53 protein-coding genes and 1 tRNA gene (2 of these 54 cut by a window edge) are annotated in these 57671 nt (G+C 29.9%); 5 read left to right on the top strand and 49 right to left on the bottom strand.

The annotated features are described in order from the left end of the window. On the top strand, window positions 1-504 hold the 3' portion of the coding sequence (locus FDT66_RS12120) for an amino acid ABC transporter substrate-binding protein (RefSeq protein WP_246034866.1). 1131 nt of this gene lie to the left of the window's left edge; 504 of the gene's 1635 nt are visible here — the last part of the coding sequence; its start codon lies beyond the left edge, outside the window; its stop codon occupies window positions 502-504. A 79-nt stretch (window positions 505-583) separates the two neighbouring features. Here FDT66_RS12120 and FDT66_RS12115 read toward each other — a convergent pair whose 3' ends face one another. Both FDT66_RS12115 and ccsA read right to left on the bottom strand, forming a co-directional pair. Next, complete coding sequence (locus tag FDT66_RS12115; protein WP_138536902.1) at window positions 584-1099, bottom strand: DUF2892 domain-containing protein; 516 nt, start codon at window positions 1097-1099, stop codon at window positions 584-586. A gap of 77 nt (window positions 1100-1176) precedes the next feature. Beyond that, a complete protein-coding gene (gene ccsA, locus FDT66_RS12110) occupies window positions 1177-4323 on the bottom strand; it encodes a cytochrome c biogenesis protein CcsA (RefSeq protein WP_138536900.1) in 3147 nt (1048 codons plus the stop codon). A 113-nt stretch (window positions 4324-4436) separates the two neighbouring features. On the opposite strand from ccsA, the gene FDT66_RS12105 reads away from it, so the two are divergent. Continuing rightward, on the top strand, window positions 4437-5000 hold the full coding sequence (locus FDT66_RS12105) for a hypothetical protein (protein WP_138536898.1): 564 nt from the start codon (window positions 4437-4439) through the stop codon (window positions 4998-5000). A 5-nt stretch (window positions 5001-5005) separates the two neighbouring features. Here FDT66_RS12105 and FDT66_RS12100 read toward each other — a convergent pair whose 3' ends face one another. The 3 genes from FDT66_RS12100 to FDT66_RS12090 form a co-directional block, all read right to left on the bottom strand. Further along, on the bottom strand, window positions 5006-5782 hold the full coding sequence (locus FDT66_RS12100; protein WP_138536896.1) for a TIGR03915 family putative DNA repair protein: 777 nt from the start codon (window positions 5780-5782) through the stop codon (window positions 5006-5008). Between the two features lies 1 nt (window position 5783). Further along, on the bottom strand, window positions 5784-7046 hold the full coding sequence (locus FDT66_RS12095; RefSeq protein WP_138536894.1) for a putative DNA modification/repair radical SAM protein: 1263 nt from the start codon (window positions 7044-7046) through the stop codon (window positions 5784-5786). Window positions 7047-7306: 260 nt separating this feature from the next. After that, a complete protein-coding gene (locus FDT66_RS12090) occupies window positions 7307-8827 on the bottom strand; it encodes a GH3 family domain-containing protein (protein WP_138536892.1) in 1521 nt (506 codons plus the stop codon). A gap of 183 nt (window positions 8828-9010) precedes the next feature. Between FDT66_RS12090 and FDT66_RS12085 the strand changes: the two genes are divergently transcribed. Further along, window positions 9011-9337 (top strand): hypothetical protein, encoded by a 327-nt coding sequence (locus tag FDT66_RS12085; RefSeq protein WP_138536890.1) that lies wholly within the window; start codon window positions 9011-9013, stop codon window positions 9335-9337. A 267-nt stretch (window positions 9338-9604) separates the two neighbouring features. On the opposite strand, the gene FDT66_RS12080 is transcribed toward FDT66_RS12085, so the two are convergent. The 28 genes from FDT66_RS12080 to FDT66_RS11945 form a co-directional block, all read right to left on the bottom strand. Then, a complete protein-coding gene (locus tag FDT66_RS12080; RefSeq protein ID WP_138536888.1) occupies window positions 9605-10447 on the bottom strand; it encodes an NgoPII family restriction endonuclease in 843 nt (280 codons plus the stop codon). After that, complete coding sequence (locus tag FDT66_RS12075) at window positions 10444-11493, bottom strand: DNA cytosine methyltransferase (RefSeq protein WP_138536886.1); 1050 nt, start codon at window positions 11491-11493, stop codon at window positions 10444-10446. Before FDT66_RS12075 ends, FDT66_RS12080 begins: the two co-directional genes overlap by 4 nt. Before the next feature lie 3 nt (window positions 11494-11496). Then, a complete protein-coding gene (locus FDT66_RS12070) occupies window positions 11497-11817 on the bottom strand; it encodes a helix-turn-helix domain-containing protein (RefSeq protein WP_042294514.1) in 321 nt (106 codons plus the stop codon). A gap of 243 nt (window positions 11818-12060) precedes the next feature. Next, entirely contained in the window at window positions 12061-14121 is a 2061-nt protein-coding gene (gene scpA, locus FDT66_RS12065; RefSeq protein WP_138536884.1) for a methylmalonyl-CoA mutase, read from the bottom strand. Further along, window positions 14114-15460 (bottom strand): methylmalonyl-CoA mutase subunit beta, encoded by a 1347-nt coding sequence (locus FDT66_RS12060; protein ID WP_138536882.1) that lies wholly within the window; start codon window positions 15458-15460, stop codon window positions 14114-14116. Before FDT66_RS12060 ends, scpA begins: the two co-directional genes overlap by 8 nt. Further along, complete coding sequence (locus FDT66_RS12055; protein ID WP_138536880.1) at window positions 15460-15777, bottom strand: FtsB family cell division protein; 318 nt, start codon at window positions 15775-15777, stop codon at window positions 15460-15462. Before FDT66_RS12055 ends, FDT66_RS12060 begins: the two co-directional genes overlap by 1 nt. A gap of 3 nt (window positions 15778-15780) precedes the next feature. Beyond that, window positions 15781-16386, bottom strand: a complete 606-nt coding sequence (udk, locus tag FDT66_RS12050; protein ID WP_138536878.1) for a uridine kinase — start codon at window positions 16384-16386, stop codon at window positions 15781-15783. A gap of 70 nt (window positions 16387-16456) precedes the next feature. Further along, window positions 16457-17458 carry an NAD(P)H-dependent glycerol-3-phosphate dehydrogenase gene (locus tag FDT66_RS12045; protein WP_138536876.1) on the bottom strand — a complete coding sequence of 334 codons (1002 nt, stop codon included), beginning with the start codon at window positions 17456-17458 and terminating at the stop codon, window positions 16457-16459. 145 nt (window positions 17459-17603) lie between these two features. After that, a tRNA-Thr gene (locus tag FDT66_RS12040) sits at window positions 17604-17677 on the bottom strand. A gap of 151 nt (window positions 17678-17828) precedes the next feature. Continuing rightward, entirely contained in the window at window positions 17829-19133 is a 1305-nt protein-coding gene (locus tag FDT66_RS12035) for a cryptochrome/photolyase family protein (RefSeq protein WP_138536874.1), read from the bottom strand. A 1-nt stretch (window position 19134) separates the two neighbouring features. Continuing rightward, complete coding sequence (locus FDT66_RS12030; RefSeq protein ID WP_138536872.1) at window positions 19135-19599, bottom strand: SRPBCC family protein; 465 nt, start codon at window positions 19597-19599, stop codon at window positions 19135-19137. Between the two features lies 1 nt (window position 19600). Then, entirely contained in the window at window positions 19601-20062 is a 462-nt protein-coding gene (locus FDT66_RS12025) for a TspO/MBR family protein (RefSeq protein ID WP_138536870.1), read from the bottom strand. A 1-nt stretch (window position 20063) separates the two neighbouring features. Further along, window positions 20064-20237, bottom strand: coding sequence for a Lacal_2735 family protein (locus tag FDT66_RS12020; RefSeq protein ID WP_138536868.1), 174 nt, complete (start codon window positions 20235-20237; stop codon window positions 20064-20066). A 94-nt stretch (window positions 20238-20331) separates the two neighbouring features. After that, the gene (locus tag FDT66_RS12015) at window positions 20332-20805 is read right to left on the bottom strand and encodes a glutathione peroxidase (protein WP_138536866.1); all 474 of its coding nucleotides are present in this window, start codon (window positions 20803-20805) and stop codon (window positions 20332-20334) included. Window positions 20806-20808: 3 nt separating this feature from the next. Next, window positions 20809-21492, bottom strand: a complete 684-nt coding sequence (locus tag FDT66_RS12010) for an SDR family NAD(P)-dependent oxidoreductase (protein ID WP_138536864.1) — start codon at window positions 21490-21492, stop codon at window positions 20809-20811. A gap of 7 nt (window positions 21493-21499) precedes the next feature. Further along, window positions 21500-21715: a hypothetical protein gene (locus FDT66_RS12005; protein WP_138536862.1), complete on the bottom strand. Its 216-nt coding sequence runs from the start codon at window positions 21713-21715 to the stop codon at window positions 21500-21502. A gap of 77 nt (window positions 21716-21792) precedes the next feature. Next, window positions 21793-22020, bottom strand: a complete 228-nt coding sequence (locus FDT66_RS12000; RefSeq protein ID WP_138536860.1) for a hypothetical protein — start codon at window positions 22018-22020, stop codon at window positions 21793-21795. Between the two features lie 2 nt (window positions 22021-22022). Then, a complete protein-coding gene (gene folE, locus FDT66_RS11995) occupies window positions 22023-22721 on the bottom strand; it encodes a GTP cyclohydrolase I FolE (protein WP_138536858.1) in 699 nt (232 codons plus the stop codon). 60 nt (window positions 22722-22781) lie between these two features. Beyond that, the gene (locus tag FDT66_RS11990) at window positions 22782-23054 is read right to left on the bottom strand and encodes a TIGR03643 family protein (protein ID WP_138536856.1); all 273 of its coding nucleotides are present in this window, start codon (window positions 23052-23054) and stop codon (window positions 22782-22784) included. A gap of 11 nt (window positions 23055-23065) precedes the next feature. Continuing rightward, window positions 23066-23500, bottom strand: a complete 435-nt coding sequence (locus tag FDT66_RS11985) for a hypothetical protein (protein WP_138536854.1) — start codon at window positions 23498-23500, stop codon at window positions 23066-23068. Window positions 23501-23627: 127 nt separating this feature from the next. Beyond that, on the bottom strand, window positions 23628-25109 hold the full coding sequence (locus FDT66_RS11980) for a cryptochrome/deoxyribodipyrimidine photo-lyase family protein (protein WP_138536852.1): 1482 nt from the start codon (window positions 25107-25109) through the stop codon (window positions 23628-23630). Next, the gene (locus FDT66_RS11975) at window positions 25099-26631 is read right to left on the bottom strand and encodes a cryptochrome/photolyase family protein (protein WP_138536850.1); all 1533 of its coding nucleotides are present in this window, start codon (window positions 26629-26631) and stop codon (window positions 25099-25101) included. Before FDT66_RS11975 ends, FDT66_RS11980 begins: the two co-directional genes overlap by 11 nt. Before the next feature lie 33 nt (window positions 26632-26664). After that, window positions 26665-27975, bottom strand: a complete 1311-nt coding sequence (locus tag FDT66_RS11970; protein WP_138536848.1) for a DASH family cryptochrome — start codon at window positions 27973-27975, stop codon at window positions 26665-26667. Then, window positions 27945-28085, bottom strand: coding sequence for a DUF2256 domain-containing protein (locus FDT66_RS11965; protein ID WP_138536846.1), 141 nt, complete (start codon window positions 28083-28085; stop codon window positions 27945-27947). The genes FDT66_RS11970 and FDT66_RS11965 overlap by 31 nt, the downstream gene beginning before the upstream one ends. Window positions 28086-28087: 2 nt before the next feature. Then, window positions 28088-29509: an SDR family oxidoreductase gene (locus tag FDT66_RS11960; RefSeq protein ID WP_138536844.1), complete on the bottom strand. Its 1422-nt coding sequence runs from the start codon at window positions 29507-29509 to the stop codon at window positions 28088-28090. Between the two features lie 12 nt (window positions 29510-29521). Further along, window positions 29522-30139: a flavin reductase family protein gene (locus FDT66_RS11955; protein WP_138536842.1), complete on the bottom strand. Its 618-nt coding sequence runs from the start codon at window positions 30137-30139 to the stop codon at window positions 29522-29524. Next, window positions 30139-31443: an ABC1 kinase family protein gene (locus FDT66_RS11950; RefSeq protein WP_138536841.1), complete on the bottom strand. Its 1305-nt coding sequence runs from the start codon at window positions 31441-31443 to the stop codon at window positions 30139-30141. The genes FDT66_RS11955 and FDT66_RS11950 overlap by 1 nt, the downstream gene beginning before the upstream one ends. 10 nt (window positions 31444-31453) lie before the next feature. Further along, entirely contained in the window at window positions 31454-32110 is a 657-nt protein-coding gene (locus FDT66_RS11945; RefSeq protein ID WP_138536839.1) for a TetR family transcriptional regulator C-terminal domain-containing protein, read from the bottom strand. A gap of 239 nt (window positions 32111-32349) precedes the next feature. On the opposite strand from FDT66_RS11945, the gene FDT66_RS11940 reads away from it, so the two are divergent. Continuing rightward, on the top strand, window positions 32350-33411 hold the full coding sequence (locus tag FDT66_RS11940; RefSeq protein WP_246034864.1) for a formylglycine-generating enzyme family protein: 1062 nt from the start codon (window positions 32350-32352) through the stop codon (window positions 33409-33411). Between the two features lie 86 nt (window positions 33412-33497). Here FDT66_RS11940 and FDT66_RS14070 read toward each other — a convergent pair whose 3' ends face one another. From FDT66_RS14070 to FDT66_RS11885, 12 genes are all read right to left on the bottom strand, one after another. Further along, window positions 33498-33671, bottom strand: coding sequence for a hypothetical protein (locus tag FDT66_RS14070; protein WP_171032380.1), 174 nt, complete (start codon window positions 33669-33671; stop codon window positions 33498-33500). A gap of 28 nt (window positions 33672-33699) precedes the next feature. Next, window positions 33700-35391 (bottom strand): T9SS type A sorting domain-containing protein, encoded by a 1692-nt coding sequence (locus tag FDT66_RS11935; protein ID WP_138536835.1) that lies wholly within the window; start codon window positions 35389-35391, stop codon window positions 33700-33702. Between the two features lie 11 nt (window positions 35392-35402). Continuing rightward, window positions 35403-36599 (bottom strand): T9SS type A sorting domain-containing protein, encoded by a 1197-nt coding sequence (locus tag FDT66_RS11930; protein ID WP_138536833.1) that lies wholly within the window; start codon window positions 36597-36599, stop codon window positions 35403-35405. A gap of 51 nt (window positions 36600-36650) precedes the next feature. Beyond that, on the bottom strand, window positions 36651-36998 hold the full coding sequence (locus FDT66_RS11925; RefSeq protein WP_138536831.1) for a hypothetical protein: 348 nt from the start codon (window positions 36996-36998) through the stop codon (window positions 36651-36653). 19 nt (window positions 36999-37017) lie between these two features. Beyond that, the gene (locus FDT66_RS11920; protein ID WP_138536829.1) at window positions 37018-38763 is read right to left on the bottom strand and encodes a Calx-beta domain-containing protein; all 1746 of its coding nucleotides are present in this window, start codon (window positions 38761-38763) and stop codon (window positions 37018-37020) included. Between the two features lie 247 nt (window positions 38764-39010). Then, the gene (locus FDT66_RS11915; RefSeq protein ID WP_138536827.1) at window positions 39011-39889 is read right to left on the bottom strand and encodes a sugar phosphate isomerase/epimerase family protein; all 879 of its coding nucleotides are present in this window, start codon (window positions 39887-39889) and stop codon (window positions 39011-39013) included. Between the two features lie 9 nt (window positions 39890-39898). Then, complete coding sequence (locus FDT66_RS11910; RefSeq protein WP_138536825.1) at window positions 39899-41332, bottom strand: sulfatase; 1434 nt, start codon at window positions 41330-41332, stop codon at window positions 39899-39901. A gap of 1 nt (window position 41333) precedes the next feature. Then, on the bottom strand, window positions 41334-42926 hold the full coding sequence (locus FDT66_RS11905; protein WP_138536823.1) for a sulfatase family protein: 1593 nt from the start codon (window positions 42924-42926) through the stop codon (window positions 41334-41336). Beyond that, window positions 42927-44195 (bottom strand): purple acid phosphatase family protein, encoded by a 1269-nt coding sequence (locus tag FDT66_RS11900; protein ID WP_171032379.1) that lies wholly within the window; start codon window positions 44193-44195, stop codon window positions 42927-42929. Window positions 44196-44205: 10 nt separating this feature from the next. Then, entirely contained in the window at window positions 44206-45999 is a 1794-nt protein-coding gene (locus FDT66_RS11895; RefSeq protein ID WP_138536819.1) for an alpha-L-fucosidase, read from the bottom strand. Window positions 46000-46002: 3 nt separating this feature from the next. After that, window positions 46003-47589: a sulfatase-like hydrolase/transferase gene (locus tag FDT66_RS11890; protein ID WP_138536817.1), complete on the bottom strand. Its 1587-nt coding sequence runs from the start codon at window positions 47587-47589 to the stop codon at window positions 46003-46005. Window positions 47590-47647: 58 nt separating this feature from the next. Further along, window positions 47648-49048 carry a sulfatase gene (locus FDT66_RS11885; protein ID WP_222927920.1) on the bottom strand — a complete coding sequence of 467 codons (1401 nt, stop codon included), beginning with the start codon at window positions 49046-49048 and terminating at the stop codon, window positions 47648-47650. 260 nt (window positions 49049-49308) lie between these two features. Between FDT66_RS11885 and FDT66_RS11880 the strand changes: the two genes are divergently transcribed. Then, a complete protein-coding gene (locus tag FDT66_RS11880; protein ID WP_138536813.1) occupies window positions 49309-52755 on the top strand; it encodes a T9SS type A sorting domain-containing protein in 3447 nt (1148 codons plus the stop codon). Window positions 52756-52826: 71 nt separating this feature from the next. Here FDT66_RS11880 and FDT66_RS11875 read toward each other — a convergent pair whose 3' ends face one another. The 4 genes in view from FDT66_RS11875 to FDT66_RS11860 are tightly spaced (at most 5 nt apart) and all read right to left on the bottom strand, a layout consistent with a single transcriptional unit that may run on beyond the window. Continuing rightward, window positions 52827-54500 (bottom strand): sulfatase family protein, encoded by a 1674-nt coding sequence (locus FDT66_RS11875; RefSeq protein WP_138536811.1) that lies wholly within the window; start codon window positions 54498-54500, stop codon window positions 52827-52829. Between the two features lie 3 nt (window positions 54501-54503). Then, window positions 54504-55550, bottom strand: coding sequence for a hypothetical protein (locus tag FDT66_RS11870; protein ID WP_138536809.1), 1047 nt, complete (start codon window positions 55548-55550; stop codon window positions 54504-54506). Then, the gene (locus FDT66_RS11865) at window positions 55550-57280 is read right to left on the bottom strand and encodes an endo-1,4-beta-xylanase (protein WP_138536808.1); all 1731 of its coding nucleotides are present in this window, start codon (window positions 57278-57280) and stop codon (window positions 55550-55552) included. The genes FDT66_RS11870 and FDT66_RS11865 overlap by 1 nt, the downstream gene beginning before the upstream one ends. A gap of 5 nt (window positions 57281-57285) precedes the next feature. Beyond that, on the bottom strand, window positions 57286-57671 hold the 3' end of the coding sequence (locus FDT66_RS11860; RefSeq protein WP_138536806.1) for an alpha/beta hydrolase. Its footprint extends 460 nt past the window's final position; only the last 386 of its 846 coding nucleotides appear in the window; its start codon lies beyond the right edge, outside the window; its stop codon occupies window positions 57286-57288.

Genomic DNA, 57671 nt, shown 5'->3' with positions numbered 1-57671 from the left:
AAAAAGGAGAAATTTACAGACGTTTTAAAAGCAAACATGAAAAACATTGTTGTTATGACAACAGATGACAATGTTATTGTAGCAAGTGCTATTAATAGTTTAATAAGTTTACCAGAAGATGTTACTGTTAGAGTTTTTACTTTTGATAAAGGAAGTGCATTTAACAGAATTGATAATTTTAAATTGGCTAAAATTGAGTTTACTTACGTAAGTGATGAGTTTGTTCAAGAAGATTCTTACAAAGCAAAAGATTTTAACAACAAATATTTACAAAAAAATGGAGTATTACCATCATTTTATGCAACTAGAGGTTTTGATGTAACTTATGATGTTTTAATGAGATTAGCTTCAGGAAAAAGCCTAAAATCTACTTTTGATGAAGGGTATTCCTATAGAGTTGAAAGTAAGTTCGATTACACAAATAAATTATTTAAAATAACAGAAAATAAAGGTTTATTTATTGTGAAATTCAATCCAGATTTAACATTAACAAGAGTAGATTAATTCTTCTTATACCACTAAATATCATAAAAAAACCGTTAGAATTAATTCTAACGGTTTTTTTATGATTAAAAGGAAATGTTTAAATTTTCTTCATTTGTTGTTTCATCATTTGCATTTGCTCTTTTAACATGCCATGTTTATCTAATTTTTTAGCTTCTGCCATTAAATTAGTAGCTTCACGTTTACGTCTTTTAGTCATAGCAATACCAGCTAATTGTAATTTAGCCATAGCCAAATCATGGTCCATTGCCAAACCTAATTTTACAGCTTTTCTTAAAAACTTTTCAGCTTGCGTTATATTTGTTTGACTTAACATAATACCATGCAAATAGTTATAATAACCTTGTTGTTTAACTGTTAAAGCAGCTTCAGGATTTTTAATATAACCCAACCACTTTTTAGTTCCTTCAAAGTTTTGTTTTCTTAATTGTAAAAAAGCTAATAAAATAAATTCGTTTTTAAAGTAAAGTAAAACAAAAATTCCAGCCAAAAGTAAAATGGAAATTCCATTCATAATATTTCCTTGACTAAATTGATATACCGCCCAAACTGTAATTAAACCTGCTATAATTAATTTTATATTTTTATGAAACATGATGTTTTTTTATGATTATTTTTTGAGGAGCAAAAATACATTTTCTAATGAAAATAGAAAGTTACTTCTCTGTAAAATTATTTTTTATAATATTTTTTGTATTTAATAAATGCAAAGCTTCCTAAAATTGCCACAAAACCAACAGAATAATAAACTGATGTTGGTGTAATTACTCTATCTCCACTTGCATAAGAATGCAACCCAGATAAATAAAAGTTAACGCCAAAATATGTCATCATTATAGAAGCATATGCAATGATACTCCATAAATTAAAAGTATATTTTCCACGTAAACCAGGAATTAAACGCATGTGTAAAACAAAAGCATATATCATAATAGAAACCAATGCCCAAGTTTCTTTAGGATCCCAGCCCCAATAACGACCCCAACTTTCGTTCGCCCACATTCCACCTAAAAAGTTTCCAATGGTAAGCATTATTAAACCAACAGTAATTGCCATTTCGTTAATAATGGTAATTTCTTTGATGTTTAAATCCATTTTCTTTTTGTTCTTTTCGTTGGTAAAAACCATTAAAAGAAGTGCGCAAATTCCTAAAATCATACCTAAAGAAAGTGGACCATAACTTGCTACAATTATAGAAGTATGAACCAAAAGCCACCAAGAATTTAAAACAGGTTGTAGGTTTGCGATTTCTGGATCTAACCAGTTTTGATGTGCAAAACCTAATGTAATTGCAACTAAAAATGCTGTTGCTGTAATTGTTAAGGCAGATTTTCTTCCTATAAAAAGACCAAACAACATGGTTGCCCAAGCAACAAAAATAATTGACTCATAAGCATTACTCCAAGGTGCATTTCCACTAATATACCAACGTGAAATTAAACCTAATGTGTGAAAAATGAATAAACCAGATGTAATTGCAATTAAAACCTTTACAATTGTATTAATCCATTTTTTAGAATTGAATATTTGCCATATCACAAAAATGATTAAAAACAAACTTACAAAACCATAATAGGTAGCTAGTTTTTGAAAAGGCTGAATTTTATTATAGCTAATTTCTAATTCTATTTTTCTTTCTGAAGGATATACTGCTGCTCCAAATTTTTTCTGAAACTTTTTAATTCCGTCTAAAATTTTATTTGCTTCTGTATAATCGTTCGTTTTTTTTGCGTTTTGTAAAAATTGAATATAAACTGGTAAAGATTGTCTTACAAAAACAGAGTCTGTTCCTTTAAAATTTGCACGAGAACTTTCTGGTCTAGAAACCCATTTGTTATTTTCGTTATTTGGTATTGGATATATTTTTAAAATTCCACCTCCAATGGCACTGTATAACAAACCAATTCTTTTATCTATATTTATAAGGTCTTTTTCGAACTTGTTACGAACCTTTTTCTTTTGAGCTTCCTCAACTTTTTCTCTAATTTTATATTCACCAGTGTTTGGAACAATAAAATCAGACAAACTTGCAAATTCTGCATCTGTATCAATACCAATAAATTCTCTTATTTCTTTATTTCCTTTTTCCAAATAAATAACAGGAACTTCATACCATAAATAAGGATTTTCAATTATAGATAATAAAACCTGACTAGGTTCCATATCTTTAAATTTATCTGTTTTACTTACTTTTCGAACCAATTCCGATGCAAACGTGTGCGCAGGTTTCATTCTACCACCAACATCTTGTATTACCAATTTATTAAAGCTTTCTGCATGTTTAGCATCTACCATGTTGGCTTTTAAAATAGAATCTATTTGTTGGGTAGATAATTTACTTGATTTATGATCATCATGTTGTGAAAAACCAGAGGTGCTTAATAAAACTGCTGCAAAAATGGATAAGGTTAGTTTTTTCTTTCTGATTTTTTTCAGTCCTTTTTTCAAATCGTCAAAACGAGTATTTTTAGCAAAAAGAATACATATTAAACCAGTATACAAAAGAGAATAACCTAAATAAGTAACAAAAGTTCCTAAAAAGTCGTGGTTTACAGATAAATGTGTTTCTTCTTTTTCTCCAGATAAATCATAACTAGCTTGAAAAAACTTGTATCCTTTATGATCTAAAATATGATTCATAAAAATTCTATAATCAAAAGTTTCTTCAGGGTCTATTACAGTTACTTCACTTGCATACGCAGCAGCACTCTCAGAACCTGGGTATTTTTCTAGTTGAAAGTCGTTTAATTTAATGGAAAATGGAGTTTCTAAAATTTTGGCTCCATATAACATTCTAAAGTTTAAACCACCTACAGAAAGCTCTTTAGAGCCTTCAGAGTTGAATTTACCACCTTTTAATTCTACTCTTTTTGTTTCGTTATTTGCAGTAACATCAACAGTTATCACATCTAATTTCTTGTCGTCCTTTGGTCCACTAACTGTTTTTAAAATTCCTTTTTCTGCTGGTCTTGGAATTACAAATTGTAAATCTTCAATATTGTGTAATGTTAAATACTGAAAATTTTGAACAGAATCTTTTTTAATTTTTCCTCTTTTTTGATCTGCCATTCTAAACCAATCTCCATCAGCTTTCGAAACCATTTTTAAAACTCCATCTTTTTTAGTAAAGTTTATTGAGGCATTATTACCTTCAGCTTCAAAACCTACTAAAATTCCATGAATATTTTGTAAAGTTCCTTTTTTAATGTAATGTTCATGACGTGTACCGTCAGAAGATTCAACAAAAAATAGGTGTTCTTCTCCATTATCATCTTCTACCAATTTTTTTTCAGCCCAAGGTATGTAGTCAACTAACTCAAAAGAAAAATCGATATCATTATCTTTTGTTTTAAAAGAATCTGAATAAGACCATGAATTACTTCCCCAAGCAGAAAGCATTATAGGTTCATTAATTTCTGGTTTTTGCAAATTACCATCATCTACAATGGCATTTAAATAAGTGGTTTCCGATAAAAATTTGTTAGTAGTTTCTCCTTCTTCAATTAACATAATTCCTTCATAACCCACATAACGCGTAATTCCTGCTCCAATTAAAATTAATAAAAACGATGCATGAAACATTAAAACAGCCCACTTTTCTTTTTTATACAAACGATATCTAAAAATGTTTCCAAAGAAATTAATCACGAAGAAAACCATAATTAACTCAAACCACCAAGCGTTGTAAATTAATGCTTTAGAAGTTTGTGTTCCAAAATCATTTTCAATAAACGTGGCAACTCCCATTGCTGTCGCAAATAAGATAAATAAAACAGCCATTAAACGGGTAGAGTATAGGAAATTTAGTAAATTTTTCATCCTTTTGAAGTGCTTTTTAAAAGAGTTACAAATTTAAGCATAAAAGCACAAAAAAAAGGAGAGTTAACGCTATATTTATTGAATATAAATTATAAAAAAATAAAAACGAATTAATGCCTAAAAAACATATAATACCATTAAATATAAAAGAAGAAGTTGAATTTGCCTTAAAATATTATCCTCAGTTAAAAGACACAAAAATTGAATTTAAATTTAAGAAAAACATCAAAAAGTCTACAATGCAAGCAAGACCAACTTTTGATAGTTTTTTTAAATCTAAAAACGATAGAAAATATTTGATTTTAATTAGTGAGAAATTTAAAATTTCAGGTAGAGAATTTTCAACGGTAGATATACCCAAAGATATTTTTATTGGTTGGATTGGTCATGAATTAGGGCATATTATGGATTATCAGCATCGTGGAAAGTGGAACTTAATTTGGTTTGGATTAAAATATTTGTTTTCAGATACGCACATTGTGGAAGCAGAAAGAGCTGCAGATAGTTTTGCAGTAAAGCATAAAATGGAAAAATATATTTTAAAAACGAAAGACTTTATTTTGAATAATGCTGATATTTCTGAGACGTATAAAAAAAGAATAAAAAGATATTATTTATCACCAGAAGAAATTATGGTTTTAATTGAAGAGAGAGATAAATTAGTTTCAACAATGTAATACGATTAAAATTTTGGTTGTTTTTCACTTAAATATTTCCAATAACGTTTAGGAACGTGCTGAACGTGTAATTTCATGTTTTTACGTTCTGTAATATTGGTACTTTTAAAATAGTTTTGCCATAATTTTTGAAACTCAAATTCTTCCTCCGAAAAAAAGTTTTTGTCGGTTTTAGAAAAGTCGAAATTTTTTGGAAAATCCATTTGTACTATTTCTAATGTTTTTAAGTCATAAAATAAACCGTAGTTTCTTTTAATATCATATATAACCCATTTTTGGTCTGCATATCTACTTTTAAAATGTTTAGAAATTAGTGGTAATACATTAAAATCGGGCTCTATATTGGCAAAATAAATATTGTCTTTTGTTAGTTTAAATCGCACAAACGCCTCCATTCTATGTTTTTCTCTGCTTACATTTTTTGCTATTTGAGATGTTTTTAAAACGCTTGGTTGTGTAAAATCGGTATCTACTTTTTCATTACTATTAAAAATATACTCAATATAATTTAATAAAACATTTTCCACACCCAATTGCTCACTTAAAAAAGCATAATAAATTTTTGTTGAAGAAATGCTGGAGGCTTTCTGTTTTAAACCTTTCCAAACTCTATCTGATTTGCTTGTATTTGTGATAATGGTTACATTTTCTGAAAATAAAGCATTTTGAATCGCAAACTCACTTTGAATAGAAATATTTGCTAATTTATATTCAAAAACATAGAAAACACAACTCAAAAAACCTTCAAAAGAACCATCGTAAATTAGTGTTTTACCAGTCATTTTAAGAAAACAAATTTAATTGAGGACTTAATAATTTATCGTATTTACTATTGGAATTTTTTAAAATAATTGCTTTTAATTTTTTTGCAGATAAATCTCTTCTTTCAAACAAATTACTATCGCAAACTAAAAAGTATTGTGCTCTGTTAAAAGCGATTCCTATTTTTTTAAGATGCTCCCAATTTAACTTTCTGTATTTTCTAGCCATGAGAATTTTAGCAACAGATTTCATACCAACTCCAGGAATTCTAGCCAACATTCTTTTACTTGCTTTGTTTACATCTACAGGAAATTCGTGTAAATTTCTTAAAGCCCAACTTAGTTTTGGGTCGATATCTAAATCTAAATTTTGATGATTTAAGTTTACAATTTCATTTGTTTGAAATCCGTAAAAGCGTGTTAACCAATCTGATTGATACAACCTGTTTTCTCTTAGCATAGGTACTTCTGTACCAATTTTTGGCAATCTGTCATCTAAACTTATTGGAATGTAACCAGAGTAATACACTCTTTTTAAGTTGAAGTTTTTATAATAATGTTCAGCAGTTTTTAAAATTTGAAAATCGTTTTCTCCACTGGCGCCTACAATCATTTGTGTACTTTGACCTGCTGGAGCATATTTTGGTGTGCTTTTAATTATTTTCTTTTCTGTTTTATATTGAATAATTTCATTTTTAACCTTTTCCATAGGTTTGATAAAATCTTCAAAATTTTTATCAGGTGCTAATAGTTTTAAACCCGATTTTGTAGGTATTTCAATATTTACACTTAACCTATCTGCATACAATCCTGCTTCTCGCATTAATTCATCTGATGCTCCAGGAATGGATTTTAAATGAATATAGCCATTAAAATTTTCTTCTAATCGTAATTTTTTAGCAACTGCCACCAAACGTTCCATGGTATAATCAGCACTTTTAAAAATACCAGAACTTAAAAACAAACCTTCAATGTAATTTCTTCGGTAAAAATTAATAGTTAAATCTACCACTTCTTGCACTTTAAAAGCAGCTCTTTTAACATCGTTACTTTTTCTGGTAACACAATACGCACAATCGAAAATACAGTGATTTGTTAGTAAAATTTTTAGCAAAGAAACACAGCGTCCATCTTCTGTGTAAGAATGACAAATACCCATGCCAGTTGCGTTTCCTAAACCTTTGTTTGTGTTGGTTCTTTTACTACCGCTAGAAGAACAAGAAACATCGTATTTGGCTGCATCTGCAAGAATTTTAAGTTTTTCTAATGTTCTGTCAAATGACATAAATTGCTGATATATTGAGTTTTATTTTTGAGGATTTTCCATTGGAAAAGTTATGTAATTTACGAAATAATTGAATTAATTATCGAATGAAAAATAATATTTAACATATAAAAAAACCAATTATTTTAAGGTTTAAAATAATTGGTTTTAAATTTTGAGTGTGTGCGTTAGGGATTGAAACGGCATCCTTTTTTATTTTTTTAAAAAAGATATAGTGTAAAGCCCGTTAAAACGCCCAAATAAATTTATTTATCATGAAATTACTCATTTACAAAACTTTCCCATTCTGCAAATTTTTCTTCATTCATTACACGTTCCATTTTTACTTGTCCGCCTTTTTTCTTGTTTTTATCATTCCAATCGTAAAATTTATCAGTAGCAATTACTTTTACTTTTACCCCTTTTAAGGCCTTACTTCTGGCAACTTTATAATTTTTATTTGCTTCTTTTAATGAGCTGTCTAAAGCATCTGCGATTTCTTTTTCATCTTTTTTAAGATCAGTACCTAAATACCAAGAGTGGTAAAATTCACCATCTTCAAAACGTTTTGCACAAATGGTATATTCTGGAATTAAAGTATCAAATTTTTCTTCTAAACTTTTTATAGCGTCATCCATTTTATTTACTGAGAGTTGTGAGCCTACTGTGTTTAAAAAGAATTTTGTTCTTCCAGTAATTTTTATTTCAGCTCTTTCTATATCTGTAAATTCAATGGTATCTCCAATTAAATATCGCCAAGCGCCACTTACTGTACTAATAATTAAAATGTAGTCTTTATTTTTTTCTACTTCTGCTAAAGTTAACGAAGGTGCATCTTGGTGTATGGAACCATCTTCATTGATATAATCTGGATTCATTGGAACAAACTCGAAATAAATTCCGTTTTCGGTATTTAGCTGCATTGCATCAGTTTCAGGTCTTGTTTGAGTAGCAATGTAACCTTCTGAGGCTAAATAAGTGTCAATTACAATTACTGGTTTACCTAAAAGCGCATTAAAACTTTTTTCATAAGGACCAAAAGCAACACCACCAGAAGTATATACTTTTAAGTTTGGCCAAATTTCGTGAATGTTTTCTAATTGATGATATTCAATTACTTTTTGCAACATAAGCTCTATCCAAGCAGGAATACCACTTAAGGCGCCAATATCCCAATTTGTAGCATTTTCTGCAATGTGTTGTACGCGTTCATCCCAATCTTCAATTTTTGCAATTTCTTCACCTGGTTTGTAATATCCTTTAAACCAAAAAGGAATATTGCTGGCACTTATTCCGCTAATTTCTCCTTCTAAATGGTCGTCTTTTTCTTGTAAATCTGTTGAGCTACCCAACATCATAATATCTTTTTCAAAAAAATCTGCAGGTAAATCAAAATTATTTAACGCTGTAACTTGTTTAATTCCTGAACTTCTTATTGCGCTAATCATATCGTCTGTAACAGGTATTCTTTTGCTTGTTTTTCCTGTTGTTCCAGAGCTTAATGCAAAATAAGATGGATTTCCTTTCCAAGTAACGTTTTCTTCTCCTTCATGAATTTTATACCACCATTTTTTGTTGAGTGAGTTGTAATCATAGTAAGGTATTTTTGTAGCAAACTCCTTTTTTATATTTTTAGAATTTAAAATTTTTTCAAATTCATATTTTTTTCCAAACTGCGTTTCTTTTGCAGATTCTAATAAGTTTTTTAGTACTTTTTCTTGTGCTTCTTGATGATTTACATCAGTAGAAAGTGTACCTGTTAAATTGATAATTCCTTTAATAATATTTCCTAAAATAGCCATTGGTTGTAAATTTTATACAAAGATGCTGTTTTACGAAGATAAAAATGAACTCATTAGATTTAATATTTACTTCTTTTACATATTTATAATATCATAATCTTATGAGTTAATTTTAAGATGGTTTGCAATAAAAAAGTTTTTTTATTTTTTGTTATTTTGAAGAAATAGAAAGAATATAGTATTATGAAAAGTGCAAAAAATGAATTGGAATTAATTAAGAAATACGAAGAAAAAGGATATACTGAGAGCTATAGAGTAGAAAATACTAATTTGATAGCAAATAGGGAGAAGACTAAATATACACCAAAAGATGTAAAAATAGTTGCAGAGCATAGGTTTGAGGGAATGAGCAACCCATCTGACATGTCTATTTTATATGTTATTGAAACTAAAGATACAAAAGGAACATTAGTTGCTTCTTATGGAGCCAAAGCAAATTTAGAAATTGCAACATTTTTTAAAGAAATTCCAAAGGAAAATATTTCTGAAGATAAAAATATATTTATGTAATATTTTTTTTGAATTGTTTCGCTAACGGTTTTGTGTATGATTAGTTGCGTGTTTTAAGCACGGAATTTAGTAAATAAAAACTATATTTGAAGTCTGCGATAACTTTCGTAAATATTTAATAAACAAGCAATTAATTATACACGTTGTTGTGTTTTCGTACTTTTTTTCGTTCAGTTTGTAGCGTTGGCAAGGACATACTCTTTTGCAATTTTTGGCTTGTGTGTTGGCTGAAGCGAATTGCAAATGTGTATGGCTTTTAGCGTTGGCTTATACACATAATTTTATCAGTTTACAGTCAATTAATTTTGCAGGATTATTTGGATTTTTTATTTGCTTATCTTCAATACTAAATCTTTTTTCAGTTATTCCTTCAAGTTTATTCTTACTTTCATTCGGAAAGCTATTATATTTCTCTACTGGAATTATGCAAACTAATTCAAAGTCTTTGTCAGTTGGTTCGTGTAAATAATTGAATACTTTTCTTGGGTTTTCAATTTGCCACATTCCTCTAATTCTCAAGTTGGTTATTCCTAATGGGTCAACTTGATTAACTCTGCCTAATTCTTTTGTATCTGCAAAAACAACGTCAGGAATAGTTTTTATTCCATCTGAAATGGTTGTTTTTATTCTTTGATAAGTTTCGTGTTTTGCTGCATAAGAACTTCCATAAACCATCCATAAAGACTTAATGTTTGTGTCAGATGTGTGTCCAACGCAATAAATTAAATCTTTTACTGTCCATTCTTCACAATCTCTACATTCACTTGTTATCATCGGACTTGTATGCCTTAAATCAGTTTTAGGATAACTACTATTTAAAGCCAAACTACTGTTTGCACTTTGAGTTTTCTTAACCTCAATAGCATCTCCACCTTTTATCATAATATCTGGTGGATTGTTTTGAGAACCTAACCAAGAAAACTCTTCATTATAAGTTTTTAATCGGCTTTGTTCGTCATCAGAATCAAAGGTGTCAGCAAAAGCATCTTTAATGTAGTTTTCAAGAGCTTCTCCCATACTATTTGCTCTATTTCTACCTGAATAAAATTCTCTGATAGCAAAATTCTTATGATTGACAATATTGTAAATTGCCTCTAAAATATTTGTCATATTGCAATTGCTTCTTTTAATTTTTGAGTCTTTTTAACTGCTTTATTCGTTTTTTCGTTAACTTTAAGTTGTTCCATAATACTATTTGCTAAAAACTTTGCTAAATTAACAGGAACAGCATTTCCAATCATTTTGTAACCTGCTGCGACTTTCTTATAATGGAAAATAAAGTCATTCGGAAAAGTTTGAATTCTTGCACATTCTCTTACACTTAATCTTCTGTACAAATGTTCTTTTCCTGGAACAAAAATTCTCTTATTCTTTTCTATGAATTTCATTTTTGGTGCTTGCGGATGAATAGGTGCGTGTCTTCCACCTGCTTGAATTGTATAAGATTGTTCATCCCAACTTCTTACTCTGTTTCTTGACATAAAAATTGTAGAAAAACTTCCAATCATATATTCGTGATTTGGAACTACACAATTGTCTCCATTGGTATTGTTATATTCTAAAGCTGGTAAAACACCTTCTTGCAAATCAGATATAACATCTTCAAGCGGTATTTTTGGAAAAGTTTCAGTTGGGAATTGATATTTAAAATTCAAGTCTTTTCTAATTCCAATAAAGAAAACTCTTTTTCGGTCTTGTGGAACATTATAATCAGATGCGTTAAGCATTTGAAAAGAAAGTTCATAACCAATTCCTGCGTTTCTAAAAAGTTCTTTAATTCCTTCTAAAGCTTCTGTGTGTTTAGAAATCAGCATTCCACTAACATTTTCTGCTAAAAAGAATTTTGGTTGTTTAGCTTCTAATATTCTTATGAAGTCATAAAATAATTGACCTCTTTTATCTTTAATACCTCTTGCTGCTCCAGCTTCACTCCAACTTTGGCAAGGTGGACCTCCAATTATTCCATCGCATTCTGGAACTTCATCAGCTGGGATATTTACAATACTTCTTTTGTCAAGTATCGTGTTTGGATGATTTTTCTCATAAGTTTCCCAAATTTCTTTGTCATATTCGTTTGCCCAAATAACATTAAAACCAGCTTGCTGAAAGCCTAAATCAAGTCCGCCAGCTCCTGCGAAGAAAGATACTATTTTCATATTTTATTGTGTTTGAAGTGATTTATTAAGTGTTCTGCGATATTCTGCTTTTTCCTCTGCAACCTGTAAAAGCTGTTTTGTGCAATTTGTCTCGTAAATATGCTTTCCAATTTGGTCAGTCACATATTCATTCCGCAATTCTGTAAGATTCAGTTTGAAGATTTTCGCAAGTTTTGGTAAGCGTTTTTCGTCAAAATCTCGCTTTCCATTTTCGATTTTACTCAAATTTGCAGAGTCTAAATTTAGTTTAGCTGCAAGTTGAGTTAAAGTCAATTCGTTTTCGTTTCGTAAAAGTCGGATGTATTCTCCAAATGTGGTTTTCATAAGACTTGTCATTTTTTGACAAATCTAAATATTTTAATTGGAATATTCAATTCGAGCATTGGGAAATTTTAGCTCTTTTGGTTTTTTAAGCGGTGGAATTTAGACTTGGCAAAAACCAAAAGTGCATAAAATATGCGGCTGGGTCAGTATGAAACACAACTTTAGACGATTATGACGTCGTTTTAATGACTTATAATCTACGTTAGCGAAGTTATTAGAAATTAAGTTTAGAAACAAACCAAATTATTCAACAACGCTATCAATTAAAATGGTAAGCATATCTATAGCAGCTTTTGCAATTTTAGTTCCTGGACCAAAAACACCAACAGCACCAGCATCAAATAAAAATTGATAATCTTGTGCTGGAATTACACCACCAACAATTACCATAATATCTTCACGTTCGTATTTTTTTAATTCTGCAATTACTTGCGGAACTAAAGTTTTATGACCAGCAGCTAAAGAGGATATTCCTAAAATATGAACATCGTTTTCTACAGCTTGTTTTGTTGCTTCTTTTGGTGTTTGAAAAAGTGGGCCAATATCTACATCAAAACCTAAATCAGCATAACCAGTTGCTACTACTTTTGCACCTCTATCATGGCCATCTTGTCCTAATTTAGCAATCATAATTCTTGGACGTCTTCCTTCTAATTCAGCAAACTTATCGGCTAAATCTTTTGCTTTTTGAAAAAGTTTGTCTTCTTTTATTTCTTTACTATACACGCCAGATATGGTTTTATGAACTGCTTTATGCCTGCCAAAAACATCTTCTAAAGCATCCGAAATTTCGCCTAAAGTTGCTCTGTTTCTAGCTGCTTTTACAGCTAAAGCTAATAAATTGTCTGTTCCAGATTTTGCAGCTTTGGTTAAACTTACTAAAGATTTTTCAACTTCATCAGTATTTCTCTCCTTTTTTAATTTTTGTAATCTTTCTATTTGAGAGTTTTTTACAGCTTCATTATCAACTTCTAAAATATGTAAAGGGTCTTCTTGTTTCAGTTGGTATTTATTTACACCAACAATTACATCTTGTCCGCTATCAATTTTTGCCTGTTTTTTAGCAGCAGCTTCCTCAATGCGCATTTTTGGAATCCCTTTTTCAATAGCTTTGGTCATTCCTCCTAATTCTGCAACTTCTTGAATTAATTTCCAAGCTTTGTTTGCAATTTTATCTGTAAGTTCTTCTACATAATAACTTCCTCCCCAAGGATCTACCGTTTTTGTAATGTTCGTTTCTTCTTGTAAGTAAATTTGTGTGTTTCTTGCAATTCTTGCAGAAAAATCTGTTGGTAACGCTATGGCTTCATCTAAGGCATTTGTATGTAAACTTTGTGTGCCACCAAAAGCAGCTGCCATTGCTTCAATGGTAGTTCTTGCAACATTATTAAAAGGATCTTGCTCTGTTAAACTCCAACCACTTGTTTGGCAATGTGTTCTTAGGGCTAAAGATTTTGGGTTTTTAGGGTTGAACTCTTTTACAATTTTTGCCCACAACATTCTTGCTGCTCTTAACTTTGCTATTTCTGTGAAATGATCCATTCCAATAGCCCAAAAAAATGACAATCTTGGTGCAAAAGAATCAATATCCATTCCTGCTTCAATTCCTTTTTTTATATATTCTAAACCATCTGCAAGTGTATAAGCCAACTCAATTTCTGCTGTAGCACCTGCTTCTTGCATGTGATATCCAGAAATAGAAATAGAATTGAATTTTGGCATGTTTTTACTTGTATATTCAAAAATATCTGCAATAATTTTCATTGATGGAGCAGGAGGATATATATACGTATTACGTACCATAAACTCTTTTAAAATATCGTTTTGAATTGTGCCTGATAACAATTCTGGAGCTACACCTTGTTCTTCTGCAGCTACAATGTAGAAAGCCAAAATAGGTAAAACTGCACCATTCATGGTCATAGAAACAGACATTTTATCCAATGGAATTTGATTGAATAAAATTTTCATGTCTTCAACAGAATCTATAGCAACACCAGCTTTACCAACATCACCTTGAACTCTTTCATGATCAGAATCATATCCTCTGTGAGTTGCCAAATCAAATGCAACTGAGAGTCCTTTTTGACCTGCTTCTAGATTTCGTCTGTAAAAAGCATTGCTTTCTTCTGCAGTAGAAAAACCTGCATATTGCCTTATTGTCCAGGGTCTACGAACATACATTGTAGAGTAAGGACCTCTTAAATTTGGAGCAATACCTGCAACAAAATCTTCGTGTGGAAAACCTTTAGCTTTTGGTTCTTTTTTAGCTAATTTTATATTGGAAACATCTTTTCTACTCATTTTCTAAACGGTTTTTTTCAATATTTTCAGAAAGTCGTTTTCTAATAATTGGAGTGATTAATGTTTTTATATTTCTTTGTTTTACAAAAGGATACAGTTCTAAATCTTGTTTCATTTTATCTGTAGCATTAGATTGTAAATTTGTACCTAATAAAACAATTTCTTGAGCGTTAAACTTTTCTTCTTCTTTGGTTGCGCTTTCGGTAATTTTCTTTTGAATAGTACCTTCTTTAAGTTGTTTTAAAAAACCACCACCTTTTTCTATTTGTTTAAAAATTTCTAATGCTTTTTCTGCTAATTGATGGGTTAAAGATTCTATATAATAAGCACCATTAGCAAAATTTTGTGCTTCAGATAAATAACTTTCTTCTTTTAAAATTAGTAATTGATTTCTTGAAATACGTTCGCCAAATTCATTGGATTTATGATAAATACTATCATAAGATACATTACAAACAGTGTTAGAGCCTCCTAAAACAGCACTCATGCATTCGGAAGTTGTACGTAACATATTTGTGTTGTAATCGTAAATGGTTTTGTTTCGTAAACTAGGTTTTGTAAAAATATGAGCCTTTACATTACTAATATTATATTGATTTAATAATGATTCCCACAAAACTCTAAATGCTCTTAGTTTTGCAATTTCAAAGAAGTAATTTCCTCCAACAGCAAAATTAAATGTGATGTTACTTGCAACTTCACCTCCAAAATGATTTAAATATTCGTTAGCATGAGCCAATGTATAGGCTAATTGTTGCGTAATATTAGCACCAGCATTTTGATATAAATCTCCAGAAACTGAAATATTATTATTTGTTGATGAGACTATTTTTTTAAAAATTTCATGGTCTTTTTTTAAATTAAAAAACCAATTACCAGTTTCAGCCAAGTTTCCAATAATATCTGTTTGAATAAAAGTATTATCTGCATCACAAAAATTTGCAAGCTTGGTTTGAAAGTCAAGATCTAGAAAACTAAGTTTAAAATACAAAGGAGTTTGACCTGGAAAACTTCTCAATAAAGTTTTAGGATCAAAAGGTTTATTTGCTTTAAATTGAATGGCATTAGCACCCCTTTTTAGAGCATCTACTGCTATACTATTTGCTATTTTTTCATCATCTATAAAAATGGTTTGACAAATGTTAAAACCCTTTTTAGGTAAATTTATTTGTGTATTAGCCTTGTCTTCTTTTGTGTAAAAAGGTTTTACTGTAATGCCTTCATCTGTATGCCAAAGTAAAGTTTCATTATAATCAGCTCCTTTTAAATCTACTTGAATTTTTTGTTTCCAAGCAGCTGCTGAAACAGGATCAAAATCGTCAAATAAAAATGTACTCATTAGTTTTTTATGGTATCAAATTCAATTATATAAATGTCTTCATTTTCTTTTTTCATTAAATATTTTTCTCTTGCAAAACGTTCGAGTTGTAAAGAATCTTCTAATTTTTTTATGGTGGCTTTGTCTTCTTCAATTTTAGATTTGTAAAATGAAATCGTATTTTCCAAATCTTTTATTTCTCTATTAAATTTTTGATGAACCAAATAAGAGTTGTCATCAAAAAAAAGCATCCAAATAATAAATGGAACTAAAATTAAAACAAAAACATTTGTTAGAATTTTAAAGGTTTTTTTTTGTTTTAAATTTTTTAATGACATGAATTATAGGCGTTCGTTAATTACGGTTCTAACAATATCTATGGCTACAGTATTGTATTTGTCGTTTGGTATTATTAAATCTGCGAAATTTTTAGTGGGTTCTATAAATTGTTGATGCATGGGTTTTAACGTTGTTTGATAACGGTTCAGCACTTCATCTAAATCTCTACCTCTTTCAGAAATATCTCTTTTTAATCTTCTAATTAAACGTTCATCTGTATCTGCATGAACAAATATTTTAATATCAAACAAATCTCTTAATTCTTTATTATTTAATATAAGAATTCCCTCTACTATAACTACTTTTCTTGGATGCGTTTTTATAACATTTTTTGTTCTGTTATGAGTAACGAAAGAATAGACAGGTTGATTTATAATTTTGCCTTGTTTTAAAGCTTTTAAATGTTTTATAATGAGTTCAAAATCAATAGCTCTAGGATGGTCAAAATTTATTTTTGCTCTTTCTTCGTAAGGCAAATTGTCGGTTGCATTATAGTAAGAGTCTTGTGAAATTACACAAACTTCATCTGTTGGTAATTGTTTAATAATTTGATTTACAACAGTTGTTTTTCCACTTCCTGTTCCGCCTGCAATTCCAATAATTAGCATAAAAAATTATAATTTTAATAATGGCTTCGTTTAAAAAAGTAAAGATATTATAAATAAATAAAATTTAAGTTTATCCTGGTTCTTTTTCAGAACCAACTTCGTGTGTAATTAATCCTTTAAAAGCGTCAAAAACGGTGTTTCCTTCATATAAAACCTTGTAAACTTCTTTGGTAATTGGCATATCTACATTGTAATCTTTTGCCAATTCCATTACAACCTTTGTAGTTTTTACGCCTTCAGCAACTTCATTCATGTCGTTAATTATATCTTCTAGTTTTTTTCCTTTACCTAATTGAAAACCAACATGATGATTTCTACTTTTTGAGCTTGAGCAAGTTGCAATTAAATCGCCTAAACCTGTTAAACCAGCAAAAGTTCTTTGTTTTCCTCCCATAGCTATTCCAAGTCTTGTTAATTCTGATAAGCCTCTTGTAATTAAAGCAGAACGTGTATTGTCTCCTGCATTTGCACCATCTCCCATACCAGCAGCAATAGCCATAACATTTTTTAAAGCACCTCCTAATTCACTTCCAATAACATCTGTATTGGTATAAACTCTAAATAAACCAGAACTAAAAACAGTTTGTAGTTTTTGTGCAATTGTTTTATCTACCATAGAAATTACTGCTGCTGCAGCTTTCCCAAAATGAATTTCCTTTGCTAAATTTGGTCCTGTTAAAACTCCAGCAGGATGCCCAGGCATAATTTCTTCTATGATTTGAGTCATTCTCATTTTTGTAGAAATTTCCAAACCTTTTGCTAAACTTATAATAGGAACCCATGGTCTTATATACGGTTTTGCTTCCAATAAAACAGCTCTAAAATGTTGAGAAGGAATTCCCATAACAATTACATCTGCATGTTCAATAGTTTCTTTAATTGAAGTAGTTGCTTTTAAACCTTTATGTAGTTTTGCATTAGGCAAATACTTTTCATTTGAGTTTAATTCGTTAATTTCTTTTACCGTTTCTGGGTTTCTAGCCCAAAGCAATGTTTCACTATTTTTAGATGTTAACGACGCAACAGTAGTTCCCCAAGAACCACCACCTAACAAACCAACTTTTAACTTCATATTAAATTGTTTTTTATTAAAAAAAGAGTGTTAAATGCAAGATACAGTTTTTTAATATTTTAAAAACTATGTTTTGAAATCTTAATGAAAACTCTTTAAGGAAAATAAAAAAGTCTCAAAAATTAATTTGAGACTTTTTGTGAAGAGCCGATGGAGGGACTCGAACCCACGACCTGCTGATTACAAATCAGCTGCTCTAGCCAGCTGAGCTACATCGGCTTTTAAATTAAGAGTTGGCAAATAAAATATAAAATTTGAAATTGACCTAAAAAAAAATGATTTTTTTTACATGAAAAAACTTCAATGTTAATTGAAGTTTTTTAATTCTTGTAATTTTATATTTTCTATTTCAAAATATGTTTTTTTGTTATCAATTCAAAGCTTCTTTGTAGGTTTTTAAACAACGTTCTCTAGCTTCTTTATGATCAACCATTTCTTCTGAGTAATCATCAGTATTGTATTCTGGTACCCATTTTTTTATGTATTCTAAGTCTTTATCAAACTTTTTAATTTGTGTTGTTGGATTAAAAATTCTAAAATATGGTGAAGCATCTACACCAGAACCTGCCACCCATTGCCAATTACCAACATTACTTGCCATTTCATAATCATGTAATTTTTCTGCGAAATAAGCTTCTCCCCATCTCCAATCGATTAATAAATGTTTGCATAAAAAACTCCCAACCAACATTCTTACTCTATTGTGCATAAACCCAGTTTCATTTAATTGGCGCATTCCTGCATCTACTAAAGGATAACCAGTTTGCCCTTTACACCATTTTTTAAATTCTTTTTCGTTATTTCTCCATTCAATTCTATCGTATTTAGCTTTAAAAGCTTCTTTATGTGTATCTGGGAAGTGCCATAAAATTTGCATAAAAAACTCTCGCCAAATTAATTCTTGCCAAAAGATTTCGTTTTTTTCTGAAGTGGCTTTTTTAATAATTTTTCTGATACTAACCGTACCAAAACGTAAATGTGGCCCTAATTTGGAAGTAGCATCTTTTGCAGGAAAATTACGTGTGTCTTCATATTCTTGAATTAAAGTGGGTGTGACATCATATTCTTCAATTTTTTGTTTAGATTTTGTAAAACCCAAATCTGATAATGAAAGATTAGGTAAACGCGTGTTTTTTATTAAGTTTTTTAAAAATGAACTGGTATAGTAAATATCTAAATTATAAGTTTTAAATTGTTCTTTCCAAACTTTCATATATGGTGTGTATACCACGTAAGGGTCTCCATCTTTTTTTACAACTTCATCTTTTTCAAAAATTACTTGGTCTTTAAAAGTCTTAAAATTGATGTCATTTTCTTCTAATAGTTTTTCAATTTCTTCGTCTCTTTCTTTTGCATACGGTTCATAATCTCTGTTTGTAAAAATAGTATCTATTTTATAATCTTTTATAAGGTTTTGATAAATTTCTTTTGGAGCTCCGTGAAAAATAGCCAGACTACTTTCGTTTTCATCTTGCAAAGTTTTTCTCATTTTTTGCAATTCATCAAAAATAAAAGTGACTCTTGCATCGTCTTTTGGTAGTTTGTCTAAAATGTTTTCATCAAAAATAAAAATAGGAAGTACTGGGTGTTCACTTTTTAACGCATTGTAAAAACCTACATTGTCATCTAATCTTAAATCGCGTCTAAACCAAAAAATGTTTATTGTGTCTTTCATATTACTTGTATTCTCCAAAAAGTTCTACCAATTTTTTTTGCCTGTATTCAAATATTTCTTCCAATTTTGGTTTTACTAAAAAAGGATGTACCATTTGTCCTAAAATTCCCATAGGAACTTTGTAATCTATAATATCTTCCATTTCTACACCACCATCAATTTCTTTGATAAAATGTTTATGATGCCATAAAGCATAAGGGCCAAAACGTTGTTCGTCTACAAAATATTCTTTGTCTTTTACATGAGTAATTTCTGTGACCCATTTTGTTTTTATCCCTAAAATTGGAGTTACAATATACTGAATTATTTGTCCAGGAAACATAGGTCTGTCTGCTCCTGAAAGAATATCAAAACTCATATAGTCTGGAGTTATGGTTTTTAAATTCTTTGGATTTGATAAGAATTCCCAACCTTTTTCTAAAGAAATTGGTAGGTTTTGTTTTCTGTGAAATGTGTATATTTTCATTTTAATTGTGTATTAAAACATAAAGATTTAAGGAAGTTGCAATGCACAACCAAATCATGTATGGGAGTAATAAATATTTGTATTTTTTTACTTTATTACTCAATTTAAAAAAGTAATAAAATAGGAGGGAAGTAAGTAATGTTATGTTTATCAAAGCAAATAGAACTAAGTGCTGATTGAAGAAAATAAAATTCCAACTTACATTTAGTATAAATTGAAGTAGAAAAATGAGTTTCATTTTCTGTGTATTTTCTTCAGTAAATAATTTGCCTAAATAAATTGAAAAACAAATCATAATCAACGTCCAAGCAACAACAAAAACCCAACTTGGAGGAGTCCAAGGCGCCTTATTTAAATTAATGTACCAATCTGTCATTGATCCATTTTCCATGAGCCAATTTCCAATGGCTAATCCACCAAAATTGATAATTAAAAATAAAATGGTAACCTTTAATTGTTTCATTTTAAGACTTTGCTTTCAGTTTTTCTATTTCTTTTAATAGATTGTCTGCTTCCAAATACTTTTGATCACTATCACTTCTGTTAATAGATTGTAGTTTAAAACCTTCTTCCATCAATTTTTTATATTTTTCTTGTAATTTTTCTACTGCTGATTTCTTTTTGAAAAGTCCGAACATAGCATTTGTTTTAATTAGAATTTGTTTGTTCGAGCGCAGTCGAGAATTATAATTTCATGAACCTCTCGACTGCGCTCGAGGAGACAGGTTATTTTTATTTTAGGTGTTTAGTTATTTTAGAACTCAATGGTTTTGTAATTGAAAAATAATAATCGATTAATTTTCCTTCAGGAGAAACTAAGTATTTTTGAAAATTCCATTTTACAGTTGAACTCTTTTTGTTATTGAATTCTCTACTTGTTAACCAAGTATATAAAGGATGTTGATTTATACCTTTTACATCTACTTTTTCTGTTATTAGAAAAGAAACTCCGTAATTTACTTCGCAAAATTCTTGAATTTCTGAAGCGTTTCCAGGTTCTTGTTGTCCAAATTGGTTGCATGGAACTCCAATTACTACTAAATTATCTTTGTATTGATTATTTAGTTGTTCCAACTCTTTATATTGTGATGTAAAGCCACATTTTGAAGCGACATTTACAAACAAAATGAATTTGTTCTTGTATTCAGTTAAATCAATAGCTTTATTTTGTAAGCTATTGATTTTGATGTCGTATATATTTGTCATGATTTAGATTTTGAAACTGACAATTCCGCAATCTAGTTCGAAAATTTGTCCGGAAATAGACGCTGCTTTATCAGAAATTAAGAAGGTTGCCAAATCTGCAACTTCTGTAGGTTGTAAGTATTTTTTAAGAGGATGACGTTCTGTGATGTTTTCTATCATACGTTCATTTCTTAAAAGTTTGGATGCTAATTCTGTATTGGTAACAGTTGGTGCAATTGCATTTACACGAATTGTTGGTGCAAACTCAGCACCTAAAGATTTTGTTAAGCCTTCTACAGCAGATTTCGCAGCAGCTACACTCGCGTGAAAAGGCATCCCTAATTTGGCTGCAACTGTGCTAAATAGTAAAATATTTGGGTTGTTCCCTTTTTTTAATGAAGGTAAGTAATGTTGTATAGCTTTTACAGCACCAATTACATTAATTTCAAAATCGTTTCTGAAATCTTCTAATTTTAATCTTGAAATTGGTTTTAAGTTAATGCTTCCAGGACAATAAATTAAAGCATCTATGGTATCAATATCTGGTAAAGCGTCTTCTAAAATATTGCAATTATGATGAGTGAGATTAGTGTGAGGCTGCAAAGGAGCAGATCTACTGATGTTAATAACTTCGTTTTGCTCAACTAAAGCATTTACAATTGCGTTTCCAATTCCTTTGCTTCCTCCAATAACTAATATTTTTCTCATAGTGCTTTTAAGGTCTTCCTTTCAAGCGTTTTTCAATTTTTTGTTTTACAACTGTTAAACGCTTCATTAAATCCATTAATTCTGGATCTTTATCTTTTTTATATTCTTCGTTAAGCTCTAATACTAAAGCTTTTACTTCTCTTGATGCTAAAATTCTATCACTTGTAGTTTTAAATGAGAATTTTCTCGTTTCAAACTCTACTGCCTTTTCTTTTAATGTCATTATCTTATGTATTCGATTTTTATCTAATTTTCGAATATAATTATAATTGTTAGAAAAGCAAGTAAAAAGTGAATTTATTATGCAGTTAAGGGTTTTCCCTTTAAACGCTTTTCGATTCTTTGCTTGATTACTGTTAATCTTTTCATGATATCCATAATCTTTTGGTCTTTGTTTTGTTTGTAAAATTCGTTTAAACTTAAAACCAAATCTTTAGCTTCTCTTGCAGCCATAATGCGATCGCTGGTTGTTGGAAATCTCATTTTTCTTGTTTCGAATTCCATGGCTTTTTCCATTAATTCTTTCATAATTAGTAATTTAATGTATTTTGTAATTCTGCTATTTTTTCTTGATTGTTGAATTTTCCTCCAAAATAAGAAGTAACTGTTGAAGAGGTATCGTCTTTTATTCCTCTAGAAGAAACACATAAATGTTTTGCATCAATAATTACGGCAACATCTTCTGTATTTAAGATTGCTTTTAATTCTTCTGCAATTTGGTTTGTTAGTCTTTCTTGAACTTGAGGTCTTTTTGCATAATATTGTACAATTCTGTTCAATTTAGAAAGACCAATTACTTTTCCTGAAGAAATGTAAGCAACATGAGCTTTACCAATAATTGGTACGAAATGGTGTTCGCAGTTAGAGTAAAAAGTAATATTTTTTTCAACCAACATTTGATTGTATTGATATTTATTATCAAACAAAGCAACTTTTGGTTTGTTTGCAGGATTTAAACCACTAAATATTTCTTCAATATACATTTTGGCAACTCTTTTTGGAGTGCCTTGTAAGGAATCGTCTGTTAAATCCAACCCCATTACATTCATTATTTCTGAAAATAAATGAGCAATTTTTTCTTTTTTTTCTTCATCAGAAATTTCAAATGCATTTGGTTTCATTGGAGTTTCTAAACCTGTAAATAAATGGTCGTCTCCTACTTCTTCAAATGAAAAGCCGTTTAATTTTTCTGAAAATTCTTTTTCTTTTGTTATTACTTCTGTAATCATTTTTTGTCTTTTTTATGTGCTGTCTTTAAGTACTCTAACCTTAAAAGCAAAGCACGATTTTTATCTTTTTGCTATAGAGTTGTTTGATATTTGTTTTTGTCTAGAACATTTGAATCTGCCTTTTTCAAAGGTTCTTAATTTTTCATGTTTGGTTTTTCTTCCTTGTACTCTTTTTCGCCACATTTTAAAGCTTTTGGGCTTCATTTCTCTTCGCATTAGATCAATAACTTCTTGTTCTTTTAAACCAAACTGAAACTGAATTGCTTCAAAAGTTGTTCTGTCTTCCCAAGCCATTTCTATTATTCTATCAATTGCTATACCATTTAAAACCATACTTAATCAGTTTAATTTATAGTGTCATAAAATTCGTAATTCTTATCGTTTTCGATTTTTAAATCAACTAGTTTTGCAATAAATTTTTTATTTTCTTTTAGTAGTTTGTTGTTTGTAAACCTCACAAAATTACCTTGAGCATGAACACTAAAACCATCTGTTTTATACATGTATAATTGATAAAAAGGAATTGCCCAACTGAAGTTTTTTAACCCTTTATTAATGTGAATAAGAATTCCTTTTTTTCTGATTTCGATATTTGCATAATTGATATCAGAAACTGTATTCATGATGTTTTTAAAGCCTTGACTTACTTCTGTAACTACCATTCTTTTAGAACCTACACCTTTCATTTTTATAGCTTCTATAAAAGAGTAAGGTGCTCCAACCAAATCGTTTATTGTAGTTTCTGCATCTTTATTTGTATGTGTTGTATTAAAAATCACACTCAAAGATACATAAAATATATTTTTGTTTAACTATTTATAAATAAAGATAAACAAAAATTATGAAAGTATTAACAAAAACACCTTCTATTTAGGTTTAATAGATTGATTATAAAGTAATTATTCTTTATACCATTTTATTACTACTTGTAATGGTGTGTTTTTTTAAAATTCTTCTATTTTCTGCTATAACATCAGGATTGTCTTTCATTTTCCAAAGAATTTCAGTTGCTTTTTTACGGGTCAAATTAATGTCTACAATTGTTTTTGGGTAGTTTTTACCTAAATGAAAGTTGTTAAATTGCTCGTCTAAAGAAGTCATTAAATAAGGCTCGTGAATAAATGCAGTGGGTAAATTCGCCAATTCTGGAACCCATTTTTTTATAAAAGTAGCATCTTCATCATGTTCTTTGCTGTTTTTAATGGGGTTGTAAATACGAAGCGTGTCTAAACCAGTTTCACCAGAATTCATTTGTAATTGAGGAAAATGAATACCGGGTTCAAAATCTAAAAACATTTGCGATAAATGTTTGCTAGCATCTTGCCAAGGTTGCCATAAAATATGTGTAAAAAAAGAAACTATTAGTGCGCGCATTCTAAAATTTAAATAACCAGTTTCATTTAAACAGCGCATACTTGCATCTACCAAAGGGAAACCTGTTTGTCCGGTTTTCCAAGCTTCTTGGTATTTTTCTGAGATACTTTTTTTTAATTTTCTAAAACCTTTATTTAAACTCACTTTTTCCATGGTATGCTCCATTTCAAACTTTTGAATAAAATGAGCTTGCCACCTTAAACGAGATATAAAAGCATCTAAATGTTTTTTATTGTTATTGTTTTTAGCTTCGTTTGCTTTTTGAAATATTTGTCTTATGGAAACATTTCCCCATGAAATATAGGGCGATAATCTGCTACAACTTTCTCTTGCCAAAGCTGGTTTCGAAATATTGTACATGTATTGTTTATGCCTTGTTTCAAAGAAAGTTTTTGCGTATTTCCAAGCTGTTTTTGTGCCTCCTTTTTGAAAATTTTTTGAAGGAGTTGTTTGTAAATCAACAACAGTAAATCCTTTTTTTAAATTGGCAATTTCTGTTGAAGATACAAGTTTTTCTGATTTTAAATTTATTTTTATTTGATTGGCATTCATGTATTTTTCCCAATGATGAAACCAATCTTCTCTATTTAATAAACCTCTTAAAATTGCATTGTTTTTATTTTCTTTCCATTTAATGGAGTTGTTTCTACAAAATCGGGAAAAATCTTTATCTCTATTGTATGTTAGTAACAAACCTGTTTCTTGGTGCGAAAAAACAGTATTTATTTTATAGGTGTTTAAAAGCTGATTAAAAGTGGTTGTAACTTCGGAGGAAACGCATAATATTTCCGAATCAAACGCTTTTAAATCTTCATTTAAATCTACTAAAGATTGTTTTATAAAATTCCAATGACGCTCACTATAGTGAATGTCATCTTGTAAAGATTTTTCAAAAACGTATATAAAAAGAACTCTTTTTTTTGAGGTCAGCGCATTGTAAATCGCTTCGTTATCCTGAATTCTTAAATCGCGTTTAAACCAAACAACATTTATTTCTTCTCTGTTAGTATTCATTCAAATTTGTTAAAATATGGTTTGCTTTTTCTTTGATTTTTACTCTTTCGTCTGATGACATTTTATGAAGTAAACTGTACATCATTTTCATTCTAAAAATTCCTGAAAGTTGTTCTTGTTTTTCGTCTAGAAAATTCCAGTACAAAGTGTTAAATGGACATGCGTTTTTTTCGAATTTTTTATTTTTTTTATAGAAACATGTATCACAATAGTTACTCATTTTATGAATGTAACTTCCGCTAGAAACGTATGGTTTTGTAGCAATTTTACCTCCATCTGCAAATTGGCTCATACCTCTTGTGTTTGGTAATTGTACCCACTCAATAGCATCTACGTAAATGCCTAAATACCAAGCATCTACTTCATCTGGATGAATTTGAGTTAATAAAGCAAAGTTTCCGGTAATCATTAAACGTTGAATATGGTGTGCGTAACCATTATCTAATGAATTGTTAATGGCATTTTTAAGACAATTCATTTTTGTGTTTCCAGTCCAGAAAAAATCGGGTAATTTATTGGTGTTTTTAAGTTGATTTTCTTTTTTGTAATCTGGCATTAGCATCCAATACATACCTCTCATATATTCACGCCAACCTAATATTTGCCTAATAAAACCTTCTACTTGAGAAATATCTATTGTTTCTTTTTCAGCCCTGTAGGTTTCTAGAACTTTATTAATAATTTCTTTCGGAGAAATCATTTTTGTGTTCATGGCAAACGAAATTCTAGAATGGAAAAGATAATAATGATCTGTATGCATTGCATCTTGATAATCACCAAAATGTACCAATAAATGTTCGCAGAAATAATTTAATTGTGCTAAAGATTGTTTTCTGCTAATGGGATATTCAAAATATTTAGCATTAATTTTTCCTGTGGATTTTATATCAGCTTTTTCAATGTCAGCAATAATATCTTCCACATTTATGTCAAAGGTTTTTGCTGGTGGAATTAAAGCATCTCCTTTCCATTTTTTTCTGTTGCTTGCATCATAATTCCATTTTCCACCTTCAGGTTGATCGTTTACTATTAAAATTTGATGTTTTTTTCGCATTTCACGATAAAAAGTTTCCATCAAAAATTGTTTTTTCCCCTTAAAAAAAGTTTTTAAATCGTTTCTTTCAGTATAAAAATGCTCTGTTGAAAATACTTGATTTTCTATTGATAAAGTTTTGCAATAATCTTTTAATTGTTTGTCTAAACGATATTCATCTGGTAATTGATATTCAAATTTTTCAATATTATTTTCCTTAATTAAAAGTGATAGGTTATCTGTTAAACTTTGGGTATTTTTTTTATGGTTTATTTTAAAGTAAATAACGTTATGATTTGCTTTTTTTAACTCTTCTGCAAAGTTTCTCATAGCTGCAAAAAAACCAACAATTTTTTGAATATGATGTGTTGTATAATCTGTTTCTTGTCGCATTTCAAAAAAACAATAGATTGTATTTTTATCTGTTTTATCATACCAAGAGTGCTCGCTGTTTAATTGATCTCCAAGAAGTAAGCGAAGTGTTTTCATAGTTTTATATTTTAAAATAATGCCAGCTTTTTACTAGAACAAGGTTTTTTGCAACCACAATTTTCTGAACTTATAATTTGCATCATAACGTTCTGCTTGTAATTTTGTGTTGAATTTTCGATCTCTTGGATCATTTCCAACACCAGCAACATACATCCAGTTTCCATAATTGCTATGCACATCATAATCTATTAACAACGATTCGAAATATGCAGCACCAATTCGCCAATCTTGTAATAATTCTTTGGCAAAATATGAGGCAACATTTTGTCTTCCTCTGTTGCTCATCCAGCCAGTTTCTTTTAGTTCTATCATGTTGGCGTTTACAAAATCGTCTTCTGTTTTTCCATCAATCCATTTTTGAATAGTTTCTGAATCGGAATTCCAATGATATTCTTTTTCTAAAATTCCACCAATTTTAAATATTTTTGAATGATACTTTAAGGATATGTATTTAAAATAGTCTCTCCAAATCAATTCAAATATTACCCAATAAGTAGATTGATTTGCCCCAAATTCAGCTTCAAATTCTTTAATTTTCCAGTAAATAGTTTTTGCTGAAATACTTCCGTTTGCTAACCAAGCAGAAAATTTTGTACTATAATCTGTACCAACTAAACCGTTTCTGGGTTTTTTATAAAAAGCAACTTTTTTAGTTTCAAAAAAGTAATTGTTTAGTCTTTCTAATGCTGAATTTTCTCCACCAGAAAAAGGGAAAGCAGTTTTTTTGTTTTCTTCAAAGTTTTGAAAACCTATCTCTGTTAAAGTTGGAATTTTTGTGTTATTTTCAATTAAATTAGTATCTGAAAGCTTTTGAATAGTATTAAGTTCTTGAATTTCCACTTTTTTTTCTAGCTTCTTTCTGAACTGTGTAAATACATTCGGAATTTTAGAAAAATCTGTTACAACTGTATTTGGATGATATAAAAACTGGTCATAATCTTCAATAAAAGAAACATTTTCAGGTATCGTATTCTTTATCAAATTATTGGTATCAACTTCTTCCTTTGTCCATTCTTTTTGAGTGTATATGGAGTCAATGGAAAACTGGCTACAAATTGTATGAATTTTATCTTCTGGAGCATCAAAATAGGTAAGTAGCGTAATGTTTATATCAGAAAGGTTTTTTTGTAAATCGGTAATTGTTTCAATTAAAAACTTTGCTCTAAATTTTGCAGTTTTTTGGAATCCAAATTCATCAATTTTAAAATATTTTGGATCAAAAAAATATATTGCAATTATGTTTTTATGATTTTCTGTTGCTTTTTTTAATGAGCTATTATCATTTACTCGTAAATTATTACGAAACCAAACTAAACCTGTTTTTTCTTGTTTCTCCTGCATTTTTCGCTACAATATTTTACTTCTACCCAATTCTTTTCCCATTTTTTTCGCCAAGTAAATGGTTTTTCACAAACCAAGCATATTTTTTCAGGAAGATGTTGTTTTTTCAAAACTACTTGTTAATGTTATTTATCATTCCATTAAATACAAACCAATGGAAAGGCATTACTGCATACCAATACAATCTTCCAGCCAATCCATGAGGTCTAAAAGTTGCTGTTTGATATAAAATACCGTCTTCAATTTTAAATTCTAACCATGCTTCTCCTGGTAAAACCATTTCTGCATAGAGTAGGAGTTTGCCTTTTTCTTTATCAGCATAAATCACTCTCCAAAAATCTAAAGCATCTCCCGCATTTAATTGTGTTGGATGTCTTCTTCCTCTTCGTAAACCTGCACCACCAAAAATTTGATCAATAAATCCTCTTATTTTCCATAAAAAGGTTCCATAATACCAACCAGTATCTCCACCAATTGCCCAAATATTATTTAGAGTTCGTTCTTTATTAGTTACTTTTCTCTTTTTAAAATCTTTAAAACAACCGTACTCAGGAACATTTATAAATTCATGAACATAATTTTTTAACTTACCACTGCTTACATAAGAATCTTTCCAGCTAGAAATAATACTATTTTGCTCGATTTTTTTAAAAGCTAATTTTACAGCTTCTTTATATGACATTGGATTTACGTCCAAAATTTTATTAATGTCACTCTTTTTTCCTATAACTTCTACACCCATAGAGTTTACCAAAGAACTTGCCAATTTATAAGAAGTAGATGTTACAAAATACAACCAATAAGAAGATAATTTTGGTGTCATTACAGGAACTGTAATGATGGTTCTCTTTAGTTTTCTTACGCCTGCGAATTGTAATAACATTTCTTTATATGTCAATATTTCTGGACCAAAAATATCGTAAGAAGTGTTGTATAATTCTTTTTTATCAAGAGCCTTATGTAAAAATGATAAAACATCTCTAATGGCTAAAGGTTGTGTTTTGGTATTCAACCATTTTGGAGCAATCATTGCTGGTAGTTTTTCAACCAAATCTCTAATAATTTCAAAGGAAGAACTTCCAGAACCTACAATAATTCCTGCTTTAAAAGTGGTTAAAGCATACTTATTTGAACTTAGTGTGTTTTCGACATTTTTTCTTGATAATAAATGTTTAGATAATTTAGTATCGTTTGTAATTCCGCTTAAATAAATGACTTGTTTTACTTGCGAGTTTTCTGCATATCTTTTAAAGTTGAAAGCACATTTTTCTTCTAAAACGTGAAATTCTTTAGCAGAATTAGACATAGAATGAATTAAATAGTAAGCAACATCTATATCTTTTGAAATGGCATTTAAGGTATGACCATTCAAAAAATCGGCTTCAATTAATTCTATATTTTTTTGATTTTTGTAATAATTTAGAGCTCTTTTTTTATCTCTAACAGGGCAAATTATGGTATGACCGTCATTTAATAATAAAGGAATTAGTCTTTTACCAATATATCCAGTTGCTCCTGTAACGAGAATTCTCATAAGATTGTAGTTCTATTTTTTTGGTCTTTGATAAGATAATTGTTTCTTGAATTTTGGAATTGCATATGTGTCTAATCCATTTATGGTTGCAATATTTCCTAAAGATAAATTTATCAAACCATCATCTTGTAAAAGTTCATCTTTTATATACAACTCTTCAATTTGAGAAACAATAAGCATCACATCATTTGAAGGCACATAAATTTCTTCAATAAATTTCATACTCATTTGAACAGGGCTGTTTTTTACAAAAGGTGCTTTAAAATCACCTTTAAATTCAGCTTCGAGATTTGTCATATCAAACTCAGATATTTCTTCTGGATATTTTGCTGAAGTATGGTGTGCATCATCAATAACATCTTCAAAAATATGATTGATGGTAAAAAAACCTGTTTCTTTAATATTTTTATGGGTATTTCTTGGAACTGTTGTTGGTCTTAAAATAAAGCCCAAAGTTGGTGGGTTTGAGCCCAAATGAATAACAGAACTAAATACAGCAACATTAGTAATGTTTTTTTTAGAAATAGAGCCTAATAAATTAGCAGACTTAAAACCAGAACAGCTGTTTATCAAATTTATTTTATAAATTTTTTCTAAACTATCAATATCTTTTCTATTAAAAAATGCCATTATAAAGATTTGTAGTTATTTATTTTTACATCTTTCGCTTTTAAGTCATGCATTAAGTTGTACAAACCAAAAAAGGTTCTATTTATATATATAAAGTGTTTAGAGCCTCTATTGCCATTCATATTTTTTAGCTCTGTACTTTTTGAATATTTTGCCCCTAATTCAGAAAGTTTCCCAAAAAATACTTCGTCAGAAAAATCAAAAGTTTCTTGGTGGAAAGGTTGTGTGAAAAGGCTTAACATTTCGTGAAACATAGCTCTAAAAAAGATGAGTTCTTCTTCTGAATCATCTTTTCTTAAAATTTCTAATTCAAATAATTTTTGTTCAAAATATGCTGCATTTGCTAAGTTTTCTTTTTTAGCTAATTCAAAATAAGGAACATAAAAATCATTAGGAATGGTTTTCATACAGCCAAAATCAATTACAATCAACTCATTTTCTGGAGAAATCAAGAAGTTTCCTGGGTGAGGATCTGCATGAACTTTTTTTAAGTTATGAATTTGAAACATGTAAAAATCCCACAGAGCTTGACCTAATTTATTGGCGACTTCTTGGTTTTTGAATTTAAATTCCGACAAATGAACTCCATTCATCCAATCCATAGTAATTATTCTATCTGAAGATAATTCTGGATAATAATTAGGGAAATTTAAATTTGGTATATGTTTACAAGCATCTACAATTGCTTTACTTTGCTCAACTTCTAAAACATAATTCGTTTCTTCAACCAATTTGTTTTCAACCTCTTTAAAATATTTATCAGAGTCTTTTCCTCTAATATTAAACATTTTAATAGCTATTGGTTTTACTAATGATAAATCTGAAGCGATACTTTCTGCAACTCCTGGGTATTGAATTTTAACAGCTAATTTTTTACCATCTTTTTCTGCTTTATGTACTTGCCCAATGCTTGCTGCATTTACAGAAACGTCATTAAATTTATCGTAGATTTCGTTTGGATTTTTTCCAAAATATTTTTTAAAAGTTTTGGTAACTAATGCAGGTGATAAAGGAGGAACAGAAAATTGAGAAAGTGAAAACTTTTCCACGTATGCTGCGGGTAAAATACTTTTTTCCATGCTTAACATTTGTGCTACTTTTAAAGCACTTCCTTTTAGCTTTTTTAAACCATCGTAAATATCTTCTGCATTATTTTCATTCAATCTTGCTTTGGCTTCAACTTCTGTTTTGGTAATTTTATCTCCATAATATTTTAAATAATTTACACCAATTTTTGCTCCAGTAGTTACTAGTTTACTGGCGCGTTGCATTTTTGATGTTGGTATGGAATCTATCGTTTTCATGGTTTTTTATTTAGTTAAAATTCACTTTTTCTTTTAAAATGAATTTTCCAAAATCAATAATACTTTTCAGAGGTTTTATGTCCATCAAATCAAAACGTGCATTTATTGACTTTTCGATAAAAATATCTGTTTTTTCAAAAGAAGGAGATGTATCATCTAACCAAAATTTTAAGGTTATTAATAAATGCATCCACGAAGATTCTTTGATAGAAGTATTTTGAATTTTCTCTAATGTTTCTTGTTTTAATTCAATTCTTTCAATATTTAAATCTTCAACAAATTGTATGTATTGCTTACGTAAGTTCTTTAAAGACTTTAATTTTTTAATATCTTTTTTATTATTTTCTAGTGCATAAACCACGTAACTTCTGTTTGCTGTTAATATTTCAAAAAAGGTAAAATAGAAAATTAGTAGTTTATTTCTGGCATCATAATTTTCAAACTCTTCGCTTTTTTGTAAAACCGTTATGGTATGATTAAAGAATTCTGAAAAAATAGCTTCTTCAATAGCTTCAAAAGAACCATAAAATTTGTAGAAATCACTTTCTTCAAAATTATTGTCTTTTGCAAAACTAAAAACGGATTTTGGTTGATGGTTGTTTTCAAGTACAAACTCCATGTACCAATTAATTAACTGATCTTTACTTATATTTTTTTTTCGGGCCATGACTTTTATGAATTTTATGTAAAGATACGAATGTTTAATAAAATTTAAGTTTTGTTAAACAATAATGTTTTGTTAAATAAGTTTTGTTTAGTGTAAGTGACTATAGGCTTTAATAATGGGTGAATTTTTCATAAAATTCATTTCTATCTAGCAATTCAATCTGTACATTTGTAATATTAATAACTACTAAAAAAATGTAAATGTTTAATACATATAAAAACTGTTTGAAGTTTGTTTTCGTGTTCGTTTTTTTTATTTCATGTGATAAAAAGAAAGAAACTAAAACCGATGTTGAAAATAAAAATAATACAGAAGTAAATGCAAATATTACTGATCCAGAAGGAATGGTTTGGGTAGAAAGTAAAACTTTTTTAATGGGTGCAAAAGAAGGAGATAAATTTGCTATGATGCGTGAAAAACCTGCACATAATGTGTATGTTGATGGTTTTTATATTGATGCACATGAAGTAACCAATACACAATTTAGAAAGTTTGTAGAAGCTACAAATTATATAACTACTGCAGAAAAACCTATTGATTGGGATGAAATAAAAAAAGATTTACCACCAAATACACTTAAGCCTGCAGATTCAATTTTACAACCAGGAAGTTTAATTTTTAATAAAAATGCTGGTAAAGTAGTTTCTATGAATAATTACCAGCAATGGTGGACTTGGAAAATTGGTGCTAATTGGAAGCAACCAGAAGGTCCTGGAAGTACTATTGAAGGTAAAGATAATTTTCCTGTTGTACATGTTAGTTATGACGATGCTTTAGCATATTGCAAATGGGCGAATAGAAGATTGCCTACGGAGGCTGAATGGGAGTCTGCAGCTCAAGGAAACAATAAAAATAATACATTTGTTTGGGGTAATGACGAAAGTGCTTTAAATTCAAATGCAAATACTTGGCAAGGTCAGTTTCCAACTAATAATATTTCTGAAGACGGTTTTGAATATATTTCACCAATAAAATCATATCCACCAAACAATTTAGGAATTTATGATATGGCAGGAAATGTATGGGAAATGACAACAGATTTGTTTAATGTAAACTACTATCAAAGTATAAACCCTAATGAAGTTTTAAAAAATCCAAAAGGAGCTGAAAAATCATATACACCTTCAAATCCATATCAATTGGAACGTGTAATGAAAGGTGGTTCTTTTTTATGTCACGAATCATATTGTGCGAGTTATCGAATTTCTGCAAGAATGGGAATGGAACCAAGTTCTAGTTCTGATCACATTGGTTTTAGAACCGTAGCAACAAAAGAAATGGTATTGAATCAAAAAAAATAAAGATTAAATTTCTTTATTTTTAATATCTGTACATAAAAAAACCAACTCATTTTGAGTTGGTTTTTTTTATGAATTTATAAGATTATTTAAAACCCTGTTCCAGGAGCTTCAGGACTTTGTGCCTGTGCTTTTTGAGGATTTAAAATCATATATGTTCCTAGTGCAGTTAAGGCTGCGTATTTACCGTAATTACCAATTTTTTTAATAGCGTCTTTACGAGAAATTTGTTCTTGTTGAGTGTTTTTTATATTTTTTTTCATGATTTGTATCGTTTTAAAAATTTTTAATCTATTCTAAAATAATTTTTTTGCTCAACTTTCCACTATTGCTTTGTAACTGAACAATGTAAACTCCTTTTGCTAAAGATGGTAATGCAATATCTTTTGCTCCATTAGCAGTAAAAGATGTACTTAATACTTGCTTACCTAAAATATTAAAGATATTTACAGATGCTTCTCCATTTTGTAAACCAGCTATTCTTAAGTTATTATTGTTGGTATTGTAAATGCTTACACTGTTTAAAATCTCAGTATCTGTACTTAATGCTTTAGAAGCTGTATGCATGTAAAAACGTCCAGTTCCATTTGATGCATCATCTAAAGTAACTTTGTAGTTTGCATTTGCTTCGTCTAAACGTGTAAACGTATTTAATAGTCTATCTTCTAAATACACATTAATTCCTTTTGGTAAGTTTTGAGCATTAGCAGTGAACGTTATTTCTTTTCCTGCTTCTGCAACAACTCCAACTGGAACAATCATATCTTCATAATTTGAGTTTGGTAAAGATTGTATTGCTAAATTTTTACCTGTATTATTTTCAACCAATTGGGTAGAAATTTCTAAATTATTAACAGAATAACCGCTAAAAGTTGAACTATCGTAGCCATTATCAAAACTCTTACTTGTACCATCAATATATCTTACAGAGGTTTTAGAGACATTAACTCCGTTTGAAATATTTAATTCTACTTGAAATCTATTCACTGATGGTTTAAAGAAAATACCACTAGCTACATGTGTTTGCATATCTTCAGTAATGCTAAAATTTTCAGTTGCTGCACCGCCATTTTTTGCTTTTACAAAGAAACCTTGAACTGGTGCAATACTAAAACCTGTATCACCTAAATTTCTAGTAACAAAAGTACCTGAGGCATTATCATAAAACCAAAGTGTATTTTCTTCTAAAACTGCAGTATTTACAGTTAAAATATTGTTAGTTGCGTCTCCATCTGTATTTGCAAATAATGAGGTAGTATATGGGTTTCCAACCAAATTGAAACCATTTCCACCACCAGAATTATCTGTTATTGGAATTGAAACATTTCCTGTATTTATTTGACCTTGAAATTTGAATTGCTGGTTACCTGATACTGGAGCGTCAACTAAAGCTGCGTAACCTTGCCCGTCTGTAAAATTTCCAGCTGTTGTAGCAGCAGCGTCTGTATAATATGTATATTTGGATCCAGATGCATTTACATCATTATAAAAACCTATAGAATTTTCTAAACTAGCATTTTGTCTTATGACACTACTACCTGTAATAAAATCAGAAATTGATGCGTCCGTGAGAGGTGATGAAATTAAATACCAATTATCAGCGTTTGGTAGTTGAGGTCTATAATTCGCAGTAACATCTCCTCCTGTGTATGTTCCTTTTAATATAAGTGAACCCATTTCTTGATTATTAGCTGTGTTAAATCTAATTACGTCGTTATTAACTAAATTTCCGTTAATAGTTAATGACTTTCTTGTATTTATCAATAATTGTCCATTTGGAGCATTTACCGTAATGTCATTAGCGGCTTCATTTGTAGAAGTCACCTTTACTTGATGTTCTATTATTACATTATCAGCAGCTGTTGGTACGATACCACCAACCCAAGTTGTAGTTTGATTCCAATTTCCATTTTGCGCAGATGTGATTTGCGCTTTTATACCAATTGAGGCTAAAAAACATAGTATAAGTAGTGCTTTTCTCATAATTTTTACATTTAGTTTTTAATTAATTTCCTTGTTGTTTTATAGTTGTTTGAATCTAAAATTTTCATAAAATAAATTCCAGAATTTAAACTTGAAATATTTAAAGTATTATCTTTAATATTACTTGCATTCAAAATATTTTTTCCTGTAACATCAAAAATTAGCACTTTTGATATGGTATTCTTAGTTTTAATGTTGATGATATCTGTTGCAGGATTTGGGTGAATAGATAAATTTTTAGTAAATAAAACTTCTTCATTTGTAGAAAGTGTAGCGTTGTTGCTAAATATAATACTATCTATTTCTAAATCTCCAGCAGAAGCCTTGTTGCCATTATTAGAATCTCTAATAACTAGTTGAAAATCTTGCGTTAATCCTGTCCACTCTGTTTTACCAGTTAAGTCTATGGTTAAAACTTCAAAATCTGTTGAACTTGTATTTATTGATTCATTTGTTCCTATATAGGCTGTATAATTATCTCCAGAATGTCTAAACTGAAATCTTAAGCCATCATTTGTTGTAGAATTATTTTTGTAAGTTACATGTACATATTTATTTGTAGTGGCATCTATATTATTTGTAGACTGTACAATTTTAGCAGCTTCTCCAACAGTTGGAGTTATAGTTAAAACACCAGAAGAAACTGCTATTGTAGCACCTGTTGGTTCCCAACCTTCTGCATCTGTATCAAAATTATAACTTTCTTTTTCTTCTCTTGGAATCTCGCTAATAAATGAAATTTTATCAATCTCAACTGTTTCTCCAGTAGAGGTATGGTCAGATCCTCCGTTAGATCCATTATCCTCTTTAAAATGAATTTTAACGTCGTTAACGGTTCCTGTCCAATTTGCATTTGTAACATCTATATAGTAGGTTTTAAAATCAACATCATCTTTTGTAATTACGGTTGATTTATATATTCTACCTCCACCATCTTTAGGATATGAAGCACGCATAAATGTAGGTCCGTTTGCACTAACTTTTACGGTTATTGCTACAATTTTATTAGTTTCAGCATTTACAGCTGCTGCATCTTGAACCAAAATTGGATTTGAGTTTCCATTGGTAGTTAATGTAACTGAAGTAGCATTTACTGTTAAATCTGATGAGGAAGCAGACCAGCCTTCTGCATCATTAGTAAAATCCCAAGATTGGGAAAAACCTAAAACAGGAATTAATAATAAAAATAGAAAAGTAGTTTTTTTCATATTGTACTTATTTTGTTGTTAGTATAAATAAAAATAGGGGCTTTTTTCTGTTTATTCGTCTTCTTTACCTTCTTTACGTGCTTTTTTTTGTGCTTTGGTTAAAATGTCTTTATAAATTTTTTGGTTGTGTTTTTTATTCACTTCTTTTTTATCTTCTTTACTCGCATTTTTTCCAAGTTTTTTAATTTCCATTAAGCGCTCTATTTGAATAGCTTTAATTTTTGCTTTTTGGTCATCAGACAAACCTAATTTTTTATCACCAGCTTTTATTTGATTGTCTAGTTTTTGAACTAATTCTGTTGCTTTTTCTTCAACTTTCTCTTTCATTTTTTTTGATTGAGAAAAATTTGCTGTTGAAAAACCTACTAAAAGAATAAGTGTAAATATTACTTTTTTCATGATATTATTTTTTTATTAGTTATTTTGAAACTGCTTTTATATTGTCAAATCTCCAGCGAGTTCTGTAGTTAGAATCGTCTATTGTTTGATTTACTCTAATTGCTATGTAAAAATTTGCTGTAGTAGAAATACTGAAGTTTTCTCTTTTGTAAGAATTGTTTCCAAAACCTTCTCCATTCATGTCTGAAGCTGTTTCTGTACCCATAACTGTCCAATCGCTTTCAGTAAATGTGCCTGAGCCATCATAAGTTTGTGACCAATAGAAAGTAACTGTTGCAGAATTTTGATTTCTAAAAGCATAAGCTGCATCTATAGAAACATCAATGTCTCCAAAACCTGTTAAAAGTGGGGTAATCACTACGTTGTCTAAAATTCCATTTAGAGAAGAATCGCTTCCTGTATTGTAAAATAAATTTAAACCATTGTCTGAAGCTTGACTTACGTCATTCTCATCACTAAAATTACCACTGTTATTAATAAGACCAATTAATTTTGTAGCATCTACAGTTTGCGTTACCAATACATTTTGATACTTTAATACATCATTTAAATAAGTATCAGAACCATCAAAAGATTCAAACGTTTCTACATAATTCAATTGTGATGGATCTGGGTCATCATCTGTTATTGTAATTGTAATTTGTTGTTGGTCTACACCTGCATCTAATCCTCCAGAAACAGACGTTATATCTAAAATTATAGTTTCATCTCCTTCAAAATCTGTATCATCTGTAATTGGTATATTTAAACTAGCTGTTGTAGCACCTGCTGATATCGTAAGTGAATATGGATTTGTTGAAGAACCATCAAATGTAAAGTCTGTACCTACAGTTGTTGTTCCAGAAGCAGTTAGCTCTATTGTTGCATCTGTAGTTGTTGCTTCAGATAAGTCGAAATTAATAGTTAATGTGCCAGCATTTTCTGCAATTGTTGTTGTATTAGAAGCATTAAAATCTACAACAGGGTTTGGTGCTGCATCATCATTTACAATGGTTATAACACTTTCTTTGTTTGGGCCTATGGATAAACCTCCTGTAACTTCTTCAATGGTAAAAGTCACCATTTTATCTGCTTCAAAAACAGTATTATCAATCGCAGAGATATCAAAACTTGCTGCTGTTGCACCTGCTGGAACTGTTACTATAAATGTTCCAGAAGTCTGACCAGCAACTGTATAGTCTGTTCCATATACTGCATCACCAGAAGCTGCAATAGAAATAGTTCCTCCGTTTGTAGATTCTTGATTGAAAGGAATATTTATAGTTGTAGCATTTGATGCATTTTCATCAATTGAAGCAACAGCGTTTTCAAAACCAGCAATAGCAATCAAAGGATTGTCGTTTTCTAGAATTGTAAAAGAAATTGTTGTTTTGTCACCAACTTCAATAGCTCCAGAAGCACTAGTCATGGTAATGGTTAACGTTTTGTCTTCTTCAATTAGCTCATTGTCAACTGGAGAGATTGTGAATACAGAAACTAAACTTCCTGCTTCAATATCCAATTCAAAAGAAGCACTTTCTGTACTTGTTGTAAAATCTGTTCCGTAAGTTCCTCCAGAAATTTCAATATTTACTTTTCCACCAGCGTGATTAAAATTATCTAAACCAATATTGATGTTAAGTGCACTTGTTGCGTTTTCAATTTCTATTAATTCGGTAACAGAAAAATTGGCAATAGCCGTTCCTGTATTTTCATTTTCTGTGTCTTCACAAGAAGATAAAAAAAGAAAAGTTACAATAGTCAGAAGTAAAAATTTAAATTTCATAAGTTGATAGTTTTTGTGTCGTAACAAAAATCCCTAAATAATGTTTTTAAAAGGTTTAATTATAGTCGGATAACGTTTGATATACGTAAAACTCTCACTAAAATATGAAGAAAAAAGCATTTATCAAGAAAAAAATAAGAATATTAACTAAATAATTTTAATTAACTAAAGATAAGAAATTGATGAAAATTAAACCTAAAAATTACAATATTAATAAAAAAAGGAGGTTTGGAGAAAACTATAAAAACTATTTTTTTGCTGTAAAAAGTTGTTGCAATCCATCAAAATTTTGTTGTAAAATAATTTCTGGATCACCACCTTTTACATGTCCTAAAATTCCAAAAGGACCAGAATAATTTAAGCCTAATAATTGCTGAATCATGTCTTTTTCTAAATTACCCTTGCCAATTGTAATTATTTTTTCGCCATTTTTTTCCATTCCATTTAAATTTACACACCATAAATACGGAAAGATGTTCTTGATATTTTGACTGTAATTTTCTAATTCTTCATGTGCATGATGAAAATTGAAAATGATTCCCAAATCTTCGTTAGGTAAAGATTTAATTATTTTAAGTTGATTTTCTGGATTTCCAAACCAACCTCCATGATTGTATAACGCAATTTTACAACCTATTTTGCTAGCCTTTTTAGATAGATATTCAATCATATCTTTAGATTGATTAAAGGATGCTGAATCTGATAACTTATCAAAATAAGTAGGCTGAAATCCTACCCAAATTTGAGTTTTTAAACCAACTTCCTTTAAATTTTTAAAAATAATTTCGCTTTCTGGTTTTAATTTCCCAACACTGTCTTTATTCAAATTAATATACAACCAAACTGCTTTTATGTCAATCCCTTTTTCTTTTGCCAACTGCCATTCTGTTTTCATTGTAGGAATGTGCTTTGGGCGATTTCCATACGCATATTGATTATACCCCAAACGTTCTAACATTTCTAAACGCTCTTTTGGTGTACGTTCTTTAACATCAAAACCAACAATAGACCAAGGAATTAAATTGGATTTTGCAAAAAGAGATGTATTTAAATTATTTTTTTTATCAGAATTTTTACATCCAACAACGCTAGAAAGAATAAAGAAAAAAAGTATTAATTGCTTCATTTTTATTATTTAAGATTTTTTATAATTCGGGTTTATTTTTGGGTTTTCATATCCTGTTTCTTGTTTCCATTGTTTCAATGTGGCTTTTAATTTAGAAACTATCTGTGGATTTTTCTTCGAAACTTCTTTCGTTTCATAAGGATCTTTGTTCAAATCATATAAATAATAGGTATCACTTTCCACAACTTCTGTCATTTTAAAACCATCCATTTGTATGACGTTTACCCATTCACTCGCAAACGCTTTTCGCTTTTCATTCCACCTTGCATAATTGGTATATTGCCAAACTAAAGCATCTCTTTTTGTTTTTGTTGTTTTTCCTAATAAAATTGATGAAATATCTTCACCATCTAACATATAATTTTCTGGTTTAGTTGTATTTGTTAATCCCAACAAAGTTGGATAAATATCAACGTGAATAATAGGTTCTGTAGATTTAGAACCTGCCTTAATTTTATTTTTCCATGTAAAAATATAAGGAACTCTAATTCCGCCTTCTAAAGTTTGTCCCTTTACACCTTTGTAAGGTTGATTAAAAATATTGCTTTCGGTTTTGTAATGTCCATTATCGCTTGTAAAAACAATAATTGTATCATCTTCTAAATCTAAATTTTTTAAAGTTTGCAATAATTGTCCAACGCTTTCATCTAAACTTTTAATCATTGCCAAAACCTTAATTTCGTCATTACCAACATCCTTATTTCCTTTTAATTTTTGTTTAAAATGTTTCAGATATTCAGCTTTTGGTTCTAAAGGTTTGTGGACTAAGTAATAAGGGACATAAGCAAAAAATGGTTGATTTGATGCTTTTGATTTTTTGATAAAATCAATAGTTTTTTTTGTAATAAAATCTGCTGAATATTGTGTGTTATCAACATCCTCTTGAAGTGGTGAGGTTTTAAAGTTATAATGATTTGTAATTTCAAAACCCTCATCAAAACCTTGATTTTGTATTTGCAATTCATTTTTACCTAAATGCCATTTTCCGTAAGCAGCAGTTTTATAGTTATTGGTTTTCAATGCTTCTGCAATGGTAATTTTATCTAAAGATAAACCAGCTCCAGAACCTTTTACTTTATTTATTTCTGGAGGTAAAAACTGCATAGCTTCTAATGTTTTTTTATCGCTTTTATAACGATCTGCAACTCTATACACTTTATGCCTTGGAACGTATTGTCCAGATAATATTGATGCTCTTGAAGGCGCACAAGTAGGATCGTTTGAATATCCATTTGTAAAATGCATTCCTTCAGCAAAAAGGTTATCGATATTTGGAGATTCTACCAAATTATTTCCATAACAATTAAGTGCATTTATACCTAAATCGTCTGCTAGAATAAAAAGTACATTAGGCTGTTTTTGTTTGTTTTTAAGGCTAGATGTTTGTGCTTTACAACTTTGAAAAGCAATTAATACTAGTAATAATGTAGAAAGTTTTCTCATGTTATTTTTGCTTTTTCTTTTTCATCCAGAACAATTCTTTCCAAATTTTTGGACCATCGTTTTCTAAAACTTCACCTGTTGTACTTCTTCCATTTAAAATGATTTGATTTAGAGCTAAAGTCAACTCTTTTTTCTTTTTAGAAAAGGAATCATCATAAAATAAATTATTGGTTTCTGATGGGTCTTCAGCAATATTAAACAAATAACTCTTTCCTTTTTTTGGGTTTAAATCCATTTTCCAATCGTCTTTTCTAATTGAAAATCTACCTGCAAAGTTGGTATACACAGAAGCTTTTCTCTCGTAATTATCTTTCCCTTTTAATAGTGATAAAATACTGTAACTATCTACTCCTTGATTTTTATCTGTTTTAGCATTTACCAATTCTGCACAAGTCGCATATAAATCTCCCAAAGAAATGGTTGTGTTGTTTTTTGTGTTTGGTTTGATTATGTTTTTCCACTGAACAATAAAAGGAACTGTATGACCACCTTGATGCAGTGTTGCTTTTCTACCTCTTAAATGTGCACTTGGTTTGTGATGGTACTTTTCCTCAAACTCAATAGGAAAAGATGATTTTGAAGCACCATTATCTGCAGTAAAAATGATAATGGTATTTTCTTCTAATCCTTTTTCTTTTAAAGCATTAACAATTTGTCCAACTGTCCAATCTAATTCTTGGATAAAATCACCATAAATTCCAGCATCACTTTTTCCTAAGAATTCTTCTCTTGGATACACTGGCGTATGAGGTGCAGTTAAAGGAATGTATAAAAAGAACGGATTTTTAGATGAATAATTAGTAATATAATCTACAGATTTATTGGTTATATCTAGCATAACTTGTTCTGCTTTAAAATCTGCAGCTTTATCTCCTTTTCGTTTTAATTTTTGTCCGCCAACCAAATCATTTTTTCTTCCACCAGGAAAATTATTACTTTTTCCATCAGGTTTCATAGTTTTAGTAGGAATGGTAATTAGCTTGTTGTTTTCTGAATAAACGTAAGGAGGGAAGTCTAAAGAGGCATTTAATCCGAAGAAATAATCGAAACCATTATCTGTTGGTCCACCAGAAAAAGATTTACTGTAATCTACTTTTTTACTGATATCTTCTTTAAATTGATAAGGATTTTTAGCAGTCATTTCCAATACTTCTTCATTTTTAAACTGCCAATTCCAACCCAAATGCCATTTGCCAATCATTGCAGTTTGGTAACCATTTCTTTGCAATAATTTAGGTGCAGTATCTTTTGAATCTTCAATTAATGCTTTTGAATAGCCATCTAAAACTCTTGCTTTTAATTTTGTTCTCCAAGAATATTCACCAGTAATAATACTATATCTTGATGGTGTACAAACAGACGAAGTTGTATGTGCGTCTGTAAAAGACATTCCGTTTTTGATTAATGCATCAATATTTGGAGTGTTTACTTTTGCATTAGCATTTAAGCCAGAAATATCACCAATTCCTAAATCATCGGCCAAAATGTAAACAATGTTTGGTTTTTTATATCCTTTTTTTGATGATACGTTTTCTTTCTGTGCCGAACACAAAAAGAATGATAATCCAAAAATTATATGTGTAATTTTCTTCATTTATTTATTAATCACAAATTCATCAAAAGTTTCCCCTGTGTAAGAGTTGATTCCTTTAAAAGTTAATGTTTTCTTTTCAATAGTAATCAATCCAAAACTTGGTACGTGTTCAGAATGTGCTACAATGGTTCCATCATCACAATTTTCAGAATTGTTAGCGTCTGGTTTCCATTTTTTATTGATTTTTCCTCCAGCACCAATAGTTACAGAAATAAATCTGTTTTCTAAATTTTTATAGTTTGTTTGATTTGTCTCTGATGCATCTACATTTCCAAAAGCATCATAAGGTTTTAGTCGCTCGTAAGTATGTGCATGACCATTTAATACTAAATCTACACTATTTTTTGCAAACACATCGTAAAGACCTTTTACATGCTCATAATCATTTTTGTACGTACAACTTTTTCCATTGTGGTGTAAATAAACAACAATCCAATCGTATGTATCTTTATTTTCTTTTAAGGTTTTTTCTAACCAAATGGTTTGATGTTCGTAGTCGTAAAAATTACCATCTCTAGAATCTAATCCTATAAATAACGTATTCGCGTAAGTGAATGAATAATAATATTCTTTGTTAGGTAAATTCCACTCTTTTTTAAAGTTCTCATCATGATTTATACTTAACCAATCATGGTTTCCTGCAACAGGATAAAAAGGAATATTTTTAAAGACTTCTTTAAATGGCTTAAATAAATGATTATCGTAATTTTTACTTTCACCTTTTGGATACACAATATCTCCTAAACCTAAACCAAAGTCAGGTTTAATTGCTAATTCTGTAATTCGGTTTGCTGGTTCTTTCGCAAAACTACTTTTTTCTTTTGCTCCAATATCACCTAATGCATAAAAGCTAAAAGCTTGATTTTTATTTGATGGCGCAGTTTTAAAGTAATAATCTTTTCCTGTAGCTAAAACATGCCCATTAGAATAAATGGAATAGTTGTAAGTTGTGTTTGGTTTTAACCCTAAAATTGAAACCTCGTTAAACATAAAACCTTCATGAGCCGTTAAATACCCTTTAACGATTGTTTTATCTTCAGTTCCATTTTCTGAATAAGATACGTAGCAATTTGTAACTATTCCGTTTGTTTTCCATGTAATAATAGCAGATTCTTCGCGAACTTTTTGCAAATACGGCTCACGAACCAATTCCGGCTTTACGCCAATCACTTCAGTGATTGTAGTTGAGTTGTTTTTTACCTTGCTTACTGAGGTACAAGAAAGAAATGTTATCGTTAAAATGCCAATTAAAGTTAATTGCCTAATCATAATATTTAATTTATTCATAAACGTTAAAAGCTGTAATTTGAATATTTTTCGTGTTTTCTAAAACGTTTAAACGAATTCCATAAATCGCATTTCCATTCAATTTAATTCGTAAACCTTCTCCAATTGTTTTTCCTTGATAACAAGTTTTCCAATTTCCGATATTGTCTTTTGTTTCAATAGTAAAATTTCGTACACAGTGTGAACGCATATTTTCACTTAATAAAACCGTTTTTACTTTTTTAGCCGATTTAAAATCTAAACTTAAACTTGGGTTTTTATCATCTTTTGAAGGTTCCCACCAAGATTTTAAGTGAATACCTTCACTAAACACATTTCCTTTGGTACTGTAAATTACCTCTGGTTTGTTCTTAATTTTTATAAATGATGATGAATTTACATCAAACTCTTTTTTAGCAATTGTTATTGCTTTCCATGTTTCAATTCTTTCAAAATTTGATGGGTTTTTGGCTAAAGTTAGTTCAACAATATTATCTAAATTTTTATCAAATTCAGATTTATCAAAATGAAGGATTAATTTTCCATTTTTAATTTCATAGTTCTCAAAACCATCTGTAATGCCTTTTGCAGCTATAATTTCTGTTGGTAATTTTGGTAATTCTATACTTGCAAATGCATTATTTGCTCTTTTTTGCAAAACGTGAATGTACAGTTTGTTTCCAACTTGAGTAGAAGCTCCATAATCGCCACCAATGTATATTCCTCTTCGTGTGTTTTTTATAGTTTTGCCGTATTTTTTAATCCAATCTCCAACTTTTTTGGCTTCAATTGCTTCTTTTTCTACAAATTCTCCTTTTCCATTAGGTCCTAAATTTAATAATAGATTCCCACCATTTCCAGCAACTTGAATTAACATTCCTAAAACAGTTTCATAAGGTTTAATAGGACCTTTTGGGCTGTATAACCATTTATCTGTCATGGTTAAACAAGCTTCCCAATAGCGATGATGATTTACGGGACCTAAACTTTGTTCTGGCGTATCATAATCTCCTCTATCATTTAATGGCCAACCAAAACCAGTTCTAGCATTGCTTATAATTCCTGGTTGCCATTTTTTTAGGTCTTTTAATACGTGATAAGAATCCCATTGCCAATATTTGGTTGCTAAATGATCCCAAAACACACCATCAATTTTTCCATATTCTGTGAATAATTGCTTAACATGCTCTTTCATGTATGGTAAATAATTCTCGTAATGTTTTTCACGTAAATTGTCTGGATGCGTCCAATCTGGCTGCGAATAATACCAAAATAATTTTACACCAGCTTTGTGCGCAGCATCAGCTAACTGTTTGCAGATATCTTTTCCATAAGGCGTATTCATTATAGAATAGTCTGTGTTTTTTGCATCAAAAAAAGTAAAACCATCATGATGTTTTGCAGTAAATACAATGTATTCTGCTCCCCAATCTTTTACTTGTTGCATCCATTTGTCTGCATCAAAATTTTTAGGATTAAACTTCTTGTATAAATTGTCATAAACTTCTGGTACTACACCATTTGTTGCAGGTTTTCCAGCTCCTGGTCTTTCTCCAAATCGTCCCCAACTTAGTACGTTGGTTTTTAACAAGGCTGGTCCCCAATGTACAAAAATGCCCAATTTTGCATCTTTAAACCATTGCATCTCTTTATCTGTTGCGAACAATTCTCTTTGTTGAGCTGCAGTAACATACATCGAAGAGTCTTTGGCCTCAAATTGCCATTGCTCTTTGTAGTTTTTATTATTTTTTTGAGCGAAACTTATTAATGAAATAGTTAGTAAAGCTAGAAGTAAGAAGTTTTTCACAATTTAATCTTTATCCAAATAATTAGGTATTCCATCTCCATCTAAATCTCCTTTTCCTTCTTTATCATCAGGAATTCCATCACCATCAGCATCTCTTACTAAAATTTTACTTTTGTCTTTTAATTCAAAAGGTTTTGTTTTTAATAAGGCTAAACAACCATCTGCCTCTCCAAAACTTCTAATATTTCTTGAAAATTTATGTAATAACGGAGCGTATTTTTCTTTTTGAGTAACTGCTAAATTTTGAGTTTCATTTGGGTCTTTTTCATAATCATACAATTCATATAGATTTTCTCCACCTTTTTTATTAACCCATTCTATATATCTATATTTTCCTTTAATTCTGTAACCATAACCCAAACCACGTTGACCTCTATACAATGTAATGGCTCCAATTTTTACTTGTGCTTCCGTATCATTTAAAATTGGTACTAAACTTCTCCCTTTAATTGATCTTCCATCTGTACTGTTTTTATTTTTAGGCTGTTCTGGAATTTTTAAACCAGCTAATTCACATAAGGTTGGATAAATATCAACTGTTGATACAGCAGAAAATGTTTCTCCTTTGGCTTTTGGATTTCTTGGGTCTATAATAATTAATGGTGATGATGATGCAACTTCTAAATTAGAGTGTTTATTCCAACGACCATGTTCTCCTAAAAACAAACCATGATCTCCCCAAAGTACAATAATTGTATTATCTGCAACACCTAATTCCTTCACTTTTTTCATTATCATTCCTATTTGTGCATCAACGAAAGAGGTACATGCGTAATAACCTTGTTTTAACTTTAGTTGAAAATCTTCGTTAATTAATCCAGTTTCTGGATTCATGTTTTGTTTTACATCTTTTCCTTTAATGGCATAGGTTTTTAAATCATCACGTCCAATAGGAGCTTTTTGATTTTCAGCTACTTTAAAGTTTGTGTTGTCATATAAATTCCAATATTTTTTTGGAGCAATAAAAGGTTCATGTGGTTTCTTAAAACCAATTGCCATAAAAAATGGGGCATCCTTTTTTGCTACTTTTTCGAGTAATTTAATTCCTTCAGTTCTAATAATTCCATCTACATAAGCTTCATCTGGTAAATCTTGAAAATCTAAAGCAATATTTTTTGGATGGTGACCTCCTTTTGGTGCTAAATAAGGAATTGTCCAAGAAGCAAGATCATCTCCATCTTTACTTTTACCATCGCCTACAGTTCTTGGATCGTGAATTTTACCAGCAGCAGCAGTTGTATAGCCATTATTTTTGAAATGTTGTGGCAGAAAAGTAACGTTTGGAAGTTTTCCGCGAATTGGCTTAAAACCAATGACACCTGTTTCTTCTGGCATTAAACCTGTTGTAATTGCTGCTCTTGAAGGTCCACAAACAGCATATTGCACTTGATGATTTCTAAAAGTAACTCCTTGTTTTGCTAAAGCATCTATGTTTGGCGTAATTGCTTGATTATCGCCATAAGCGCCTAAATTGGTTCTTAAATCATCAACAAAAATTAATAAAACGTTAGGTTTACTTTTGTCTTTGTTTTGTGCAATACTGTTTTTAAATCCTAAAACTACTGTGAGTATAAGTATATAATATTTCATATTTTTAATTGAGTTTAGTAACTATGACTTCAAAATCGTGCCAAAGTTTAAAGTATTATTATTCGCCATCAATATTTTTCTTATAGGAAGTATGCAGAATCTGTTTTAAATCAGCCACAACCTCTTTGTATTCTGGAAAATTTACAACATTTATATTTTCTGCTTTATCTATCTTATGATCGTAAAGCATTGATGTTATTGTTGAATTGTCTTCTGGTTTAATAAATTCGGTATAACTAAAATGTGGTGTTTTTAAAGTAAAACCATTTCCTTTTTTAATGAAAATATGGTCTTTACCTTTTATTTTATCATCTTTTAAAACGGAAACCAAACTTTTACCATCTAACTGATTTTCTGGTAATTGAAGATTGCACAATTCTGCTAAAGTTGGATAAACATCAACCAATTCTACCAAAGCATTTCTTTCTCCAGTATTGTTAGAAAACGGATTGTATATAATAAGCGGAACTTGGGTTGATGTATTATAATTAGTAAATTTTGCCCATTGAGTATGTTCTTGTAAGTTATAACCATGGTCTGAAACCAAAATTACAATCGTATTTTTGTCCAAACTTTGATTTTTTAATTCCATCAAAATCTTACCTATAAGCGCATCTGTGTAGCTTACCGTAGCATAATATCCATGAATTAAATTAATAGCTAAACTATCTGAAACCTGACCTTCTTTTGGAATATTTGAATAAGCACGCATTTCTGGCCAGTTACTAATACTCATTTTTGGAGCATTTTTAGGAATGTAATTGTAATTTGCTGGTTGTTTTAAGGTATTTCTATCGTATACATCCCAATATTTTTTTGGCGCATTAAATGGTAAATGCGGACTGATAAATCCTGCTGTTAAAAAGAAAGGTTTATTGGCTTTTTTCAGTTTTTTAAGATCTCGAATTACTTTTTCGGTTAACAAACCATCAATATAAACGGAGTCGTTAACATTTGCTTTTTCATAAGCAGGCCCAGTATTTGTTGCTTTGTATTCTTTAATGTTTGCTTCATTTTGATAATCTTTCCAAAGCGATTGCCAATAATCTGTTGGTGCTAAACCTTTATCATTAGCATCAAATGCATAAGGTCTCCAAACTTCATTCCAATCGTTTTCTCTGTCATCTAAGTGATGATATATTTTTCCGTTAGAAATGGTTGTGTAACCATTATTTTTAAATAATTGAGGTAGTGTAATTGCGCTAGGAGTTTCCTTTTCCACAAATGTGTCGTAGTTTAAAAACCTTTTTTTTGTAGGTAACATTCCCGTTAACATACTTGCCCTAGAAGCTCCACAAACTGGCACATTACAATACGCATTTGTAAAGTTTACCCCTTTTTTTGCTAATGCATCAATATTTGGAGATTGTATTTGTTGTACTCCAAAGCTTCCTAATTCTGGGCGTAAATCATCCATATGTAACAAGAGTACATTTGGTTTTTGATTATTTTCCTTCAAATTTGAATTATCGCAAGAAAACAATAAAATCAAATTAGCTATAAGTATAAGTTTATGTAAATGTTTAAAAATCATTGTTTCGATTCATTTTTTTTCAAATTTAAAAATATCTAAATTCAATAAGGTTTCAAATTTGGCTCAATGAGAGCAAAAATCGTCAGTTTTTATAATGATTTCGATAAAAAACAAACCTAATTTGCTTATAACAAAACCTTTTTAAGGATAAAAAATAATAATTTTGAGGATATACTTTTTACACAATGAAAAAAAATTACTTCTATCGTATTTTACTGTCAACAGCAATTTTTCTTTCATCTTTTAGCCATTTTGCTCAAATGGATATGATGAATGCGATTCCAACGAACTTAACAACACATACAGCCGTAAAAACAGGCTCTTGGTTTGATGCTAGTACATGGAGTACAGGAACAGTTCCTGGTGAAGGTTCAATTGTTTATATTCCAGAAAACACTACAGTAAATTATCAAGGAAGCTCTTCTGCACATATTTTTGCAATTCGTGTTGATGGAACTTTCAATTGTACACAAACAAATTCAAATCAAACAACTGCATTAAAGTTCGATACTTTTTTTGCAACTCACACGTCTTATGTGAAGTTTTTAGCCAATAATCCTTCAGATGGAAAAATAGAAATAGAAATTGCTCCTTTTGATATTGAAGGGTTTAAAGCTGGAACAAATAATTGGTCATCTGCTATTAAAAATCATTTCAAAGATGGTGAAACTGTAACTTTTAAAACCAGAACAGGTCAAGGTGATGATAGATATAATACAATTCAGCAAGCAAATAGCGGTGATTTTAGAATCAATGAAAGTACAGGAACTACAGTAAATGATGGAGAAGGTGTTTTAGGGCGTTACAGTTGGGATCCTAAACAATTAAGTTTAGGCATGGTAACTATGGGACAACTTGAAATTATTGGACAATCAAAAACCAATATGATAAAATTATCTGCAAATGCAACTTCTGGAGATAATTCAATTCAACTTTCAGAAACTCCTATTGGTTGGAAAACAAATGATGATATTATTATTACAAGTGGAGGAAATGCAAACACGTCAAAAAATGGTGAAGACCAAGTAAAAATTAATGCTATTTCTGGAAATACTGTTAGTCTAAAATCAAATTTATCTAAAAATCATCAAGGACGACCTGCAGATGATTTGCATTGTTATGTTGGAAATTTAACAAGAAATATTGTGTTTTCTTCTCCAGTTACAAATACTGTAACAAAAAGAGGTCACGTGATGGCAATGCATAATGATACCAATGTACAAATTAAAAATGCACAGTTTAAACGTTTAGGTAGAACAGATAAATCTAAATTATTGGATGATTTTATTTGGAATAATTGGTTAGAACCAAAAGTATTTATCTCAAAAATATCTCCTTTAGGGCAAGAAATTGCAGAAATGAGAGCAATTCCTGTGAATGAAGTTACAAATCCAAGAGGAAGATATTCTATTCACTTACATAAATTAGGTACAGTTTTCGGCTCAAAAATGGCACAAGTTACAGGAAATGTAGTTTGGGACAATCCAGGTTGGGGAATTACACATCACGATTCTCATGCAAATATTTCTGAAAATGTTGTGTATGACGTAACTGGTGCAGGAATAGTTTCTGAAACAGGAAGTGAAACAGGAACTTGGGATAACAACTTAGTAGTAAACATTAAACAAGGGCATAATACAGATCCATACACAGCATCACTACATCATGATGATTATTTATTCTCTGGTCAAGGTTTAGCCATGAAAGGACGTGCTGTCTTATGCAGAAACAATGTAATTGCCAACGCAATTCGTGGAGTTGGCGTTATTAACATGAATAATTCAATTAATAATTTAGACAGATTAGATGCAAAAGCTTTAGCGGAAACAAGAGGAGAAAAATATAAAGTGGATAATTTTCCTTTAAGTAAAAATGGCTATAGTAAAGAAGGTGATGGTGTAATTCCTTCTGAAGCTTCTTTAATTATGGAAAACACTACTGTAATTGATTCTAATATTGGATTGCGCTCTATAGAAAGAGACATGGGTGTAAATCACGAATCTCGTTCTATTTTTGATAAATTTAAAGTTTGGGGAGCAAACACTGGTTTTTTAATCAATTATCAAGCAGATTATTCTTTTAAAGATGTTTTTATTTCTGGTAAAAATCCAAATAATTCTTTGGGAATAGATATGTGGAAACACTCTCACAACCAAACATTTGAAAATATAAAAATGGTTGATTTAGAACATGGAGTGAGAGTTTCTAAAACTGTTTTAAGTACTTCGCAAGGAACAAAAACAAGAAATAATGGTTTTACACCTTGGATTTTTGTAAACCTAGAAACATCTAATGTGGGTGATTTTTATGAAATTGTAGTTGATAATCCAAGTGTAGATCCAAGTTTTAGTTATACAGAACATCCAGATAATGTGATTCATTTAAATAGTGATGAAATTACATCTAGACCAACTACATTTACCATTTTAGATGATACTACCTTAGAAGTAGATTATGCAGCAACTGGAGAAAATGCATTGCGTTTTGAAGTTGATGGAATTATTACGGACGATTTTGGAAGTTACAATATGGGAATCCAACAAGCGTTAGCTCAAGGAGATTTACGTTTTGGTTATCCAACAAGAATTTACCAATTTGCATCCAAAGCAAAGTTTGAAGAATACTTAGCAGAAAATGGAGTTTACAAAGATGAAAACGATAATGATCAACTGTATTTTATCATTCCTGAAAGTTTACCAAACAGACGTACTTTTAAGTACACTACTTTTCCAGTAAGAGTAAAAATTAAAAATGCGCCAAATTCCGGTGTTTTTGCAAACCCTAAAGTGGAAAGCGAAATAGATCTTCAGCCAAAAAATCAATTAATAAGTAGGTTTGCTAAAGTTTCTCAAAGTAGTACAAAAACAAATTTCACCTATAATGATGGTTTTACAGGCGAAGTAACTATTGATACGTCTGCAGAAAAAGCTATTGATGGAAATAATAATGGACGAGAAAACGCACAATATTATCAAAGAGGTTTAGTGCCTGTGGGAAGTTTTTCTCATACTAAATTTGACTCAGAACCATACTATGATTTAGATTTTGGTGAGCAAAAAGTAATTGCTTTTTTCGATATTTGGAATACTGTAGAGTTAAATGGAGCATCAATTGAAACTGTTTCCAACCATTTTAAAAACTTTTCTGTTTTTATATCAGATACGCCATTTACAAGTACAACTTTTGCTGGTTCAAGAGCAGAAGCAGATTTCGAGTATCAAAAAGATGGTACACCAACAAGAAAATTTTCTCAAGACAATTTGAACGTTATAGGAAGATATATGAGAATACATTCTTCTCATCCAACAAATCAAAAATTAAAGTTTGCTGAAATAGAAGTGGTTGGTAAAACATTTGATGGAACACTTTCTACAGAAGAAGAAACTCTAGAAACACTAATTCGTGTTTATCCAAATCCAACAGATAATCTTTTAACTATTAATTTAGATAAAAGCTATACCAATGTTTCCATACAAGTGGTAAATTTAATAGGACAAGTAGTTTCTAAATATACTTTTGAAGATGTAAAAACTACTCAAATAGATTTATCTAATACATCAAAAGGAATTTACATTGTAAAAATTAAAGGTGATGGAAATTTAAACATCGCAAAAAAAATAATTAAGAAATAAAGAAAGCCCCAATTTTCTTTTAACAATAAAAAATCAGTAGCGTTTTTACTCACTACTGATTTTTTTTATGACTATATTTTTTCCTTTAATATTTCACTTTCTTTAAAACCAATTCGTTGTGCAATGGTATAAATATAATTTCCTTTTGTAGTGGAAAATGGCTTTGTATATAATTTCCAATCACTATTAAAGTCAAATTTTTCATTTGGATTGTCAGAAACTATATAAGCTATAGAAGCACCTTTTGTGGCAGATGATAATGAAATTTTATCGTTAGAAAGCTCAATAATAACATTTTCAGTAGTAGGTTGTTCAAAATTTGGCCACATTTTATTAATAAGTACTACTTCTGGAATTTCTCCTAAATCTATGCGATTTTCTTGATGCTTTTTTAATGTATTTCTCATTTCTACTAAAACAGACTTATAATCTGGGCTACTAGCCAAATTATGTATGTTTTCAGGGTCTTTTATACAGTCATATAATTCTTCTTCTGTTTTGGTTTCAAACCAAATTTCTTGGGTTTCATTCAGTTTATTTTCTTCTTTTAACTGTAAGAAAACTGGCATCATGGGTACATTTTTTCTATAACCAACATCTTTATATTTTGGTAAATTGGGAAAATAATTTTTCAAGTATAAAAATTGCTTATTTCTTACAGCACGAATTCTGTCTGTAAATTCATCAAACCTGTCTGAACTCCCAAAAACATAGTCTCTCTCTTCTGATGTGAAATCGCCAGCAAACGATTTTCCTTCCATGTAATTTGGTGGTTTAACTCCTGCAATACTTAACATGGTTGGTGCTAAATCTACAAATGAAATTAATCTGTCTGTTCTTCCTTTTTTATCATCATTTATACCTTTAATCATAAAAGGTACTTTTAAACCAGAGTCGTAAATTTCTCTTTTTTGTCTTGGTAAAGGTCCTCCATGGTCACTGTAAAAGAAAATAATGGTATTGTCGTACAAACTGTCTTTTTTTAGTTGATGGATGATGGCACCAACTTCTGCATCCATCAATTCTATATTACTATAATGTCTTGCAATCGTGTTTCTTGTTGCTTCATTATCTGGAAAATAAGCAGGTACTTTTACATCATCTGGGTTTACAGTTAAAGGTAAATTGCTTTTTTTCCACAATTGACTTTCATGTGTGGTTCCAATATTGAATACAGAAAAGAAAGGTGTATTTTCTGGTTTATTTTTCCAATGTGCTTTTGGATTATTTTGATTCCAAGCTGTTACTGGTGCTGCAAACTGATAATCTGTTTTTTGGTTATTGGTTGTAAAATATCCTGCTGCTTGAAGATACTCAGGAAAGCATTTTACAAAGTCTGGAATTACAGCTGCATATTGACGAATTGAATTATTTTCAATGTCGTTTCTTTGTGTTTCTTCACTATTTTTATAAGTTCTTTTTCCCCAACTCATTACATCTTGTCCAGTTCTCATGTGCATTGTACCAATGGTTGTTGGGTACATTCCTGTAATTATTGAAGATCTTGTTGGCGCACAAACACCTACCACAGCAAATGCATTATCGTAAATTAAACTTTCTTTCGCTAAAGCATCTAGATTTGGGGTTTTTGCAATACTATCTCCATAAAACGATAGGGTAGGACTGATATCTTCTGTAACAATCCATAAAATATTGGGCTGCAGTTTTTTTGTTGATTGATTGGGTTTTTCTTTAGTTTTACAAGAAATAAAAAGTATTAAAATTGATATATATATTATTTTCATAAATTAGAAAGTATATGTTTTGGAAGGACTAAATTGCTCATCAAATAAAACCCAATCATGTCCACTTGGAGAATAAGGATATTTTTTAACAACAGATGGATTTGAAGGATATTTTCCATTTTTATAAACCAATTGTCTAAAACTTTCTCCAGATCTTATTAGCATATTTTTCCAATTATTAGTTGTTTCTTTTTGCAAGAAAAGTGGCGTTTGCATTACCGAAAATTTGGTAATTATTTTAAAATTAGCGTCTAATAACAGCATATTACAACCACCAGAACCACAAAAATAAGGAGTTATAAAATTGATGAATATTTCTTTTTTACCATCATTATTTAAATCTACTTCTGCTAACTGAAATTTCCTGTCGTTTTCTGTTAGAATGTTTACATCAGATTTTAGATAATCTTCTTTGAAGAAAGTTGCTATTTTTTTTGCCAATTCATCATTTTCTGTAAAATCCATGTATTTAGAATCTTCATCTTTAAAAATATTTTCTAAAATATATTTATTTATTTCTTCGATATAAATAAGATTATATGAGTAGCCGTTTTCTTTTCCATCTGAAGTAAATGAGCGTTCAATTTTATTGTCAGAAAATGAGATTTTATCTGTATTTACCTCTCTTAAATGATTGCTTTCATTTACTTCTATTTTATAAATACTTTTATTTTTATGAGAAGCAAAACCCATCAAATCTATATTTCCAGAGTCGTCTGTTGGAAGAATTTTCAGGTAATATTCTTTAAAATTATCGTTGTTGATATCTAATTCTGCACTAGATAAAACTTGACCTTCAATTTCAAAAGTTTCATCAAAATTATTCTCTAATCCTTTTGTATAAATGTGTAGTTTAGTTACTTCACCATTAATTGCTTTTATATGAAAAGTATAATTGTTTGTTTGGTATTCTTTTTCGTAAATTGGTTTTAGTGTTTCTTTTTGTTCAACTTCTTTGACTTTTGGAAGAGCGGTTGAGGTTGTTTCTTTTCCTGTTTGTTTACAAGAAAAAGTAAAAACCAAAAAGATTAATATTATATAATTTTTCATTAAATTTCAATTTTAAATTTTGAAGCAGCTCTAGGTTTTAATTCAAAAGTTCCTGTTTGAAGAATTCCTTCATCTACAAAAGAATATTTGTAAGTACCATAAAAACCTCTTTCTGTAAAAATACCATTTTGGTTTGTAATACCGTTTAAATTTGTTTTCCAAGCATCATGGACTAGAGAAAAATAAGCTTTTCCCATAACTCCAATTTCGCCTTCTGGAGTAAAAATATCCACTTTTTTTCGTTCATCATCTGTAGAACCCCAAAAAAGAAACTCTGAAACGTTTGGGTGACTAAACGCAGCAATCATAAAATCTTTAGTGTACTGCTCTCTAATTTCTGGATCTTGCACATCCATTGTAAATTCTGAAATTCCAATTTTTTTACCTAAACCAGCATAAAAACTAAGAATTTCTAATACTCGTTCTGGAGGTGTTAAATCTGTACCAATATGACTTTGTATTCCAATTCCTTGAACTGCGTTGTTTGTATTTTCGTCTATACGTTTTATAAAATCGTAATACCATTGTTGTTTTTTTGTATCAATTCCTCCTTTGCTTATAATTCCGTATTCGTTTGTAAATCTTTCTATATTTGGATATTCTTTTGCCAATTTTATAAATCCGCTATATAAAATATCTTCAGATCCTGTAATTTTTTGTAAATCTTTATTGGTATACGCTTCATTTACAACATCCCAGTGAGAAACCATGCCTTTTGTTTCTTTTAAAATGTTATCTAAGTGGCCTGCCATTATTGATTTTACCTTCTCTGGATTGTTTTTATTTTTTTTAATTTCTGGTGTCAAATAATTAAAACCTGGCCAAATAAGTACATGACCTTTAACTTCTATATGATCTTTATTTAAAATTTCTAGTGCTTTTAATGTTTGTTCTTTTTGTTTGTCATTCCAACGTTTAATTTTTAAATCGTTCGCTAAAACCACCAAATCAAAAGCTGTTTTAAATTTCTGATAATCTAATGAATTAGAAACTACATTTTTTGCATCTAAAGCACCACCAAAACCAAAATGATGTTTTACCAACTGTACTTTAATTGTTTTATTTTTTAATGGTTTACCATCTCTGTAAATTTCAACAGAAAAGTTCCCTTTTCTTATCGCCTCAATTCTACCTAATGCGTCTTTTCTCCATTTAGCATCAGGTGCTATACCATCATAGGTAATTTTTGTTTTTGGTAATCTATTAATATCTGTTCCTTCTTTAAAAACTTCAAACTTAATGTCTTTTATTAAGAAAGATTGTGGTCTAAAACCAAATTGCATAACTAAAGCTAATTCTTCTTTACTCACGTATTTTGTGGTTTGAAAAGGCATATAATACGTTTGCCATTCTGATGACAAACTTTGTGTGATAGTAATATTGTCTTTATAAGAATTAGATTGACGAAATAACCAAAGTATTTTTGCTTCTCCCGTTTCTAAACTTGAAATTTCTGTTTTTGCTTTGTAAGAGAGTAAGAAAACTCGATCTTTTTTATAGGATTTTTTTTGAAGTGGGATGCTCGATGCAAAATTATAAATGAATTTTGGTTGCTCTTTTGTTTCTATCAAAAAAGTACTGTCTTCTTGGGTTGAAACTGCGCTACCTTTTCCTTTTGATTTTATGTATTTTAATTGATCGTAATCAACAAGGTTTTCTCCTGTTGGCGTTTTTTGAGCGTAAATCAATGAAGTTAAAAATATAAAAAGTACTAAAATTGTATTTTTCATGAAATTTATTTTAAAGTTGGTTTGCCTTTTAAATACCCTAGTGATGCTAAGAATTTATCCGTTTCAACTAATGCTTTAATAAAATATTCTCCCCTATTAAAAAAAGAATGCTCTTGACCTTCATAAAGGAATAAATCACACCTGCTTGACACCTCATCCATTTTTTGTTTATATAATTTAGAGGAAGCTACAGGTGTTGTTTTATCTTTTGTCCCAAAAAAGATAATTGTTGGAGGAGCATTTTCTGTGATATTATGCAGTGGAGAAATTTCGAGATATCTTCCTTCCATTCTTTTATACCCAAAACCATTTTTACTATTGTCATAGACAGGATTAAATAAAACAAGTGCGTTTGGTTTGGAGCTAATTGACAGATCTTCGTCTACATTAT

The sequence above is a fragment of the Polaribacter aestuariivivens genome (assembly GCF_005885675.1).
GTDB classification, from domain to species: Bacteria; Bacteroidota; Bacteroidia; order Flavobacteriales; family Flavobacteriaceae; genus Polaribacter; species Polaribacter aestuariivivens.
Note: the sequence above shows the minus strand (reverse complement) of the source record. Positions and strands in the feature narration are given on the sequence as shown.

Coding starts and splice junctions, on each gene's coding strand:
- FDT66_RS12025 (WP_138536870.1), bottom strand. CDS start 20,062: ATGAAACAATTAAAGGTTACCATTTTATTTTTAATTATCAATTTTGGT.
- FDT66_RS12105 (WP_138536898.1), top strand. CDS start 4,437: ATGCCTAAAAAACATATAATACCATTAAATATAAAAGAAGAAGTTGAA.
- FDT66_RS12100 (WP_138536896.1), bottom strand. CDS start 5,782: ATGACTGGTAAAACACTAATTTACGATGGTTCTTTTGAAGGTTTTTTG.
- FDT66_RS12075 (WP_138536886.1), bottom strand. CDS start 11,493: ATGAAAATAGTATCTTTCTTCGCAGGAGCTGGCGGACTTGATTTAGGC.
- FDT66_RS11960 (WP_138536844.1), bottom strand. CDS start 29,509: ATGAGAATTCTCGTTACAGGAGCAACTGGATATATTGGTAAAAGACTA.
- FDT66_RS12005 (WP_138536862.1), bottom strand. CDS start 21,715: ATGACATTAAAAGAAAAGGCAGTAGAGTTTGAAACGAGAAAATTCTCA.
- FDT66_RS12095 (WP_138536894.1), bottom strand. CDS start 7,046: ATGTCATTTGACAGAACATTAGAAAAACTTAAAATTCTTGCAGATGCA.
- FDT66_RS12070 (WP_042294514.1), bottom strand. CDS start 11,817: ATGAAAACCACATTTGGAGAATACATCCGACTTTTACGAAACGAAAAC.
- FDT66_RS12030 (WP_138536872.1), bottom strand. CDS start 19,599: ATGAAAATATACACATTTCACAGAAAACAAAACCTACCAATTTCTTTA.
- FDT66_RS12080 (WP_138536888.1), bottom strand. CDS start 10,447: ATGACAAATATTTTAGAGGCAATTTACAATATTGTCAATCATAAGAAT.
- FDT66_RS12015 (WP_138536866.1), bottom strand. CDS start 20,805: ATGACAAATATATACGACATCAAAATCAATAGCTTACAAAATAAAGCT.
- FDT66_RS11920 (WP_138536829.1), bottom strand. CDS start 38,763: ATGAAATTTAAATTTTTACTTCTGACTATTGTAACTTTTCTTTTTTTA.
- udk (WP_138536878.1), bottom strand. CDS start 16,386: ATGCTAATTATTGGAATTGCAGGCGGAACAGGAAGTGGAAAAACAACT.
- FDT66_RS12010 (WP_138536864.1), bottom strand. CDS start 21,492: ATGAGAAAAATATTAGTTATTGGAGGAAGCAAAGGAATTGGAAACGCA.
- FDT66_RS11910 (WP_138536825.1), bottom strand. CDS start 41,332: ATGAGAAAACTTTCTACATTATTACTAGTATTAATTGCTTTTCAAAGT.
- FDT66_RS11870 (WP_138536809.1), bottom strand. CDS start 55,550: ATGAAAAATTATATAATATTAATCTTTTTGGTTTTTACTTTTTCTTGT.
- FDT66_RS11975 (WP_138536850.1), bottom strand. CDS start 26,631: ATGAAAACACTTCGCTTACTTCTTGGAGATCAATTAAACAGCGAGCAC.
- FDT66_RS12060 (WP_138536882.1), bottom strand. CDS start 15,460: ATGAGTACATTTTTATTTGACGATTTTGATCCTGTTTCAGCAGCTGCT.
- FDT66_RS11880 (WP_138536813.1), top strand. CDS start 49,309: ATGAAAAAAAATTACTTCTATCGTATTTTACTGTCAACAGCAATTTTT.
- FDT66_RS12115 (WP_138536902.1), bottom strand. CDS start 1,099: ATGTTTCATAAAAATATAAAATTAATTATAGCAGGTTTAATTACAGTT.
- FDT66_RS12035 (WP_138536874.1), bottom strand. CDS start 19,133: ATGAAAGACACAATAAACATTTTTTGGTTTAGACGCGATTTAAGATTA.
- FDT66_RS11980 (WP_138536852.1), bottom strand. CDS start 25,109: ATGAATACTAACAGAGAAGAAATAAATGTTGTTTGGTTTAAACGCGAT.
- scpA (WP_138536884.1), bottom strand. CDS start 14,121: ATGAGTAGAAAAGATGTTTCCAATATAAAATTAGCTAAAAAAGAACCA.
- FDT66_RS11990 (WP_138536856.1), bottom strand. CDS start 23,054: ATGGTTTTAAATGGTATAGCAATTGATAGAATAATAGAAATGGCTTGG.
- FDT66_RS11955 (WP_138536842.1), bottom strand. CDS start 30,139: ATGGCATTTTTTAATAGAAAAGATATTGATAGTTTAGAAAAAATTTAT.
- FDT66_RS12045 (WP_138536876.1), bottom strand. CDS start 17,458: ATGAAGTTAAAAGTTGGTTTGTTAGGTGGTGGTTCTTGGGGAACTACT.
- folE (WP_138536858.1), bottom strand. CDS start 22,721: ATGATTACAGAAGTAATAACAAAAGAAAAAGAATTTTCAGAAAAATTA.
- FDT66_RS11970 (WP_138536848.1), bottom strand. CDS start 27,975: ATGCAGGAGAAACAAGAAAAAACAGGTTTAGTTTGGTTTCGTAATAAT.
- FDT66_RS12020 (WP_138536868.1), bottom strand. CDS start 20,237: ATGTTCGGACTTTTCAAAAAGAAATCAGCAGTAGAAAAATTACAAGAA.
- FDT66_RS11930 (WP_138536833.1), bottom strand. CDS start 36,599: ATGAAAAAAACTACTTTTCTATTTTTATTATTAATTCCTGTTTTAGGT.
- FDT66_RS12000 (WP_138536860.1), bottom strand. CDS start 22,020: ATGAAAGAATTAATGGAAAAAGCCATGGAATTCGAAACAAGAAAAATG.
- FDT66_RS11890 (WP_138536817.1), bottom strand. CDS start 47,589: ATGAAATATTATATACTTATACTCACAGTAGTTTTAGGATTTAAAAAC.
- FDT66_RS11950 (WP_138536841.1), bottom strand. CDS start 31,443: ATGAAAACGATAGATTCCATACCAACATCAAAAATGCAACGCGCCAGT.
- FDT66_RS11935 (WP_138536835.1), bottom strand. CDS start 35,391: ATGAGAAAAGCACTACTTATACTATGTTTTTTAGCCTCAATTGGTATA.
- FDT66_RS11945 (WP_138536839.1), bottom strand. CDS start 32,110: ATGGCCCGAAAAAAAAATATAAGTAAAGATCAGTTAATTAATTGGTAC.
- FDT66_RS11905 (WP_138536823.1), bottom strand. CDS start 42,926: ATGAAGAAAATTACACATATAATTTTTGGATTATCATTCTTTTTGTGT.
- FDT66_RS12090 (WP_138536892.1), bottom strand. CDS start 8,827: ATGGCTATTTTAGGAAATATTATTAAAGGAATTATCAATTTAACAGGT.
- FDT66_RS11875 (WP_138536811.1), bottom strand. CDS start 54,500: ATGAAAATAATATATATATCAATTTTAATACTTTTTATTTCTTGTAAA.
- FDT66_RS11865 (WP_138536808.1), bottom strand. CDS start 57,280: ATGAAAAATACAATTTTAGTACTTTTTATATTTTTAACTTCATTGATT.
- FDT66_RS11915 (WP_138536827.1), bottom strand. CDS start 39,889: ATGAAGCAATTAATACTTTTTTTCTTTATTCTTTCTAGCGTTGTTGGA.
- FDT66_RS11925 (WP_138536831.1), bottom strand. CDS start 36,998: ATGAAAAAAGTAATATTTACACTTATTCTTTTAGTAGGTTTTTCAACA.
- FDT66_RS11900 (WP_171032379.1), bottom strand. CDS start 44,195: ATGATTAGGCAATTAACTTTAATTGGCATTTTAACGATAACATTTCTT.
- FDT66_RS12085 (WP_138536890.1), top strand. CDS start 9,011: ATGAAAAGTGCAAAAAATGAATTGGAATTAATTAAGAAATACGAAGAA.
- FDT66_RS12055 (WP_138536880.1), bottom strand. CDS start 15,777: ATGTCATTAAAAAATTTAAAACAAAAAAAAACCTTTAAAATTCTAACA.
- FDT66_RS14070 (WP_171032380.1), bottom strand. CDS start 33,671: ATGAAAAAAAATATAAAAAACACTCAACAAGAACAAATTTCTCGTAAA.
- ccsA (WP_138536900.1), bottom strand. CDS start 4,323: ATGAAAAATTTACTAAATTTCCTATACTCTACCCGTTTAATGGCTGTT.